Origin of the sequence: Aureimonas sp. ME7, assembly GCF_903970965.1 — a bacterium.
GTDB lineage: Bacteria > Pseudomonadota > Alphaproteobacteria > Rhizobiales > Rhizobiaceae > Aureimonas.
In genome coordinates this window covers 501216-555719 of record NZ_CAJCKW010000002.1, presented here as the reverse complement: position 1 = coordinate 555719, position 54504 = coordinate 501216, and the positions used below count along the sequence as shown (strand labels likewise).

54 protein-coding genes and 2 pseudogenes (2 of these 56 running past the window's edge) are annotated in these 54504 nt (G+C 66.6%); 24 read left to right on the top strand and 32 right to left on the bottom strand.

Going from position 1 to position 54504, the window contains the following annotated elements; all coding sequences use genetic code 11:
- The 4 genes from H7A85_RS06190 to H7A85_RS06175 all read left to right on the top strand — a co-directional run.
- A protein-coding gene (locus H7A85_RS06190) for a LysR family transcriptional regulator (RefSeq protein ID WP_182084999.1) crosses the window boundary here: on the top strand, positions 1-838 show its 3' portion. It extends 89 nt beyond the left edge of the window; the window shows 838 of its 927 coding nt (coding positions 90-927); the start codon falls outside the window, past its left edge; it ends in the stop codon at positions 836-838.
- 43 nt (positions 839-881) lie between these two features.
- On the top strand, positions 882-1391 hold the full coding sequence (locus H7A85_RS06185) for a L,D-transpeptidase (protein ID WP_182084998.1): 510 nt from the start codon (positions 882-884) through the stop codon (positions 1389-1391).
- A 75-nt stretch (positions 1392-1466) separates the two neighbouring features.
- Entirely contained in the window at positions 1467-2132 is a 666-nt protein-coding gene (locus tag H7A85_RS06180) for a DUF1007 family protein (protein WP_182084997.1), read from the top strand.
- The gene (locus H7A85_RS06175; RefSeq protein ID WP_182084996.1) at positions 2120-3199 is read left to right on the top strand and encodes a nickel/cobalt transporter; all 1080 of its coding nucleotides are present in this window, start codon (positions 2120-2122) and stop codon (positions 3197-3199) included. Before H7A85_RS06180 ends, H7A85_RS06175 begins: the two co-directional genes overlap by 13 nt.
- Position 3200: 1 nt before the next feature.
- On the opposite strand, the gene H7A85_RS06170 is transcribed toward H7A85_RS06175, so the two are convergent.
- Entirely contained in the window at positions 3201-3956 is a 756-nt protein-coding gene (locus tag H7A85_RS06170) for a gamma-glutamyl-gamma-aminobutyrate hydrolase family protein (protein WP_182084995.1), read from the bottom strand.
- 265 nt (positions 3957-4221) lie between these two features.
- Here H7A85_RS06170 and H7A85_RS06165 point away from each other — a divergent pair, with 265 nt between their 5' ends.
- From H7A85_RS06165 to H7A85_RS06135, 7 genes and pseudogenes are all read left to right on the top strand, one after another.
- Entirely contained in the window at positions 4222-4932 is a 711-nt protein-coding gene (locus H7A85_RS06165) for a chromosome partitioning protein ParA (RefSeq protein WP_182084994.1), read from the top strand.
- 100 nt (positions 4933-5032) lie between these two features.
- Complete coding sequence (locus H7A85_RS06160; RefSeq protein ID WP_182084993.1) at positions 5033-5572, top strand: RecX family transcriptional regulator; 540 nt, start codon at positions 5033-5035, stop codon at positions 5570-5572.
- Between the two features lie 116 nt (positions 5573-5688).
- Positions 5689-6252: a type 1 glutamine amidotransferase domain-containing protein gene (locus H7A85_RS06155; RefSeq protein WP_182084992.1), complete on the top strand. Its 564-nt coding sequence runs from the start codon at positions 5689-5691 to the stop codon at positions 6250-6252.
- A gap of 146 nt (positions 6253-6398) precedes the next feature.
- A complete protein-coding gene (locus H7A85_RS06150) occupies positions 6399-6644 on the top strand; it encodes an aa3-type cytochrome c oxidase subunit IV (RefSeq protein WP_182084991.1) in 246 nt (81 codons plus the stop codon).
- 92 nt (positions 6645-6736) lie between these two features.
- Positions 6737-7909, top strand: coding sequence for a Re/Si-specific NAD(P)(+) transhydrogenase subunit alpha (locus H7A85_RS06145; protein ID WP_182084990.1), 1173 nt, complete (start codon positions 6737-6739; stop codon positions 7907-7909).
- Positions 7910-8037: 128 nt separating this feature from the next.
- Positions 8038-8319: pseudogene (locus H7A85_RS06140) on the top strand (proton-translocating transhydrogenase family protein); the annotation flags it as partial.
- A gap of 4 nt (positions 8320-8323) precedes the next feature.
- Positions 8324-9724, top strand: a complete 1401-nt coding sequence (locus H7A85_RS06135; RefSeq protein WP_182084988.1) for an NAD(P)(+) transhydrogenase (Re/Si-specific) subunit beta — start codon at positions 8324-8326, stop codon at positions 9722-9724.
- A gap of 41 nt (positions 9725-9765) precedes the next feature.
- Here the strand turns inward: H7A85_RS06135 and H7A85_RS06130 are convergent, their stop codons facing one another.
- Positions 9766-10266, bottom strand: coding sequence for a DUF992 domain-containing protein (locus tag H7A85_RS06130; protein WP_182084987.1), 501 nt, complete (start codon positions 10264-10266; stop codon positions 9766-9768).
- Between the two features lie 112 nt (positions 10267-10378).
- Entirely contained in the window at positions 10379-11200 is an 822-nt protein-coding gene (locus tag H7A85_RS06125) for a tetratricopeptide repeat protein (protein WP_182085098.1), read from the bottom strand.
- 446 nt (positions 11201-11646) lie between these two features.
- On the opposite strand from H7A85_RS06125, the gene H7A85_RS06120 reads away from it, so the two are divergent.
- The 3 genes from H7A85_RS06120 (at position 11647) to H7A85_RS06110 (ending at position 15191) form a co-directional block, all read left to right on the top strand.
- Positions 11647-12555 carry a hypothetical protein gene (locus H7A85_RS06120; RefSeq protein WP_182084986.1) on the top strand — a complete coding sequence of 303 codons (909 nt, stop codon included), beginning with the start codon at positions 11647-11649 and terminating at the stop codon, positions 12553-12555.
- Positions 12556-12866: 311 nt separating this feature from the next.
- On the top strand, positions 12867-13778 hold the full coding sequence (locus H7A85_RS06115; protein ID WP_182084985.1) for a class I fructose-bisphosphate aldolase: 912 nt from the start codon (positions 12867-12869) through the stop codon (positions 13776-13778).
- Positions 13779-14402: 624 nt separating this feature from the next.
- Positions 14403-15191: an outer membrane beta-barrel protein gene (locus H7A85_RS06110; protein WP_182084984.1), complete on the top strand. Its 789-nt coding sequence runs from the start codon at positions 14403-14405 to the stop codon at positions 15189-15191.
- Positions 15192-15365: 174 nt separating this feature from the next.
- Here H7A85_RS06110 and H7A85_RS06105 read toward each other — a convergent pair whose 3' ends face one another.
- Together H7A85_RS06105 and H7A85_RS06100 are read right to left on the bottom strand one after the other, a co-directional pair.
- Positions 15366-16322, bottom strand: a complete 957-nt coding sequence (locus H7A85_RS06105; protein WP_182084983.1) for a carbohydrate kinase — start codon at positions 16320-16322, stop codon at positions 15366-15368.
- Positions 16323-16600: 278 nt separating this feature from the next.
- Complete coding sequence (locus H7A85_RS06100; protein WP_182084982.1) at positions 16601-17335, bottom strand: DUF3750 domain-containing protein; 735 nt, start codon at positions 17333-17335, stop codon at positions 16601-16603.
- 101 nt (positions 17336-17436) lie between these two features.
- On the opposite strand from H7A85_RS06100, the gene H7A85_RS06095 reads away from it, so the two are divergent.
- Complete coding sequence (locus H7A85_RS06095) at positions 17437-18441, top strand: asparaginase (protein ID WP_182084981.1); 1005 nt, start codon at positions 17437-17439, stop codon at positions 18439-18441.
- Positions 18442-18458: 17 nt separating this feature from the next.
- Here the strand turns inward: H7A85_RS06095 and H7A85_RS06090 are convergent, their stop codons facing one another.
- Positions 18459-19517, bottom strand: coding sequence for a magnesium transporter CorA family protein (locus H7A85_RS06090; protein ID WP_182084980.1), 1059 nt, complete (start codon positions 19515-19517; stop codon positions 18459-18461).
- A gap of 162 nt (positions 19518-19679) precedes the next feature.
- Positions 19680-20033, bottom strand: coding sequence for a DUF2267 domain-containing protein (locus H7A85_RS06085; RefSeq protein ID WP_182084979.1), 354 nt, complete (start codon positions 20031-20033; stop codon positions 19680-19682).
- A 177-nt stretch (positions 20034-20210) separates the two neighbouring features.
- Between H7A85_RS06085 and H7A85_RS06080 the strand changes: the two genes are divergently transcribed.
- The 3 genes from H7A85_RS06080 to H7A85_RS06070 all read left to right on the top strand — a co-directional run bounded on the left by H7A85_RS06080 (position 20211) and on the right by H7A85_RS06070 (position 22635).
- Complete coding sequence (locus H7A85_RS06080) at positions 20211-21812, top strand: helicase HerA-like domain-containing protein (RefSeq protein ID WP_182085097.1); 1602 nt, start codon at positions 20211-20213, stop codon at positions 21810-21812.
- 66 nt (positions 21813-21878) lie between these two features.
- Positions 21879-22109, top strand: a complete 231-nt coding sequence (locus H7A85_RS06075; protein ID WP_182084978.1) for a TM2 domain-containing protein — start codon at positions 21879-21881, stop codon at positions 22107-22109.
- A 79-nt stretch (positions 22110-22188) separates the two neighbouring features.
- The gene (locus tag H7A85_RS06070) at positions 22189-22635 is read left to right on the top strand and encodes a DUF983 domain-containing protein (RefSeq protein ID WP_182084977.1); all 447 of its coding nucleotides are present in this window, start codon (positions 22189-22191) and stop codon (positions 22633-22635) included.
- Positions 22636-22775: 140 nt separating this feature from the next.
- Here the strand turns inward: H7A85_RS06070 and H7A85_RS06065 are convergent, their stop codons facing one another.
- The 12 genes from H7A85_RS06065 to H7A85_RS06010 form a co-directional block, all read right to left on the bottom strand.
- The gene (locus H7A85_RS06065; protein ID WP_182084976.1) at positions 22776-22952 is read right to left on the bottom strand and encodes a hypothetical protein; all 177 of its coding nucleotides are present in this window, start codon (positions 22950-22952) and stop codon (positions 22776-22778) included.
- Positions 22953-23072: 120 nt separating this feature from the next.
- On the bottom strand, positions 23073-24023 hold the full coding sequence (locus H7A85_RS06060) for an alpha/beta hydrolase (RefSeq protein ID WP_182084975.1): 951 nt from the start codon (positions 24021-24023) through the stop codon (positions 23073-23075).
- Entirely contained in the window at positions 24020-25171 is a 1152-nt protein-coding gene (locus tag H7A85_RS06055) for a Gfo/Idh/MocA family oxidoreductase (protein WP_182084974.1), read from the bottom strand. Before H7A85_RS06055 ends, H7A85_RS06060 begins: the two co-directional genes overlap by 4 nt.
- Positions 25172-25205: 34 nt before the next feature.
- Positions 25206-26492 (bottom strand): D-tagatose-bisphosphate aldolase, class II, non-catalytic subunit, encoded by a 1287-nt coding sequence (locus H7A85_RS06050; protein WP_182084973.1) that lies wholly within the window; start codon positions 26490-26492, stop codon positions 25206-25208.
- Positions 26489-27439, bottom strand: coding sequence for a sugar kinase (locus tag H7A85_RS06045; protein ID WP_182084972.1), 951 nt, complete (start codon positions 27437-27439; stop codon positions 26489-26491). Before H7A85_RS06045 ends, H7A85_RS06050 begins: the two co-directional genes overlap by 4 nt.
- A gap of 173 nt (positions 27440-27612) precedes the next feature.
- Positions 27613-28419, bottom strand: coding sequence for a DeoR/GlpR family DNA-binding transcription regulator (locus H7A85_RS06040; RefSeq protein ID WP_182084971.1), 807 nt, complete (start codon positions 28417-28419; stop codon positions 27613-27615).
- 56 nt (positions 28420-28475) lie between these two features.
- On the bottom strand, positions 28476-29249 hold the full coding sequence (locus H7A85_RS06035; RefSeq protein ID WP_182084970.1) for an SDR family oxidoreductase: 774 nt from the start codon (positions 29247-29249) through the stop codon (positions 28476-28478).
- A complete protein-coding gene (ugpC, locus tag H7A85_RS06030) occupies positions 29249-30349 on the bottom strand; it encodes a sn-glycerol-3-phosphate ABC transporter ATP-binding protein UgpC (RefSeq protein ID WP_182084969.1) in 1101 nt (366 codons plus the stop codon). The genes H7A85_RS06035 and ugpC overlap by 1 nt, the downstream gene beginning before the upstream one ends.
- A 9-nt stretch (positions 30350-30358) precedes the next feature.
- Positions 30359-31180 (bottom strand): carbohydrate ABC transporter permease, encoded by an 822-nt coding sequence (locus H7A85_RS06025; protein ID WP_182084968.1) that lies wholly within the window; start codon positions 31178-31180, stop codon positions 30359-30361.
- Positions 31181-31182: 2 nt separating this feature from the next.
- The gene (locus H7A85_RS06020) at positions 31183-32073 is read right to left on the bottom strand and encodes a sugar ABC transporter permease (protein ID WP_182084967.1); all 891 of its coding nucleotides are present in this window, start codon (positions 32071-32073) and stop codon (positions 31183-31185) included.
- Positions 32074-32193: 120 nt separating this feature from the next.
- A complete protein-coding gene (locus H7A85_RS06015) occupies positions 32194-33501 on the bottom strand; it encodes a sugar ABC transporter substrate-binding protein (protein WP_182084966.1) in 1308 nt (435 codons plus the stop codon).
- Positions 33502-33570: 69 nt separating this feature from the next.
- Positions 33571-34830 carry an ADP-dependent glucokinase/phosphofructokinase gene (locus H7A85_RS06010; RefSeq protein ID WP_182084965.1) on the bottom strand — a complete coding sequence of 420 codons (1260 nt, stop codon included), beginning with the start codon at positions 34828-34830 and terminating at the stop codon, positions 33571-33573.
- Positions 34831-35145: 315 nt separating this feature from the next.
- On the opposite strand from H7A85_RS06010, the gene H7A85_RS06005 reads away from it, so the two are divergent.
- Positions 35146-36189 (top strand): hypothetical protein, encoded by a 1044-nt coding sequence (locus tag H7A85_RS06005; protein ID WP_182084964.1) that lies wholly within the window; start codon positions 35146-35148, stop codon positions 36187-36189.
- A 21-nt stretch (positions 36190-36210) separates the two neighbouring features.
- Here the strand turns inward: H7A85_RS06005 and H7A85_RS06000 are convergent, their stop codons facing one another.
- Genes H7A85_RS06000 through cyoA form a run of 7 tightly spaced genes read right to left on the bottom strand, consistent with a single transcriptional unit; the run spans position 36211 to position 43198 of the window.
- The gene (locus H7A85_RS06000) at positions 36211-36741 is read right to left on the bottom strand and encodes a response regulator transcription factor (protein WP_182084963.1); all 531 of its coding nucleotides are present in this window, start codon (positions 36739-36741) and stop codon (positions 36211-36213) included.
- Positions 36734-38086, bottom strand: a complete 1353-nt coding sequence (locus H7A85_RS05995) for an ATP-binding protein (RefSeq protein WP_244630977.1) — start codon at positions 38084-38086, stop codon at positions 36734-36736. The genes H7A85_RS06000 and H7A85_RS05995 overlap by 8 nt, the downstream gene beginning before the upstream one ends.
- Positions 38083-38880 (bottom strand): SURF1 family protein, encoded by a 798-nt coding sequence (locus H7A85_RS05990; protein ID WP_182084962.1) that lies wholly within the window; start codon positions 38878-38880, stop codon positions 38083-38085. The genes H7A85_RS05995 and H7A85_RS05990 overlap by 4 nt, the downstream gene beginning before the upstream one ends.
- Positions 38877-39263, bottom strand: coding sequence for a cytochrome o ubiquinol oxidase subunit IV (gene cyoD / locus H7A85_RS05985; RefSeq protein WP_182084961.1), 387 nt, complete (start codon positions 39261-39263; stop codon positions 38877-38879). The genes H7A85_RS05990 and cyoD overlap by 4 nt, the downstream gene beginning before the upstream one ends.
- Positions 39260-39898 carry a cytochrome o ubiquinol oxidase subunit III gene (gene cyoC / locus H7A85_RS05980; protein WP_182084960.1) on the bottom strand — a complete coding sequence of 213 codons (639 nt, stop codon included), beginning with the start codon at positions 39896-39898 and terminating at the stop codon, positions 39260-39262. Before cyoC ends, cyoD begins: the two co-directional genes overlap by 4 nt.
- A gap of 4 nt (positions 39899-39902) precedes the next feature.
- Positions 39903-41906, bottom strand: coding sequence for a cytochrome o ubiquinol oxidase subunit I (cyoB, locus tag H7A85_RS05975; RefSeq protein ID WP_182084959.1), 2004 nt, complete (start codon positions 41904-41906; stop codon positions 39903-39905).
- 59 nt (positions 41907-41965) lie between these two features.
- Positions 41966-43198 (bottom strand): ubiquinol oxidase subunit II, encoded by a 1233-nt coding sequence (gene cyoA, locus H7A85_RS05970; protein WP_182084958.1) that lies wholly within the window; start codon positions 43196-43198, stop codon positions 41966-41968.
- A 176-nt stretch (positions 43199-43374) separates the two neighbouring features.
- Here cyoA and H7A85_RS05965 point away from each other — a divergent pair, with 176 nt between their 5' ends.
- Positions 43375-44706, top strand: a complete 1332-nt coding sequence (locus tag H7A85_RS05965) for an MFS transporter (RefSeq protein WP_182084957.1) — start codon at positions 43375-43377, stop codon at positions 44704-44706.
- A gap of 81 nt (positions 44707-44787) precedes the next feature.
- Here H7A85_RS05965 and H7A85_RS05960 read toward each other — a convergent pair whose 3' ends face one another.
- The 3 genes and pseudogenes from H7A85_RS05960 to H7A85_RS20810 form a co-directional block, all read right to left on the bottom strand.
- Complete coding sequence (locus tag H7A85_RS05960; protein ID WP_182084956.1) at positions 44788-44928, bottom strand: hypothetical protein; 141 nt, start codon at positions 44926-44928, stop codon at positions 44788-44790.
- A gap of 7 nt (positions 44929-44935) precedes the next feature.
- Complete coding sequence (locus H7A85_RS05955) at positions 44936-46084, bottom strand: L-dopachrome tautomerase-related protein (protein WP_182084955.1); 1149 nt, start codon at positions 46082-46084, stop codon at positions 44936-44938.
- 140 nt (positions 46085-46224) lie between these two features.
- Positions 46225-46428, bottom strand: a pseudogene (locus H7A85_RS20810) (DUF2171 domain-containing protein); the annotation flags it as partial.
- A gap of 201 nt (positions 46429-46629) precedes the next feature.
- Here H7A85_RS20810 and H7A85_RS05945 point away from each other — a divergent pair.
- A complete protein-coding gene (locus H7A85_RS05945; protein ID WP_182084953.1) occupies positions 46630-47676 on the top strand; it encodes a DHH family phosphoesterase in 1047 nt (348 codons plus the stop codon).
- A gap of 72 nt (positions 47677-47748) precedes the next feature.
- Positions 47749-48951, top strand: coding sequence for a kynureninase (gene kynU, locus H7A85_RS05940; RefSeq protein WP_182084952.1), 1203 nt, complete (start codon positions 47749-47751; stop codon positions 48949-48951).
- 67 nt (positions 48952-49018) lie between these two features.
- On the opposite strand, the gene H7A85_RS05935 is transcribed toward kynU, so the two are convergent.
- Positions 49019-49744, bottom strand: a complete 726-nt coding sequence (locus H7A85_RS05935; RefSeq protein WP_182085095.1) for a L,D-transpeptidase — start codon at positions 49742-49744, stop codon at positions 49019-49021.
- A 316-nt stretch (positions 49745-50060) separates the two neighbouring features.
- Here H7A85_RS05935 and H7A85_RS05930 point away from each other — a divergent pair, with 316 nt between their 5' ends.
- Positions 50061-50663, top strand: coding sequence for a superoxide dismutase (locus H7A85_RS05930; protein ID WP_182084951.1), 603 nt, complete (start codon positions 50061-50063; stop codon positions 50661-50663).
- A gap of 62 nt (positions 50664-50725) precedes the next feature.
- On the opposite strand, the gene H7A85_RS05925 is transcribed toward H7A85_RS05930, so the two are convergent.
- Together H7A85_RS05925 and msrB are read right to left on the bottom strand one after the other, a co-directional pair.
- The gene (locus H7A85_RS05925) at positions 50726-52843 is read right to left on the bottom strand and encodes a S9 family peptidase (RefSeq protein WP_182084950.1); all 2118 of its coding nucleotides are present in this window, start codon (positions 52841-52843) and stop codon (positions 50726-50728) included.
- 79 nt (positions 52844-52922) lie between these two features.
- Positions 52923-53336, bottom strand: a complete 414-nt coding sequence (msrB, locus tag H7A85_RS05920; RefSeq protein ID WP_182084949.1) for a peptide-methionine (R)-S-oxide reductase MsrB — start codon at positions 53334-53336, stop codon at positions 52923-52925.
- Between the two features lie 196 nt (positions 53337-53532).
- Between msrB and H7A85_RS05915 the strand changes: the two genes are divergently transcribed.
- Positions 53533-54504, top strand: partial view of a putative monovalent cation/H+ antiporter subunit A gene (locus H7A85_RS05915; RefSeq protein ID WP_182084948.1) — the 5' end (the start) only. The gene runs 1401 nt beyond the window's last position; the window shows 972 of its 2373 coding nt (coding positions 1-972); the start codon lies at positions 53533-53535; its stop codon lies beyond the right edge, outside the window.

Here is a 54504-nt window from a genome sequence, read left to right as displayed (position 1 = left end):
GGCTCTGCTTTCCAAATACGTGCGCGAGCTGGAGGACGAGCTCGGCGTTCTCCTCATCAACCGGACGACGCGGCAGGTGGCGCTGACGGCGGCCGGCGAGGTCTACGTGTCGCGTGCTGCCGCGATCCTCGCCGATCTCGAGACCTTGAACGAGGAAGCGCGAGAAGCCACGGGGGAGGCGAAGGGGACGCTGCGCGTGACGGCGGCCCGCACCTTCGGGGACGCGGAGCTCGGGCTCAGTCTCGTGGAGTTTTCCGCCGCCCACCCGGATATCTCGCTCGACATCCATCTCGACGATTCCTTCGCCAATCTTCTGGAGGAGAATTTCGACGTCGCCATCCGCATGACGCGGCTGACGGATTCTGCGATGATCGCGCGGCGCCTCGGCTCGCTCGAATTTGCCATCTGCGCGACGCCGGAGTTTCTGGCGGAAAACGGAACGCCGCAGCATCCGAGCGACATCTCGCGCTTTCGCGCCGTGATCGATTCCAACGCCAAGACGCTCTACAACTGGACCTTCCGCGATCCGGTCTCGGGCGATGCGATCCCCGTCGCCGTCTCGGGGCGCTTTTCGGCCAACTCCCCCTATACCGTCCGTGCGGCGACGCTGGCGGGCCTCGGCATCGCCCTGATCCCCGAATTCGTGGTGCGGCGGGACATCGCGGAAGGACGGCTCGTGACCGTCCTCGACGACTTCGTTCCCAAGGATGCGGGCATCTATGCGGTGTTTCCGCATCGCCGGCACCTTCCGGCCCGGACGCGCGTCTTTGTTGACTTCTTGGCAACCTGGTTCCGCAAGAATAGCACCGGCCGAGAACCGGGCGCCGCCGCTGCCTGAACTCTCTATCTCTCTCGGCCCCGATGCGATGCCGAGGTTTCCCATGCGCCGATTGCCCGCTCTTCTCCTTGCCGCCGTCTTGAGCCTGGGGAGCGGGGGCGCCGCCAGTGCCGCCGTGCAGGCCCGCGAGACGGTGTTCATCGGCGACTACGAGCCGGGCACGATCGTGGTGATGACCGGGGCGCGACAGCTCTTTCTGGTGACCGGCCCCGACTCGGCCCTGCAATACGACATCGCCGTCGGCAAGCCGAGCGAACAGTGGTTCGGCACGAGCTGGGTGTCGAAGAAGCGCCTGAACCCGACCTGGGTGCCGACACCCTCCATGCGCGAGAAGAAGCCGAGCCTGCCCGCCTCGATGGGCCCGGGGCCGAACAATCCGCTCGGCAAGCGCGCCATGAATCTTGGCTGGGGCACCTATCGCATCCACGGGACGAATTCGCCGAACTCGATCGGCTCGGCTGCGTCGGCCGGCTGCTTCCGCATGCGCAACGACGACGTGCAGGATCTCTTCGAGCGCGTGCATGTGGGCGCGCGTGTCGTGGTTCTGCAGTAAGGGCGCGCCTCTTTTCCCCACTTTCGCCTTGGTTTAAGCGTCGTTCCCGGAGCGGGGTGAAACCGGGGACGACACATGCGCCGATCATCGATCCTCGCAGCTTCCGTTTGCGCGCTGTCGGCCGGCGGCGCGTTGCCGGCGAGCGCCCATCCGCACGTCTTCTCCGAGTCGCGGATGGAGATCGTGGGAACCCCGGACGGCATGCTGTCCTCCGTGCGCAACATTTGGCGCTTCGACGAGCTGTTCTCGTCCTCCGTCGTGGTGGACTTCGACAAGAACGGCAACGGAACGCTCGACGACGACGAGATCCACGCCGTGTCCGAGACCGTGCGTCAGTCGATCGCGGAGTGGGAATTCTACACGTTTGTCACTATCGGCGGTAAGGACATCAAGCTGACCCCGCCGGGCGAAATCCGGGGGTTATTCGAAAAGGGGCAGCTGATCCTGTTCTTCGAGATGAAGCCGGCCGAGCCGGTCGACCTCAAGGCGTCCGACGTCACCTTCTCCGTCTACGACGAATCCTATTTCGTTGCCTTCGACTTCGCCGACGAGAATTCCTTCCAGCTTCTCGACATGCCGACGACCTGCAAGAAGACGTTCACCCAGCCCAACCCGGACGAGGATGCGGCCGACTGGATGAACTCCGTTTCCATGCTGAAGCCCGGCCAGTCGATCCCCGAGGACGGGGTGAACTTCTCCCAGCTCCTGGCCACGCGGATCGACGTGCGATGCGCCGGCTGATCGGAATTCTGCCGCTTCTCGTCGGCCTGGCGCTGCTCGGCGGCGCGGCGCATGCACAGTCTTCGCTCGGCATCGGCACCGCCGAGGTCACGGCAGCGCCGAGCGGCCTTTTCGCGGGCTTCTTCGCCTGGGTTCTCGCCGTCCAGCGCACCTTCTTCGTCGATCTGCGCCAGGCGCTCGTCGCGCTTCGCGACGGCGGGGGTGGGTTCGGCTGGCTGCTCGGCCTGTCCTTCGTCTACGGTGTGTTTCATGCGGCGGGGCCCGGCCATGGCAAAGCCGTCCTGTCCTCCTACATGCTGGCGAACGAGGTGGCGCTTCGGCGCGGGGTCGCTCTGTCGTTCGGCGCGGCGCTGGTGCAGGCGCTGTCGGCCTATCTCGTCGTTCTTCTCGGCTGGTTCGTTCTTCGCGGCACGGGGCTTTCGATGACCAACCTTGCCTTCGGCCTCGAACTCGGCTCCTACGCGATGATCGCGGCGCTCGGTCTTTGGCTTCTGATACGCAAGGGCTGGCCACTCCTGCGCCCGGCGATGCGGCGGATCGGGGACCTCTCACCGGCCCGGCAGCGCTCCGGCTCGGCGCTGGCCTTCGCCGGGCGCGGCACCTTCACGAGCGCGCAAGCGACGCGAGGCGCCAGCTCCTTGCGCGCATCGGGCGGTTACGGCGCGGAGATCTGCGACGATCCGACGGGCGATGCCTGCGACTGCGGGCGTCCGCACATGCCGGATGCGGCCTCCCTGGCGGATGGGTCCTTTTCCTGGCGCGCCGGGCTCTCCACAGTTCTGGCGATCGGCCTTCGCCCCTGCTCCGGCGCGATCGTGGTTCTGACCTTCGCCCTGATGAACGGTCTTTATGCGGCCGGGTCGCTGTCGGTGCTCGCCATGGCGCTTGGCACCGCGATCACCGTGTCGGCCATCGCCGCGCTCGCCGTCTCGGGCAAGGGACTGGCGCTTCTCCTCGGACGCTCGGGCGGGCGGGGGCGGAGCGTGCGCACCGTTCTGGAGATCGGCGGGGCGGCGCTGCTCGTTCTCGTCGGGTCGGGTCTGCTGCTGGCGTCCTGGCCGGGCTAGCTCAGCGACCGTCCCGGTAGGCGCGGCACGCGTCCCCGAAGGCGGTGAAGATCGCGCGAGAGGCGGGATCGGTGGCCGCCCAGTATTCCGGATGCCATTGAAGGCCGAGCGTGAAGCCCGGCGCATCGCGCACCGAAACCGCTTCCACGGTTCCATCGGGAGCGCGAGCTTCCACGTCGAGCCCGTCCGCCAGCCGGTCGATCGCCTGCCGGTGCAGCGAGTTCACTTCGATGCTGGAAGCGCCGACGATCTCCGCCAACCGCCCGTCCGGCTCAACCGAGACGGGATGGCGGATCGCGAAGCGGGCGTCCTGCTCGGGATGGGTCGGGGCGCGGTGGTCCATGCGCCCGGCCGTCTCCTGGATCTCGGTCGCCAGCGAACCGCCGAGCGCGACGTTGAGCTCCTGATGCCCGCGGCAGATGGCCAGAAGCGGAACGGCGCGCCGAATGGCCGCGCGGATCATCATGTCGGTCAACCTGTCGCGCGCCGGGTCGAAGGGCTCGTGCGCGGCGGTGGGCTCCACGCCGTACCGATCGGGATGAACGTTGGAGGCCGAGCCTGTGACGAGGACGCCGTCGACGCGGTTAAGGATCGCTTCCAATTCGTCCTCGTCCACCACAGCGGGAACGATGATGGGCACCCCGCCGCCGGCCTCGACGATCGCCCGCAGATAGGTGGAGGGCGCGGCATGCCATTCGTAGTTCTCGAAACGGCGCGTGTCGGCCGGCACCGCGACGATGGTGGGGAGGGAGGGCACGCGGGGGAGATCCTTGTCGACGTGATGGGCTTCGTCTGGATCGCGCGACCGCAAGCTCCGGTCAAGCCGGAAGGCGTTAGCTCCGGCGGACTCGGCCGGGGTTCCCCGGTCATCGATCGAGGACCGACGATCCGGCCGGCGTTTTGGAGGGGGTCGCGAATGAACCGCCTTCGCGCCGGTTCACCCGCAGTCCCGGCGTTTCGTTCACGCATGCCGTATTCGCGCATCCGGTGCGTCCGGTCGCCGATTTCAAAAAGGACATTCCATGACGCCCGTTCTTTCGATCGGCTCGCTGAAGACCTCCGGTTCCTCGACGCTCGCGCTGACGCTGGCGGGTGTCGCCGCCGCCGCCGAGATTCCCGTCGTGCTGGTGGACGCCGCCCGCGACAAGGATCTCGCGGAATGGGCGCAGAAGCCCGGCCGCCCCGCGCATATCCAGGTCGAGGTGGCGGACGACGAGATCGCGCTGGAGCGGATCGTACGCGCCGCGCGCCGCCGGGGCGATCTGGCTCTCATCGACGCCGGCGACAATGCCGAGATGATGCGCGCCGGCGCCCGTCTTTCGGACCGTGCCCTCATTCCCGTCCGCTTTTCGCCGCTGTCGGCCTATGCCGCGCTCGCGACCGACCGCATGCTGGCGGCGGAAGCCGGCAAGGGCCGGCGCGGCCGTGACTGGGCCTTCGTCGCCAGCGCAGTCACCACCATTCCGAGCCGCATCGCTCGCACGATCGAGGGCATGATCGAACAGTCGCCGACGCCGCGCCTGGAGATCGGCCTCGTGCTTAGGGCGGCCTATGAAGCGCCGTTCCTCCACGGCGGAACGCTTTTCACCCTGACCGACGACGGCGCGCCGGGGTTGGAGCGCGCCCGCGCCGAGGCGGTTTCGATCGCCTATGAACTCGGCGTCCTCGGCTATGTCCAGCCGACCGAACATCCCGCTCGCGAGATCGACGAACGCGCGGCCTACGCCGCCTGACCTCGACCGAGACCCTTCCAGCATCGGCCTCGTCGCCTTCCGGCGGCGGGGCCGTTTTCGTTGGATGACGGGCGGGGCGGAAGCGCCTAAGTGAATGGGCATGAGCGACGCCGCAGCCCCCACACCCAAGATCCCTCGGCCCATCTCGCGCGAATGGATGTTTCGGGCGGCCGCTCATTACCTCGAACGCTACGCCTCCACCGAAGCCAACCTGCGCCGCGTCCTGGAGCGCAAGGTTCTGCGCCGCGCCAGGGCTCGGGGCGAGGAGCCGGAGGCGTTCGCCGAAATGATCGGCGAAACGGTCGGGCGTTTCGTGGAGCTCAAGCTTCTGGACGACCGGAGTTTTGCCGAATCCAAGCTCGCCAGCCTTCGTCGGCGCGGCACCTCGCTTCGCCAGAGCGCGGCCAAGCTGGCCGAAAAGGGCGTCGACCGCGAGACCGTGGCCGCCGTGATGGCCGGCGACGAGACCGACGAAGAAGAGGCGGCGCGGCGGCTCGCCAAGCGCAGACGGCTCGGCCCCCACCGTCTGCGCGAGCGCGCCGAGCGCCGGGATCGCGACGTCGCGGCCCTGATGCGCGCCGGTTTTTCCTATGGCCATGCGGCGGCGGCGATCGATCGCGAGATCGAAGAGGGCGAGTGAGGCGGGGGAACCCTCGCGGGAGCCGGTCGTTGGAAACGCGAACACCAACATGGGCGGGCCGACCATCGATCTACGGATCGACGATGCCTCGGCGCCCGCAAGGAAAGGTCACCCCGATGCCCAGCATCCGCGAAGCCAAGATCGCCATTCTCGCCACGGACGGCTTCGAGCAGTCCGAACTCGTGCAGCCGCTGGAAAAGCTACGCGCGGCCGGCGCGACGGTCCATGTCGTGTCCTTGAAGGAAGGTGAGATCAAGGGTTGGGACGAGACCGACTGGGGCGACAGCGTTCCGGTCGACAAGGTGCTGTCGCAGGTGTCGGTCTCGGACTACGACGCGCTCGTCCTGCCGGGCGGCCAGATCAACCCGGACAAGCTGCGTGCGGAAGATGCCGCCGTATCCTTCGTGCGTGACTTCTACAATTCCAAGAAGACGCTGGCCGCGATCTGCCACGCCCCGTGGCTTCTGGTGGAGGCCGGCGTCATCAAGGGTCGCGACGTGACCTCGTACAAGTCCATCAAGACCGATGTCGAGAATGCCGGCGGGCGCTGGCACGACGAGGAGGTGGTGACCGACCAGGCGCTGATCACCTCGCGCAATCCGAACGATCTTCCCGCCTTCATCGCCAAGATCATCGAGGAGGTCGAGGAAGGCCGCCACGAGAAGCGCCAGGCGGCCTGAACGTCGGAAATGACGATGGGAACCGGGCGGGGCGTCTTTCGAGACGCCCCGTTTTCGTGGGGGCAGATGACGGGGCCGATTGTCAGCGCGCATGCGTCGCGTATAACTGCGCCCACATCGAATACGAGTGGAAGGGCAGGAGCGGAATGGCCGAGGATCTGGGTTACGAGTGGAAGGGCACCACGATGGACTACGCCGAGCACGACCGGACCTATATGGGCTTCCTCGCGCTCGTGAAGTACGGCTCCATCGCGATCGTCGCGATCCTTCTGGGCATGCTGGTCGGGCTGATCATCGGCGGCGGCATCATCATGAGCGTGCTCACAGTGATCGTCTTCTTCGTGGCCGCGAGCTTCGTCCTGTCTGACTCGAAAGCTCCCAAGACGCACTGACGCCCTTCGCCGGCTGAACGGCCGGACGGGAGGCGAGGGATCGACCGGGCCGCATGCGTGGCCCGAGTCCGGCTGCTTTGGGAGGAGCATTCATGAAGATCTTCGTTTCGCGCGAGCGCGATGCGGGTGAGTCCCGCGTCGCAGCCTCGCCCGACAGCGTCAAACGGCTGATCGGTCTCGGTGCCGAGGTCGTGGTCGAGCGTGGCGCGGGGGAAGGCTCGCGCCTTCCCGACGCCGCCTTCGAGGCCGCCGGTGCGCGCATCGGCGAGGCTGAGGAGGCTGGAAGCGCCGACCTCGTCCTCAAGGTGCGCCGGCCGGATGCCGGGGAGATCGCCTCCTACCGGCGCGGCGCCGTGATCGTCGGTATCCTCGACCCCTATGGGCACGAGGACGCGGTCGCCGAGATGGCGGAAGCGGGGCTGACGAGCTTTGCCATGGAGCTCATGCCGCGCATCACGCGCGCGCAGGTCATGGACGTCCTGTCCTCGCAAGCAAATCTCGCCGGCTATCAGGCGGTGGTGGATGCCGCCGCCCTCTACGACCGCGCCTTTCCGATGATGATGACCGCCGCCGGAACCGTACCGGCCGCGCGCGTCTTCGTGATGGGGGCGGGCGTTGCCGGCCTTCAGTCGATCGCGACCGCCCGGCGCCTCGGCGCCGTGGTGACGGCGACGGACGTTCGCCCCGCCGCCAAGGAACAAGTCGAATCGCTCGGCGCCAAGTTCGTGGCGGTCGAGGACGACGAGTTCCGCGCCGCCGAAACGGCCGCCGGCTACGCCAAGCCGATGTCGGAGGCCTATCAGGCCCAACAGGCCGAACTGACTGCCAGCCACATCACCAAGCAGGACATCGTCATCACCACGGCGCTGATCCCCGGCCGCCCGGCGCCACGTCTCGTCTCGCGCGCGGTCGTGGAAAGTATGAAGCCCGGCTCGGTGATCGTCGATCTCGCGGTGGAGCGGGGCGGCAATGTCGAGGGCGCCGTGCCCGGCGAGGTGGCCGAAGTCGGCCCGGCCCGCGTCGTCGGCTATCTCAACGTGCCCGGCCGCATCGCGGCCTCCGCCTCGCTTCTCTACGCGCGCAACCTGTCGGCCTTCGTGGAAACCTTGATCGACAAGGAAACCCACGCGCTGCGGATCGACCTTTCGGACGAGCTCCAGGCGGCGACCGCGCTGACGCATGACGGCAACGTGGTGCAGGATCGATTCAGGCGCGAGACGCCCGTCGATACCGGCGTCTCGGCGACGGACCAGGGAGGGGATTGATGAACGAGAACGCTCTTTCCCATACGCGCCAGATGCTGGACAGCGCGAGCCAGTCGATCGGCACGGCGCGCGCGAGCCTCGACGATATCGCCATCCAAGCGGGATCGCAGGTCGCCGCGCACGGCTCCGATCCGTTCGTCTTCCATCTGGCGATCTTCGTTCTGGCGATCTTCGTCGGCTACTACGTCGTCTGGGCGGTGACGCCCGCGCTCCACACGCCGCTGATGGCGGTGACCAACGCCATTTCCTCGGTGATCATCGTCGGCGCGGTGCTGACCGTCGGTCTGTCCGCTTCGGGACTTGCCACCGGTTTCGGGTTCGTCGCGCTGGTCCTGGCGAGCGTCAACATCTTCGGCGGGTTCCTGGTGACCCAGCGCATGCTGGCCATGTACCGGAAGAAGGATCGCTAGGACGATGTCCCAGAATTTCGCATCCTTCCTGTATCTCGTCTCCGGCGTCCTCTTCATCCTGGCCCTGCGCGGCCTGTCGCATCCGACCACCTCGCGCCGGGGCAACGTCTACGGCATGGCCGGCATGGCGCTCGCCGTCCTCACGACGCTGGCGCTGGCGCGGCCCTCGCTCGGCGGCCTGGTGCTGATCGTCTTGGGGCTTGGCCTTGGCGGCGGCATTGGCGCCTATGTCGCGCGGCGGATCGCGATGACCGCGATGCCGCAGCTCGTGGCGGCGTTCCACTCCCTCGTCGGCCTTGCGGCCGTGATGGTGGCGGCCGCCGCGCTCTATGCGCCCGAGGCCATCGGCATCGGCGTGGTCGGCGCGATCCACGCCCAGGCGCTCGTGGAAATGTCGCTTGGCGTCGCGATCGGCGCGATCACCTTCACCGGCTCGGTGATCGCCTACCTGAAGCTCGACGGGCGGATGAGCGGCAAGCCGATCCTCCTGCCGCAGCGCCATCTGATCAACATCGCGCTGGCGGTTCTGCTCGTCGTTCTGGTGTTCGTCTTCGCGACGACGGAAAGCCACGCCCTGTTCTGGTTCGTGGTCCTTGCGGCCCTGATGCTCGGCGTCCTCCTGATCATCCCGATCGGCGGCGCGGACATGCCGGTCGTCGTGTCGATGCTGAATTCCTATTCGGGCTGGGCGGCCGCCGGCATCGGCTTCACCCTGCAGAATCTCGCCCTGATCATCACCGGCGCGCTCGTCGGCTCGTCGGGCGCGATCCTGTCCTACATCATGTGCAAGGGCATGAACCGCTCCTTCGTCTCCGTCATTCTCGGCGGCTTCGGGGCGGATGCCGTGGGGCCGGCGAGCGCCGATGGGGTGGAGCGCACCGTTAAGCAGGGCTCGGCCGACGACGCCGCCTATCTCATGAAGAACGCGGCGCGCGTCATCATCGTGCCGGGCTACGGCATGGCGGTGGCGCAGGCGCAGCATGCCCTGCGCGAGATGGCCGACACGCTGAAGCGAGAGGGGGTGGAGGTGAAGTACGCCATCCATCCGGTGGCGGGCCGCATGCCCGGGCACATGAACGTGCTCCTGGCGGAGGCCAACGTGCCCTACGACGAGGTCTTCGAGCTGGAGGACGTCAACTCCGAGTTCGCCCAGACCGACGTCGCCTTCGTGATCGGGGCCAACGACGTGACCAACCCGGCAGCGCGCGACGATCCGTCCTCGCCGATCTTCGGCATGCCGATCCTCAACGTCGATCAGGCGCAGACCTGCCTCTTCATAAAGCGTTCGCTCGGTTCCGGCTATGCCGGCATCGACAACACGTTGTTCTACAAGGACAACACGATGATGCTGTTTGCCGACGCCAAGAAGATGGTGGAGGACATCGTCAAGGCGCTCGCGCACTGAACGAAGAAGGGGAGCCCTCGGAGGGCTCCCCGACTGCCGACTTACGGCTTGTAGATCATCGCGACGGGTTGCGCCTCATCCAGCGTCAGCCGCGCGACGCCGACCGTGGCGTTGACGCCTTCCTGCACCTGAAGGCTGGTCGGCTGCAGCGTGAAGCCACGGTTCGGCCCGCCGATCAGCGACTTGCCGCCGACCCCGGCCGCAAACGAGACGTCGACGCTGGTGCCGAAGTAACGGCCGGCGAGCGAGACCGGCTCGCCCTCCTGGAAGCTCGCGGCCAGAACCGACCACGTCATCAGCGTGCGACCGGTGATGCCGAGATCGACGCCATAGGTGTCGAGCGTGCCGACATAGGTCTCGGCTGCCCGCGTCCGGCCGAACGGGATGTAGTTGCAAAGCACCGTCTCGCTGGACGAGACGATCTGATTGATCGTGCCTTGGCTCTTGCAGACCAAAGTGCCGACCTTGGCGCCGGCCTCTGCGGTGGCGGGAAGGGCAGTTGCCGCCGCGAGGGCGGCAAGGGCGAGGAGGGGAGTTTTCATGGGTTGGGTTCACTCGACTGGAACGATAAGTTCGCGCCGTTAACCTTTGACCCAAGACTTTGTTTCCACGGCTCCTTCGCCGCCCCTTCACGAAACGTGACGAGGCGAAACCTCAGGCGCCCGCCGCCGAGCCCCGCGTGCGCCCGACGCCGTCCTTGGCCGGCTGGTAGTTCGGGTCGAGCTGCGCGGCATGGGCGAAGGAGCGATAGGCCTTGGCCTTGTCGCCGCGCGCTTCCAGGACGAGGCCCTGCGTCGCCCAGAATTCCGCGCGCTTGCCGTCGAGCTGGATCGCGCGGTTGATGTCGTCCGAGGCGTCCTCGACGTTGTTGAGCGCGAGGTAGGACACGGCGCGGGCCGAATAGGGCTCGGGCGCGTTGGCATCCATCGAGATGGCGGTGGAGAAATCCTCGATTGCCTGCCGATGCTGCTTGTCGAGCTGATAGAGCAGGCCGCGATTGTGATAGGCGCGCGGATCGGTCGTGTTGAGGTCGATCGCCTTCTGGAAGTCGCCGAGCGCCTCGCGGTTGCGGTTGGCGATGCGATAGATGTTGCCGCGCCCGATATAGGCCGAGTCGTAGTTCGAATTGATCCGGATCGCCTGGTTGTAGTCGGCGACGGCCTCGGCGTTCTGGTTGGTCTGACGCAGCACCAGGGCGCGGTTCGCATAGGCCTGGTAGAAGTTCGGATCGAGCTGGATCGCGGTGGTGAAATCCTGGATCGCGCGCTTGTTGTCGCCCGACCGGCCATAGGCGATACCGCGCACGTTGTAGGTTTCCGGGTTGCGCGGATCGGCGTTCACGGCGGCGGTCAGCGAGGAAAGATTCTCGGCCGAACCCTGCGCCTGCTCGAGGCTGATCGACTGCAAGGTCGGGCCGCTTTGGCACCCGGCCAGGGCCACCATCATCAGTACGCCCAGCGAGGACACCGCCGGCATGCGGAACGAGGCGGGCGGGAAAGCGCGAATCAGCGAAGACACTCGGCGAAGGTCCTTCAAATGCAAGGGGATGGGCGTGCCCGACAGGCAGCGAACACAAAGAGGGCGGAACGACGACTTGCGCCAGTCAAACTTGGGTCGGCATCGCGCAAAGCCGAACAGGTGATGCGTTCATACCACGACCCATCGGCGCGGTCGAAGCCCGGCGGTGATCATTCGCGCCGTATGTCGCGGGCCTGCGTGCCCCTGAGCGAGGCGGGAATCTCGCTACGTTGCATGCAAACGTTCGATCTTCCCTCGCTTGGACGCGTTTTGATGGGAAAACCGGGCGCGCCGACTGGAAAAATCCGCGCCGCCGCCAAGTTTTCATGAGGTGGGCTTCACTCGATTTCGAGTGGGCGATGCGGTCGAGGCGCCAGGCCTCGCCAGAGTTGGAGTCAATCGTCATGGTCGATGTCGTCGATCGCAGTGGATACGGATCCTTGCCAGTCCGGCGTATTTCCTGGGGAGCCATCATAGCCGGTACGATCCTGGCGCTCGTCATCCAGATTATGCTGGCGCTTCTGGGCATCGGCATCGGGCTGGCGACGCTGGATCCGGAAACCGCCGACAGTCCCGCCCTTTCCACCTTCACCTCGGCCAGCGGGATCTGGGCGATCCTGACGGTCCTCGTCGCGACCTTCATCGGCGCCTTCGCGGCCGCGCGCTTCGCCGGCGCCCCGGCCAAGCGAGACGCGGCGCTGCACGGCATCACCACCTGGGCGACGGCAACGCTCGTCGCGGTCTATCTCCTGACCAGCGGCGCCTCGGCTCTCGCCACCAGCGCCTTCGGAGCACTGGGCTCCACGGTGACCTCGCTCGGCTCGGCGGTCCAGTCGGTCACGCCGGACTCGCTCGACGCCCTGCCGCCCGGCCTGCAGCAGCAGGCGCGCGATCTTCTGGCGCGGGGCGAGAATCAGGCGCAGCAGGCGGCCGATCAGGCGCAAGGGGCGGCTCAGGACGCCGCCGCCGACGCCCGGCAGGCCGCCGGGACGCAGGACCTCGGCGCCGCGGTCTCTCAGATCGTCCAGGGCCTCGGCCAGGATGCGACCCCGCAGCAGCGCAGTGCGGCCGTGCAGCTGATTTCCTCGCAGGCCGGCATCAGCCAAGCCGAGGCGGAGCAGCGCCTCAACCAGTTCCAGGCGCAGTACGACCAAGCCGTCGACCAGGCGCGTCAGGCTGCCGGCAAGGCCGCCAATGCCGCGTCGGCGACCGCCTTCGGCGCTTTCGTCGGCTTGGCCCTCGGCCTGATCGTCGCGGCGCTCGGCGGCATCGTCGGTCGGCCTGCGCGCACCGTCGGCTACTACCGCGACTGAACGTTCATCGCCGGTCGGTATGGGATCCAGGGGGCTTCGGCCCCCTGTTTTCGTTCACGGCGTCCCCTCCCGCGTAAGACCTGATCGGAGGAAAAGCGTATTAAATCCATTGAAATGATGTTTTCACCATCTCCGGTGGATGTTCCCGAAGCAACATCGAGTTCACACTCAGTCCAGCGCCTTTTAATTCAACCGATTTTATTGGTAGCGCAAGATTTTCTGGTCTTGCCGCTGTGTCGCGGCATCTGCATGAAAGCCTGGAGCGCCCGATCGCTTCGCCGGGCGCCTTCATTCTGGGGCAGGAAACGCCGATGCTGAGAACCGATACCGTACGTAAGATCTTGTCCTGGTACGAGGGCGAGACGCCGGGGCTGAAGTCCAACCTGTCGCGTCTCCTGATGCATGGTCGTTTGGCCGGTACCGGCCGCCTCGTGATCCTTCCGGTGGACCAGGGCTTCGAGCATGGCCCGGCGCGCTCCTTCGCGCCCAACCCGATCGCCTACGACCCACACTACCTCTACCAACTGGCGATCGATTCCGGCGTGTCCGGCTATGCCGCGCCGCTCGGGCTTCTGGAGCAGGGGGCCGATACGTTCGCGGGCGAGGTGCCGCTGATCCTGAAGCTCAACAGCGGCAACTCGCTGGTCAACAAGCAGGACCAGGCGCTGACGGGAACGGTGGAAGATGCGCTGCGGCTCGGCTGCGTGGGTGTCGGCTTCACCATCTATCCCGGCGCGGACGATTCCTACGACATGATGGAAGAGCTGCGCGAGATCACGCTTCAAGCGAAGTCGCGCGGCCTGATGACGGTGGTCTGGTCCTATCCGCGCGGCGGCAAGGTGACGAAGGAAGGCGAAACCGGCCTCGACATCATCGCCTATGCCGCGCACATGGCGGCCCTTCTCGGAGCGACGATCATCAAGGTCAAGCTGCCGACCAGCCATGTCGATTTGAAGGACGCGGTGTCCTCCTACGAGAAGAACAAGATCCTCGGCGAAACCGGAGCGGATCGCGTTCGTCACGTCATGCAGGCCTCGTTCGCCGGCAAGCGGATCGTCGTCTTCTCCGGTGGGGCGGCGAAGAACACCGACGAGCTTCTGGACGAGGTGCGCGCCATTCGCGAAGGCGGGGGCAACGGCTCGATCATCGGCCGCAACTCGTTCCAGCGCTCCAAGGAAGATGCGCTGCGTCTTCTCTCGGACGTGATGGACGTCTACGCCTGAAATCGCGAAGCCCGGGCCGTCCATTAAGGCGGCCCGGCGCCGAAGGGAGGGGACGATGCCAATCCTTCGCGATGGTTGCAAGAGAGCTTTTGGTGACAATGCGTCACGGCTTGTTCGTCGGCCGCGCGCACGGGTCGGACCTTCATCTTAAGTCCTCGGTCACATGTAAGGCGCCGAAGTGCTTGATTTGCGGCATAATTATGCCGCTTTCCGAGTCGGGTTGCCCGTCCGTTCGGAAGGCGGACAACGGACCGTTCAAGCGCCGTTCAAGGGGTCATGACGCGAGAGTCCATCACACCTTTCGCAGTTGCGAAAATCTTGGTGAACAATCCGTTGATTGCCGTCCTAAGATGTTGATTTTTTTATATTAAATGCATGGACCCAAGCGGTATGGTTTAAGCAAGCTTTAAGCTTGGGACCGTATTGAAGACGTCGAACGCCATTCTGCCCTGCGCCAAGCTGTTGCACTCAGGTCACATGGCGGTCGGGATCGCTCCAGGTGCCATTGCCTCGGCAGGGGTGCGGACCCTAAATCGCCTCAAGCCCGAAATAATCGGGTCCAGTCTTTCGGGTCGTCGGATCCGTTGGAAGAAACGTCGCCAAGGCGACAGTGGAGTATCGAATATGAAGCGTTTTGCCCTCCTTCTCGCCTCGACGGCTTTCGTGACCCCGGCTCTCGCGGCCGACGTCGTGTACGAAGAGCCCGCCGCCCCCGTGGTCGCGATCGCTCCGGCCTATAACTGGACCGGCTTCTACGTCGGTGGCCAGGCTGGTGTTGCGTTCAACAACGACGCCGGCGACGTCCGCTACAACCCGAACACCGGCGCCTTCGCCACGACCGCCTTCTCGGGCGGCTCGGGCGACAGCGACGACGCGGCCTTCATCGGCGGCGTGCACGTCGGCTACGACTACCAGATCAACAACTTCCTGGTGGGTGTCGTCGCCGACATCAACTACATCGACGCCTCGTCCAACTCGTCGTTCTCGATCACCTCCGCTCCGGGCGTCGTCGACACGTTCGGCGTGTCCTCGGACATCAACTTCGTCGGCACCGTCCGCGCGAAGGCCGGTATCGTTGCTGACCGCTTCGCCGTCTACGCGACCGGTGGTCTCGCCTATGCCGACACGGACACGAAGTACTTCGCTCCGGGCACGCTGACGGCGACCAACGGCTTCGTGCCGACCGTCAACTCCGACTCGGACGACGTCGGCTACGCCGTCGGCGCTGGCGTCGACTACCTCGTCACGCCGAACCTCTCGCTCGGCCTCGAGTACCTCTACACCGACCTCGGCGAGTCCGACACGACCGTGACCTACACGAACGGCACGCTGTCGCAGAACTTCACCGCGACGTCGAACGACGACCTGGACTTCCACACCGTGTGGGCCAAGGCTTCGTTCCGCTTCAACTAAGAAGTGGACTGGCGGGAGACCTTCGGGTCTTCTCGTCGGAACGAACGAAACCCGTCGATCCGAAAGGGTCGGCGGGTTTTTTGCGTTCGAGAACTGTGGTGTGAACCGTGCTGCGGAGCGGGAGCTGGGTCCGGATCCCCTAGCGACATCGCCGCCAGGGGACCCCCGATGATCTCAGACGAGCGGCGGCAGGCCGAGATCCACGCGGCGGGGCAGGTCGGCGCCGCGCCGCGAGCAGGTCAGGGCGGCCGCCCGCACCGCGAAGGTCAGAAACTCGGAAAGCTCCGCTTCCGAAAGCGATGCGACCCCTTCGGGCGACAGGCAGCCGGCTTCGAAGAGACGCGCCAGCATCGTCGCCTGGAACGTATCGCCCGCACCCACCGTGTCGGCGACGGTCACCGACAGGCCGGGCACGCGCACTTCGGTGCCGCCCCGCGTCATCGCCACCGCGCCCTTTTCACCGAGCGTCACCACCGTCAGCGCAGCGCCCGCCTCGATCCAGCCGGACAGGACGGCCTCGATGGAGCGCCCGGGATGGACCTGTTCGAGATCCTCCTCGCTTGCCTTCACCATGGAAGCGAAGGGAACGGTGGCCCCGATGCGGGAGCGCCAGATGTCGAGATCGGGAATCACCGAGGCCCGGATGTTGGGATCGTAGGAGATGAAGCGCCGCCCATGCTCCTGCGCCACCAGACGGGCGAGCGCGCCGGCCGTCGGCTCGGCCACCGTGGAGTAGGACCCGGCAAGATGGATCGCCGCTAGATCGTCGGGGAAGGCGGCAGGAATCTCGCCGGGTTCGATGGAACGGTCGGCCGTGCCTTCGATGTAGAAGTCGTATCGCGGCGTGCCGCCCGCACCCAGCGAGACCATCGCCAGTGTCGTGTTGCGATCCGTGTCGATCACGAAGCGCCGGTCGATCGTCTCGCGGTCCATGAAGGCGCGGATGCGCTGCCCGAACAGGTCGCTGGAAACCTTGGAGAAGAAGGCCGAGCGATGGCCGAGACGGGCAAGGCCCAGCGCCACGTTGAGCGCCGATCCGCCGATCCGGCCGTTCAGCGCGATATGGGAGATGTCGGCGGCCTCGCTGTCGGCGAAGAGGTCGAACAGGGCGTCGCCGCAACTCAGGAACATCGTCAATCCTCCAAAGGGCCCGCGCGGCCCGACTGGGAATCGGCTAGCAAAAAACGGCGGGGCTGGGAACAAGAGCGTCCGATGGCGCATCGAGGCACCGGGGCGAAGGTGGCTTCCGATCCCAATCCCCGGAGCGTGGTGAGCGGCGAGAGGCGGGCATCCGGCTGTGAACCAGGTGGCCTCTTGAAGCTTTCAACTCACCATCTCGGTTGCTGACCCAGATCGGTCAGGCCGATGCGACCAAGCGTTCGGCATAAAGCCCGCGCGCCGTCTCATGCTCAGCCGACGATCGAAAAGCTGCCGAAGCCCGGAACCTTGAGAAGGCCGCGAAACGGATCGACGCCTGCCACGAGACCGAGGATCTGAACCTCGAGCCCGCTCGTAGCCCCGACTGCGACGCCCGCATAGCCGAAGAGCGAGGCGCGGAATTCACCGTCGAAGCTGAGGAGCTTGCCGTCGACCGGAAAGTCTCGTCCTACAGCGGCCGGCGGCAGCACGGCGCCGAGCGAGGGCACGTTGCGCAGGACATGCGCGACGAAGCTGTTGGAGTTCGGACCGGGGAAGATGCGGTATCCCCCGCGCGCCGCGAACGGATAGTCGTCGATGGCGGCGCGGATCTGCGGGATCGCCGTCTCAGCCGCGCGGCCCTGCAACTCGGCGACGATGCGCGGCGTGTTGGAGTACCAGCGTCCGTCGGCGGCATAGCCATTGCGCCGGATGGGCGAACCCCAGCCGACCTTGTCGAAGCGCTCGTAGGTTCGCGCGCCGGCCGGCTTCAGGACGACCCAGGAATGCTCCGACAGCGCCCCCTTCAACCCGCCGGTCCGGGCGGCGAGGATGTAGACGGCGGCTTCCTGCGAAGCGGTCGGAGCCGGCAGGACGGCCGCCGAACTCCAGTCCGCCTCGCGCCAGGACGACGGGTGTTCCCCGAGCTTCCACAGGAGAAGGGAAAGGCCGGCGGGCAGGAGATAGACGACGATCAGGACGAGAAGGAGAATTCGCAACACACGCATCGGCAACTTGATAGGGCGGGAGGTGGTGTCGCATGGTAGGCCCATTCCGACCCATGCCGGCCGGTTTCCCCCAACCTTCCGAGAAGGCCAAGCGAGCCGACATGTCCCAGGATATCGTGATCGAAGTGACGCGCGGCAATGCCGTCGAAAGCCGGCATCGCGCATCGCTGGCCGTTTGCGACCCGCAAGGCCGCGTGGTGTTCGGGGCCGGCGATCTGGAACGGCCGGTGTTTCCCCGGTCGGCCATCAAGGTCTTCCAGGCCCTGCCGCTGATCGAAACCGGCGCGGCCGACGCATGGGGTTTCGATGCGGCCGACCTTGCGCTCTCTTGCGCCTCGCATTCGGGGGAGGAGGGGCATGTGGCGCGCGCCGGCAGGCTTCTCGCACGCGCGGGGCTCGGCGAGCCCGACCTCGAATGCGGCTGCCACTGGCCGTTCGACCCCGCCGTGGCGCGCGATCTGGCGCGCCGCGGGATCGAACCGACGCAGCTTCACAATAACTGCTCGGGCAAGCATGCGGGCTTTCTGTGCACGGCGGTCCATCTCGGCGAGGAAACGCGGGGCTACGTCGGTGCGGAGCATCCGGTGCAACGCCGGGTGAGTGCCGCGATCTCGGACCTGACGGGCGCTCGGGCGGGCGAGGGCGCGCCTGAGGGTATCGATGGGTGTTCGATCCCGACCTATGCCGCGCCGCTGCCGGGCTTTGCGACCGGCTTCGCCCGTCTTGCATCCGGCCTCGGCGTTTCGGCCGAGCGGGGGCGCGCCGGTCGCCGGCTGATCGATGCCTGCATGGCGGAGCCTTGGGCGATGGCGGGAACGGGGCGCGCATGTGTGCGCCTGATGGAGGCGGCTCCCGGCCGCGTCTTCGCCAAGACGGGCGCCGAAGGCGTCTTTTGCGGAGCGGTGCCCGAACTCGGTCTCGGCTTCGCCCTGAAGGCGGAGGATGGCGCGACCCGCGCTTCGGAGGCACTGGTGGCCGCCACGCTCTCGCGGATCTTTCGTGCGAGCGACGGCGCGCTTGCCGAGCGCTTCGATGCCCTGTCGCGCACCATCCTTCGCAACTGGGAGGGGACGCCGGTCGGCGAGATCCGCGTTGCTGAGCTCTGACTTCAACCGCGCGCGCGTCAGAGCCACTTCTTGTATCGGAAGAACATCAGCGGGAAGACGGCGGTCAGCACCATCAGGACGATCGCCAGCGGATAGCCGAAGGTCCAGTTCAGCTCCGGCATGTGCGCGAAGTTCATGCCGTAGATCGAGGCGACGAGGGTCGGCGGCATGAAGCCGACGGCGGCCACCGAGAAGATCTTGATGATGGCGTTCTGCTCGATCGAGATCATGCCGACCGTCGTGTCGAGCAGGAAGGTCGTCTTGTTCGACAGGAAGGACACGAAGTCGTTGAGCGAGGACACGTCCCGCGCCATCGCCTTGACGCGGGCCTTCAATTCCTTTTGCGGCTTGCGCCGGTCCAACACGAACTGGAGGAAGGGCAGGAGCCGATCGAGGGTCGCCAGGCTTTCGCGCGTTCGCGACGACATGTCTCCGGCCGCGCCCAGGCGCTGCAGCAGTTCCTTGAAGTCCGCCGTTGCGGTGGGCGTCTTGGTGTGGGACGAGCGGAAGATATCGGCCCCGATCCGGTCGAGATCGGAGGCGATCGATTCCAGAAGGTCGGCGACGCGATCCACCACGGTTTCCAGAAGGCCGATGGCGATGGAATCGGCCGTAGGCCCGCGCGAGCGCGACGGTTTCGGGGGCGCGGGCGGCGGGCCGTAGACGTTGAGCGCCGCCAGTGCCGGCGCCGAGGCGCCGTCGCTGCCGTCCCGGCAGAGCTTGGTGGCGAAGATCTGGAACGAGCGTGGATTGGTGTAGCGCAGCGTCACCAGGCGCTGGCCGACGAGGATGAACGTCACGGGGCCGAAGTCCGGTCGCCCCTCGTCGAGACCGTAGACGAGGGATGCGGTCATGAAGTCGCCGCCGTCCTCGGAGTAGAGGCGGCTGGACACCTCGATCTCGCGCATTTCCTCGCGCGTCGGCACCTCGATGCCGCACAGGCGCTCGATCGCCTGTTCCTCGTCGCGGGTGGGATTTCGAAGATCGATCCACACGGCTTCGGGGGGAATGTCGTCGGCGCCGAGCGTGGAATGGCGGCGAACCTGCGAACCAAAGACCGTATAGGCGTCGATCATGGGCCATCGTCCTCGTGACGGAGGAAGTGGCGGCCGGCGATTCCGTATCGTGCCGGGTCCGGCGGCCGCGCTTCGCGAGGAGCCAAAGCCTGTGCCGGGCGCAAAGGCAAGCCTCCGGCCGGAGAAAATCCGGTCCGAGGCCCCGGGCGCCCGGCCGCCCGGTCAGACGAAGGGTGCGAGGGCAGGCACCGATGAGATCGCGCGGTTCACCGTGTCTTCGCCCGACGTCGATTTGGAATAGGCGACGAGCTCTTCGGCGACCTGGCGGATCTGCCCCATATCGAGCCCGAGGCCCATGAGCTTGGCACCGAGCGCCATGATGCCCCCGCCCGAAAAGTCGGCGTCGCCCGCCGTGCCGAGCGCCTCGTCGGCTTCCGGCGTTTCGGAAATCATCTGCCCGACGGCCGGATCCGCGCTTTCGGCCTGCATATAGGCCAGGATGTAGCCCACCGAGAGCTTGGCCGTATCGGGCTCGATTTCGGCCGACGCGGCGATCCGGTTCCAGAGTTCGTTCATGATCGTGGAGGGTCCGTAGGGTTCGATGGCGCGGGAAGCGCCTGGAAGGAACGCGAGGATGACAAGACTTGCCCCCGCGCGCAATCGGCCGTCTCCGTCGTTTTGCATGGCACGGCGACCGTCCCGTTGCCGGTTCGACGCCCTATGTCTTGGCTGATCGAACGGGAAGGCGACACCATGCTGGAAGACGGACGCATTTTCCTTGGCGGCATCGGCGCGGGCGGCGGCGAGGGAGGGGAGTATCTCGACCTCGCCTTCGCCAACCGGCACGGGCTGGTGACCGGCGCGACGGGCACGGGCAAGACGGTGACGCTGCAGGTCCTGGCGGAAGGCTTCTCGGACGCCGGTGTGCCGGTGTTCTGCGCCGACATCAAGGGCGATCTGTCCGGGCTGGCGGAGCGCGGCGAGCCGGGGGAAGCGTTCAAGGCGCGAGCGGCCACGATCGGGCTCGAGCCCTACTACAACGACCGATATCCCGCGATCTTCTGGGACCTGTTCGGGCGCAAGGGGCATCCGGTCCGCACCACCGTCTCGGAAATGGGCCCGCTCCTCCTGTCGCGCCTGATGGACCTGAGCGACGCGCAGGAGGGCGTTCTCAACATCGCCTTCCGCATCGCCGACGAGGACGGGCTGCTTCTTCTCGACCTGAAGGACCTTCAGGCCATGCTCGCCCATATCCTCGATCGGGCGGACGAGATCTCGCGCCTCTACGGCAATGTCGGCAAGGCGAGCGTCGGGGCGATCCAGCGCCAGCTCCTGGTTCTCGAGGCGCAGGGCGGCGGGCTGTTCTTCGGCGAGCCGGCGCTGGAGCTTTCCGACATCATGCGCTGCGACCGCGACGGGCGCGGGGTCGTCGGCGTGCTGGCGGCGGACGAGTTGATGCGCAGCCCGCGCCTCTACGCGACCTTTCTCCTGTGGCTCCTGTCGGAGCTGTTCGAGGAGCTCCCGGAGGTCGGCGATCTCGAGAAGCCCAAGCTGGTGTTCGTCTTCGACGAGGCGCATCTCCTTTTCGACGACGCGCCGAAGGCGCTGGTCGACCGTGTGGAGCAGGTGGTGCGCCTGATCCGCTCCAAGGGGGTGGGCGTCTTCTTCGTGACGCAGAACCCGCTCGATTTGCCCGAGAAGGTGCTGGCGCAGCTCGGCAACCGCATCCAGCATGCGCTTCGCGCCTACAGCCCGCGCGAGCAGAAGGCTGTCCGCACCGCCGCCGAGACGTTCCGCCCCAATCCGGCGTTCGATTCGGCGATCGCGATCACCGAACTCGGCGTCGGCGAGGCGCTGGTGTCGGTGCTGGGCAAGGGCGGCGTCCCGACGATGGTCCAGCGGACCCTGATCCGGCCGCCCGCCGGGCGTGTCGGTCCGATCAGCGATGCCGAGCGCGCCGAGATCATGCGCGCAAGCCCCGTCGCCGGGCGCTACGACCATTCGGTGGACCGGGAATCGGCCTATGAGCGCCTGGTCGGTCGGGCGCAGGCGCCCGCCGCCCGCGCCGAGGCGCGAGATGCCGATCGCGACGTCGGGTTCCGGCGCGCGGAGGCCGCCGCCCGGCGCTCGGCTGAGCCGCGCGGGCCCTGGGGCGAGCCGGCGGACAAAAGGCCGGCGGAGCGCGACGAGGCGCCGACGCGCCAGCCCGAGCCGAGGCGCGCGCCCGCGCGGTCCGGCTACCAGCGCCAGACGATCGCCGAGACCGTGATGAAGCAGGTCGGCCGCACGGTGGCTTCCACCGTCACCGGCGCGATCGTGCGCGGCATCCTCGGCTCGTTGAAGCGCGGCCGATAGGTCGTCTCGAAATCGGCCTCCCGCGTTCCCACCTGTCCTGCGACGACGAACGGAGACATCGCGATCATGAAGTCCGGCCCCGCCGCCTTTCTTCTCTGGCTTTGCGGCCTTATCGGCATCTGCGGCCTGCACCGCTTCTATCTCGGCCGGCCCTGGACGGGGCTTTTGTGGCTCCTCACGGTCGGCGTGTTCGGGATCGGGCAGATCATCGACCTGTTTCTCCTCCCGTCCATGATCTGGCAGGACCATCTGGAGCGCCGGCTCGACCGGATGGAAGCGTCCACCGCACTGCGGTGAGAACCGGCCGGGGGTGGCGAGCGCGGCTTTCCGGCTGTATGCCCGATCTGACCCACCATCCCCACCATTCGAGGCCGTCATGAGCACACAACCGAGCGCACCCCGGCTGGAGCCGTGGAAGGTCGGCCTCAGGGGGCGCTGCCCCCGCTGCGGCGAGGGACGACTGTTCGACGGCTTCCTGAAGCTCGCGCCCGGCTGCGAGCGCTGCGGCCTCGATTATTCCTTCGCCGATCCCGCCGACGGACCGGCCTTCTTCGTCGTCTGCTTCGGCTGCATTCCGGCGGTGCTTTTCGCGGTGTGGCTTGAGGTGGCCTACGAGCCGTCCTTCTGGGTCCACGTCTTCGTGTCCCTACCGTTCCTGCTTCTCACCTGCATCCTGCCGCTTCGCCCGTTAAAGGGCTGGCTCGTTGCCAGCCAGTATTATCACAAGGCGGAGGAAGGAAAGCTCGTGCGCGCGGAGGCACCAGCACGGTCGGCGGAGCCGCAGGCTCCGAACACCCCGAATGGGGAAGATAAGGTGGAATAGGTACGGCTGAATTTCCCCGGAAGCCTGTCATCGAATCGTCAAGGCACGGGGCTAAAAGCCACTTCGAAACCACCCGCAGGAGGGCGGCGTTCGGCGTCCCATCCGCCTCGCGCCGCGCCTAGCGACGGGCTTGTCGGACGTCAGTGCAGTTGGGACGGTTTCAGGCCGATGATGTCCAGCGCCACCGAGCAGGCCTCCAGGAAGGCCGCTCGGTCAAGATCGGGATGATGCTCGAAGAAGCGCCGCGCGATGGCGTTGCCGTCGTCTTCCTCCTCGACGAGGCGAAGCACTGTGATGATGGGATCGACCTCTTCCATCGGAACGCCGCTTGTCATTGCACCCCCGCACCGGCGAAATACGGAAGGCATCCCGTTTCGGAAAGGGCTTTGCGGCAATACGCGCCCACCATCCACGAAATTTAGCTGACCAAGGACCCTTCAAGCGCCAGTGGGGGGCTCGAACGAGCGCCACGCCTCGACCGCCGCGCGAACCGTATCGCGCGCCGCGCCGATATGCCGGCCGGCCGATACGAACCCGTGGATCTGGCCGGGATGGCGCTGGAGCACGAGCGGCACGCCGTCGGCCCGCAGCCTTTCGGCATAGGCCTCGCCTTCGTCGTGGAGGATGTCGTATCCCGCGAGCGCGACGAAGGCGGGCGGCGCGTCGGCGAGCGTCTCCACTCTCAGGGGCGAAACGCGCCAGTCCCGCGCCTCGGCCTCGCTTTCGATGTAGTGGTCGCGGAACCAGCGCATGGTGCGGCGGGTAAGGCCGTACCCTTCCGCGTAGCGCCGGTAGCTGTCGGTATCCTGCACCGCGTCCGTGTTCGGGTAGATCAGGAGTTGGGCGGCGACCTGGGGCAGGGACCGATCACGCGCCATCAGGGCGATCACGGCGGCGAGGTTTCCCCCCGCGCTGTCTCCCGCGACCGCGATGCGCGCGGGATCGATGCCGAGCCGGTCGGACTGCTCGTGGAGGAAGCGAAGGGCGGCGGCCCCATCCTCGATCGCGGCGGGAAACGGGTGCTCGGGCGCCAGCCGGTAGTCCGGGCAGGCGACGACGCATCCGCCGAGATTGGCGAACCAGCGACAGATGTCGTCGTGCGACTCGAGATCGCCAATGACCCAACCGCCGCCGTGGAGATAGAGAACCGCCGGGGCGCCCGTTTCCGGTGCGCCGAGCCCGCGATGGATGCGGATGGGAATGGGGGGCCCAAGCCCGGGGACCGTCTCTTCCACGCTGCGTGCGACCGCCTCCCGCTCGCCCTGAAGCTGCGGGTAGGACAGGCGGTAGGCCGCGCGGGCCTCATCCGGCGTACCGTCCTCGAAGGGCGGGGCGCCCGATCGCTTACCCAGACGCAGAACCTCCGCCGCTTCGGGGTCGAGGCTCATGCGGCGGCCCGCGGTTGGCTCAGGAGCGAAGCCGCTTCCTCGTCGCCGAGCGCTGCCGGCCGTTCGGCCGTACCCTCCAAGGCTACAGGCTCTCCCGTTTCGCCCGAGCGAAGGATCGCTTCCATGATCTCCAGGACATGAAGCGCGAGATGGCCGGACGCACGTGCCGGGCGCCCCGTTTCGATCGAGCGGACGAGATCGGCGACGCCGAGCATCCGGTAGTTCGCAAGGCGCGGTGCGTCGAAGGGCCAGTTGAGGGCACCGAAGTCGGAGCCTTCCGTATCGAAATCCGCCCATTCCGCGCCCCGGTCCGACAGCGAGACTGTCCCACCGAACGTGTCGGGATCGGGCAGGCGGAGCGAGCCGCTCGTTCCGTGAAGCTCGATCGGATGATTGGAATGACGAAACACGTCCCACGACGCGCCGAAGGTCACGATCGCGCCGCTGGAGAACTGAAGAAGGGACAGCAGCGTCGTCGGAGTGCCGACCGGAAAGGTGGTATCCTGGAACGGCCCTTCGGCGGTGATCCGCCGCTCGGCCTCGCCCGTGGCGGCGAGCGCCGTGACGCGCGAAACGGGGCCGAGAAGGTTGACCAGCACCGTCAGGTAGTAGGGGCCCATGTCCAGCACCGGACCGCCGCCGGGCTGGTAGTAGAACTGCGGGTTGGGGTGCCAATGCTCCATGCCGCGCCCCATCATGAAGGCGGTGCCGGCTACGGGCTTGCCGATCGCGCCGCCATCCACGAGCGCGCGTGCCCGGCGCCCGGCGGCGCCGAGGAACGTGTCGGGCGCCGAGCCGAGCTTCAACCCACGCCGCTCCGCCTCCGCCACCAGCGCCCGGCCCTCTGCCACCGTGACGCCAAGCGGCTTTTCCGTGAAGACGTGCTTGCCCGCCGAGAGCGCCGACATGGTCACGTCGTGATGGGCGGCAGGAATGGTGAGGTTGAGCACGAGACCGATCTCGGGCGAGGCGAGGAGTTCGTCGACGCTGGAGGCTCGGATGCCGTATTCCGCCGCGCGCCGCTCGGCCATTTCGGGCGCCCGATCGGCGCAGGCGCGCAGTTCGACGCCTGGAAACAGGGCGGCGTTGCGCATGTAGGTCATGGCGATGTTGCCGCAGCCGATGACGCCGATCCCAATGCGGTTCATGCTCGATCGCCTTTCTGCCCTGCGATGAAGTTCGTCACGGCCGTGTCGCCGCGTCGTAGATGTCGAGAACCGCCGTCACGCTTGCCAGGAGAAGCTCGCGCGCCGTCGGCTCCAGCGCGCCGGAGGCGACCGCCGCATGAAGCTTGCCAAGGTGCTGGCCGACGAGTGGAACGGGGATCGGCCGGTCGCCGAGGCGACGCATCAACCGCTCCACCGCCTCCTGGGCTTGGCCGTCGGGCCAGTAGTAGCGAATGCGGTCGCTATAGGAAAAATGGCGCTGGATATGCTGCTCTTCGGCCGAACCGTGGCAGTAGTTCCGCCAGTTGCCCGGCTCCTCCTGCATCAGCGCCTCCATCGCATCGGGCAGCGAAGGCTCGGATGGCGCGGGGTGGAGGATGTCGGCGATGGCGGACAGGCCGTAGAGCGCTTCGCGCAGCGCGAACGTCGCCCAAGGCCCGACCTTCAGGATGGCAAAGCCGTCGCCGACGAGGGAGCGCAAGGCGGAGCCGGGCTGATAGTCGGTGGAATGGGCTTCGAACACCCAGCGCGGCTGATCTCGCAGGAACTGCGTCAGACCTTCCGCCTTCGACGGCTGGTAGACGACGATGTCGGAATGGCCGAACTCGACGCCGGGCTGCACCACCACCGCGATGGCGCGCGAGAAGGCCTCCTCCAAGCCCAGAGCCCGAAACGCCATCTCGTGCACTTCGATCGTGCGGCGGACGGCGGCGGGGTCGGTGATCTCCAGGTGATCCAGCGCGTGCGTCGCGCCGCCGGGCACCGGAACTTCGGTTCCGATCACATAGACCGGCGGCACCAGTCCGCCGCTTCGTACGGCCGCCTCGGCGCGGGCCGCCAGCTGCGCCGCGCGCTCGGCGACGATCTCGTCCGCGAGCGCCGGGAGCTCGCCGGCGCATCCCATGGAAGCGTCGAGATGGAGCTTGGCGAACCCGGCGGCGGCATAGGCTTCGATCATCGCCTCCGCCTTTGCCATGGCCTGTGCCGCAGACAGATGCTTCCACGGGTTGGGGCCGAGATGATCGCCGCCGAGGATCAGCCGCTCCGGTGGGAAGCCGACCGTGGCGGCGATCCGCTCGATGAAGCGGCGGAAGTCGGCCGGTGTCATGCCGGTATAGCCGCCGTCCTGGTTGACCTGATTGCAGGTCGCCTCGATCAGGACGTCGCGCCCGGTCTTGAGACCATGGCGCAGGGTGGCTTCGATCACCAGCGGATGGGCCGAGCAGATCGAGGCGATGCCGGCATGTTCGCCGGCGGCATGACGCGCGGGAAGGGCGCGGAGACGGTCGGCCGCCGTGCTCATGCCGCATCGACCTCGTTCTGGCTGGCGAGGAAGGCGTCGATCTCGGCGCGGAAGGCGGTGCCTTCCATCGGTCCCTTCTTGGCTACCGCCAGCGCGCCGCAGGCATTGGCGAGGCGCAGGGCATCCGCAGGCGCTTCGCCGCGCAGCCAGGCGCACACGAAACCCGCCCCGAAACAGTCTCCCGCGCCCGTCGGGTCGACCTCCTCCGCCCGGAATGCGGGAAGGGCGGTTCGCCCGGCCCGGTCGTAGTGGACGGCGCCCTCGCTTCCCTTCTTGAGGACCACGACGGAGCATCCGCCCGCCAGGATTTCGGCGACGGCGTCCTCCTCCACCTGCGAGCGCGTAAACAGGAACAGCTCGGCGCCGCTCGGCAGGAACACGTCGCATCGCGCCGCCATCCAATGAAGCGCTTCGCGCATGCCGTCCGCCAGAAGCTCGGGCCGAACGTTGGGATCGAAGGACAGGGTGCCGCCGCGTGCCTTGATCCGCTCGACGGCCGTCTTCGTGACCTCGATCGCACCCGCCGAGAACAGGGACGAGCCCATGACGTGGACATGGTCCGCGCGCTCGATCAGCGCCTCGCCCGCGCCATCGAGTGCCATGAGACCGCAGGCGCTGTGGGCGATGTTGTAGACGAAGTTGCGGCTGCCGTCGGCGTTGTAGCGCACGAAGGCGCTTCCCGTGGCCGCGCCCTCGTGGACCGCGATCGCGGACGTATCGACGCCGCTGGCGCGCAGGCGTTCGATGTTGATCGTGCCGAAGTCGTCCGCGCCGACGCTGGAGATCATGCCGCAGGGCTGGCCGAGGCGGCCGACCTGATCGATGAAGATCGCCGGCGCGCCGGAGGGGAAGGGGCCGATCAGCGGGCCCGGCTCCAGAAAGGTCTGTCCGACCCGCGTCGCCATGATCTCGACGACGATCTCGCCGGCCGTCACCACAGTCTTCATCGTTTTCCCTCCGCAGGGCCATACCGCGCCCGCTCCCCCGGTCGCGCCGCACGGCCATTCCCGATCGATGGTCAGGACACGTCCGATGAATGCAAATTCACCGGACGTGTCCTGCCTCCTAGTTCGTCGCATTGCCCGAACGCGAACGCCGGCTCGGCTTTCGCTGGAAATGCTTAGTTCGGCAGCGACACCACGGTCAGTTCGGTGCCGTTGGCGCGGATCCCCGCGCCGATGTCGGGGTCGATCCCCTCGTCGGTGATGAGTTCGCCGATCTGCCCGAGCTGCGCGAAGGTGCAGAAGGCGGGCGCCTGGAACTTGGTGGAATCCACCACGAGCACCGTGCGCCGAGCCGAGGCGATCATGGCGCGCTTGATGGAGGCGACTTCCATCGACGCGTCGGTCAGAAGCGCACCCGTCACAGCGTAGGCGCCGGTGAAGCAGATATCGGCGTGGATCGTCTCGAAGAAGGGCTCGCCCGGTTTCCCGAGCAGGATGTCGGAGCCGGGGCGCAGGGTCCCGCCGGTCACGATGACCCGCCATTCCGGCACGCTCGAGCCGATGCGTGCGATCTCGATATTGTTGGTGACGACTGTGAGCGGAATGCGCCGTGCCGCCGTCGCATGGACCACCTCGATCACGGTGGAGCTGGAATCGAAGATGACGCTTTCGCCGCCGTTCAGCCGCTTCGTGGCTTCCAGCCCGATCGCCACCTTCTGGCGATGCTGATAGTGCGCATTGAGCGCGGGTTCGCGCTCGAACGTGGCGCGCAGCGGCGGGATCAGGAGCGCTCCGCCATGGGTGCGCTCGAGATAGCCCCCTTCGGTCAGCTGCTCCAGATCGCGGCGGATGGTGGACTGCGAGCCGCCGATCGAATCCGTCAGCTCGCCGATCGAGGCCGTCCCGTTGACCTTAAGATAGTCGAGAATCATCGCCCGCCGTTTGGCGGGGATGATTTCGACGCGTTTGGTCGGAGCGTCCATGGCGGGTCCTGACGACACTCGTTTGGGATGGCCAGAGTGGGGCACGTTCACGGCCGTTACCAGATGGTATAGCCGCAATCCACCGTCACGATCGAGCCGGTCATCGCGCTGGCGGCGTCCGTGCTGAGGAAGAGGATCGCGGAAGCGATCTCATCGGCCCGCGCCGGCCGCTTCATCGGCGTGAACTCCATCCAGGTCGGCATCAGCGTGTCGTCGGTGAAGCCGCCGCGCGACATGACCGTGTCGACATAGGTCGGGGCCACCGCGTTGACGCGCACGCCCCGCTCGGCCCACTCGCCGGCGAGCGAGCGGGTCATGTGGTGAACGCCGGCCTTGGCGGCGTTGTAGTGGACCTGCCGCTGCGGCTTGTTGGAGATGAGGCCCGACATGGAGCCGACGGTGACGATGGAGCCGTGCCCGCGCTCCAGCATGGCGCGGCCGAACTCGCGGCAGGACCAGTAGCAGCCGTTCAGATCGACATCGACGACCTTGTGCCAGATTTCGTCCGACATGGATTCGCCCGGCGTGTCGGGCCAGGCAATGCCGGCATTGGCGATCAGGATATCGATTCCACCATGCCGGTCGTTGGCCTCCGCCGCCGCCCGCGCGACCGCCTTGGAGTCGGTGACGTCGAGCGCCACGACGTCGACCTGCCATCCCTTTTCGGCCAGTTCCGCGCGGCCGGCGTCCAGAACGGCCGGGTCCCGGTCCGAGATCACCACCTGGGCGCCGTGCTCCAGAAGCGCTTCGGCTGTGCAAAGACCGATGCCGCGCCCGCCGCCGGTGATGAAGGCCGTGCGTCCCGAAAGGTCGGATTTTTCTTTGTACATCAGTGCATGCCTTGGCTGAGAAGGGTGGCGGAGGGAGCGGAGCTGCGGACGGCTCGCCCGTCGGCCCCGAAGAGGTGGATGCGGGCGGGGTCGGCGCGCAGACGCACCGCGTCGCCGATCGCGGCGGGGGCCTGTTCCGCCGTCTTGACCGTGACGAGATGGCCATCGCCGATGTCGATATGCGTGAGCGTTTCACCACCCAGATGCTCCACCACGGTGACGCGGCCACTCAAGGGGCCGTCCGGCACGACGAGAAGCGCTTCCGGCCGCACGCCGAGCGTCACGGTTTCGCCCTCGGTGATGTCCGGCCTGATGCCGAGCGGAATGGCGGCGCCGTTTTCCAGGAGGACGGCCGAGCTGGTCAGGCGCCCGGCCAGGAGGTTCATCTTCGGGGCGCCGATGAAGCCGGCGACGAAGGTCGTGGCGGGCGACGAGTAGATCTCCATCGGCGCGCCGACCTGCTCGATCCGTCCGCCGTTCACCACGACGATCCGGTCCGCCAGCGTCATCGCCTCCACTTGATCGTGGGTGACGTAGACCATCGTGGCGTCGAGCTCGCGGTGCAGGCGTGCAAGCTCGATGCGCATCTGCATGCGCAACGCCGCGTCGAGATTGGACAAGGGCTCGTCGAACAGGAACACCTTGGGGCTGCGCACGATCGCGCGCCCAATCGCCACGCGCTGTCGCTGGCCGCCCGAAAGCTGGCCGGGGCGGCGGTCGAGATAGGGCTCGAGCTGGAGGATGCGGGCGGCATCGCGCACCTTGGCCGCGCGCTCGGCCTTGCCGACGCCGGCCATGCGCAGGGCGAACCCCATGTTGTCGGCGACCGACATATGCGGGTACAGCGCATAGGATTGGAACACCATGGCGAGCCCGCGCTCGTCCGGCTCCACCTCGTTGACCCGCCGCCCGTCGATCGACAGCTCGCCGGCGGTGATCGTCTCCAGCCCCGCGATCATGCGCAGCATCGTGGTCTTGCCGCAGCCGGACGGCCCGACGAGGACGACGAACTCGCGATCCCGGATCTCGAGATCGACGCCCTTCACGACCTCCAGCGCGCCATAGCTCTTACGAATGTCCCTCAAGGTGACGGTTGCCATATGCGATTCCTACTTGACGGCGCCGAAGGTCAGGCCGCGCACCAGCTGGCGCTGGGTCAGCCAGCCGAACACGAGAATGGGCCCGATGGCGAGCAGCGAGGCCGCCGAAAGCTTCGACCAGAACAGCCCTTGCGGACTGGAGAAGGACGCGATGAAGGCCGTCAGCGGCGTGGCCTGGGACACGGTGAGATTGATGCTCCAGAACGCCTCGTTCCAGGCGAGAATGATCGACAGAAGGGCGGTGGAGGCGATGCCGGGCGCGGTCAGCGGCAGAAGCAGGAAGAGGAACTGCCGGACCGGGCGCGCCCCGTCGAGCCGGGCGGCTTCCAGAATTTCTCGCGGCACCTCGCGGAAGAAGGTGAACAGCATCCAGACGATGATCGGAAGGTTCGCCAGCATATAGAGAAGGATCAGTCCGATCCGGCTGTCGAGAAGGCCCGCGGCCTTGAACATCAGATAGATCGGCACGAGGACGCCGACGGCCGGCATCATCTTGGTCGACAGCATCCACACCAGAAGATCCTTGGCGCGCTTGCCGGGATAGAAGGCCAGCGCATAGGCGGCGGGAAGGCCGACGATGATCCCGAGGAGGGTAGAGCCGAGCGAGATCACCACGCTGTTCATGAAGAAGTGCGGATAGTTCGCCCGGTCCAGAACCTGCTGGAAGGAGCGCAACGTCGGTTCGAAGAAGAGGAGCGGGGGCGTTGCGATCGCCTGCGGCTCGGTCTTGAAGGCGGCGAGCGCCATCCAGAAGATCGGGAAGAACATCAGGAGCGCCAGCCCCCAGCCGATGACGCCCGCCAGGACGCGTTGGCCCATGCGCTTTTCCATGGCTAGCGATCCAGATTGTGCGAGATCGTGCGCACGAGAAAGAAGGCGACGATGTTGGCAAGGATGATGGCCAGAACCCCACCGGCCGACGCGCCGCCGACGTCGTAGTCGAGAAGCGCCGTCTTGTAGATCAGAAAGGGCAGCGTGGTGGAAGCGTTGCCCGGACCCCCGGCCGTCGTCACCAGGATCTCGGCGAAGACCGACAGGAGGAAGATCGTCTCGATCATCACCACGATGGTGATGGAGCGGGCGAGATGGGGCAGGGTGATGAAGGCGAAGAGTTTGAGCCCGCGCGCCCCGTCCATGCGCGCCGCTTCCATCTGCTCGCGGTCGAGCGACTGAAGCGAGGTGAGGAGGATCAGCGTCGCGAAGGGGATCCACTGCCAGGCGACGATGATGCCGACCGAGGTCAGCGGCACTTGAGCGAACCAGTCGACGACGGGCAGTCCGAGCGAACGGGAGATGTAGGCGAAGAGCCCGTTCACGGGATGCATCAGAAGGTTCTTCCAGACCAGCGCGCTGACCGTCGGCATGACGAAGAAGGGCGCGATGCACAGGAGGCGCGCGACGCCCTGGCCCGGGAAGCCCTGATCGAGCGCGACGGCACAGGCAAGCCCCCCGATCACCGAGGCGAGGAGCACGCCGCCGACGAGCAGGACCGTGTTGAGAAGAGCGTTGGCGAGGTTCGGGTCGGAAAGGAGGAACGCATAGTTGCCCCAGCCGACGAACCCTCCGACCGAGGAATCCAGGAGGTTGTAGCGCTGGACCGAGAACCACAGGGTCAGCGCCAGGGGAACGATCATCCACAGGAGCAGGAGGCCGACGCTGGGCGCCAGAAGCGGGCGCGTGGCGACCCTGGGGCCGATCCCTTCCGAGTTGGTAGCGAGCGCCATCAGCGATTCCCGAACGCAAGACCCAAGTTGAACAAGGCGATGGGCGGAAGCGTCGCGACCGAGCCGCGACGTCGCTTCCTCGATTGTCGGCCGGCGCCTTGGGGGCGCCGGCCGGCGAATTCACTTCTTCGGATAGCCGGCCTGCGCCATGGCGCGCGTCGTCAGGTCCTGGGCGGCCTTCAAGGCGTCGTCCACCGACTTCTGCCCCGCGACGACGGCACCGAACTCCTGCCCGACCGAGGTTCCGATCGACTGGAACTCGGGGATGCCGACGAAGCCGATGCCGCGATAGGGCACGGGCTCCTGCGTCGGGCCGTTCACGTCGGCCGACTGGATCGTTTCCAGCGTCAGCTTGGCGAAAGGGGCGGCCTCGATGTACTCGGGGTTGTCGTAGGTCGACTTGCGGGTGCCCGGGGGCACGGTCGCCCAGCCCGTGTCCTTGGCCACGAGATCGATATAGGCCTTGGACGTCGCCCAGTAGATGAACTTGTTGGCGGCATCCGGCGACTTGGAAGAGACCGGCACCGCCAGCGACCAGGCCCAAAGGTAGTGGCTGCCCTTGTCGAACTTGCCGTAGGGCGGATAGGCGTAGCCGACCTTGTCGATCACCGTGCTCTGGTCGGGATCGGCCAGGAACCCGGCGGACACGGTGGCGTCCACCCAGATCCCGCACTTGCCGCTGGCGAAGAGCGCGAGGTTTTCGTTGTAGCCGTTGGACGAGGCGCCCGGCGGGCCGTAGTTCTTGATGAGATCGGTATAGGTGGTCAGCGCCTCGTGCCATTGCGGGCTGTCGAGCTGGGCTTTCCAGTCCATGTCGAACCAGCGCGCGCCGAAGCTGTTGGCCGCCGGCGTGATCTGGCCGATGTTCTCGCCCCAGCCCGGCTTGCCGCGAAGGCACACGCCATAGATGCCATTGGACGGGTCGTGCAGTTTGGCGCCGACCTCGCCGATATCCTTCCATGTCGGGTGCTCGGGCATGGTGACGCCCGCCTTGTCAGTCAGATCCTTGCGATAGAAGGTCATCTGGCTTTCGGCGTAGAAGGGCAGGGCGTAGAGCTTGCCGTCGAACGACAGGCCGTCGCGCACCGACTGGAACACATCGTCGAGGTCGTAGTCCGCCGGCACGTTGTCGAAGGCTTTCAGCCAGCCGCGCTCGCCCCACATCGGCGCTTCGAACATGCCGATGGTCATGACGTCGTACTGGCCGCCATTGGTCGATATGTCGGTGGTGAGGCGCTGGCGAAGCGTGTTCTCCTCCAGAACCACCCAGTTCAGCTTGATGTCGGGATTCTCGTTCTCGAACTCGGTGGACAGCCGCTGCATCACCACCATGTCGTTGTTGTTGACGGTGGCGATGGTCAGCGTCGTCTGCGCGAGCGCGGGCATCGATACGGCGGCGAGCAGACTCGCCAGCAGGATTCTCGTCATTCCCGTTCCTCCCTTGAGCCCGGTCTTGGGCGATGTCTGCAGCGCGGGCTTGGGTGCCCGCGTTCTTCTTCATGCGCGGGCGCGTCGTTCCTCCCGAGACGACATCCGCTCCGCCGAGCCCAAAACCAGAAGGCAGCCGGCGGTGAACGTATCGCCGAGCCCGAGCGTCGTGGTGGGCGAGGCGAGATAGGGGCTGGGAACGGCGATCGTCGCCCAGCCGTCCGTTTCGCGAACCCCATCGAACGGCAACGGATGGAAGCTCGCTCCGTCGGGCACGGAGCGCGGGGCGGCGGGGCGCCCTGCCTGCGAGCGGGCACTGGCGAGAAGGCAGCCGGCGATCAACGCTTCGCGCTCGCTCGCCGGGTCGTCCAGCGTCACCGCGAGCGCCCAATGGTCGGCGTGCACGCAGACCCGTCGAAGGTCCAGCCGACGCGCCAGATCGCGCATGGCTTCCGGCAGGTCGCCATCGCTGATGCCGGACGCCAGATCGCGCATCTCCGAATGGCTCATGCCGAGCGAGGTCACAGCGCCCCGCGCCGCTTCCAGCACCTTGTCGCGCGCAGCCGCGCCGTCATAGGTGCTCATCTCGAGGTGCACGGTCCGCAGGCCGGCGCTTCGCCATTGCCGGGTCAACCCGAACACCCGGTTCGTTTCATCAGCCAGATCGGCGGGCGGCACGCAGTTGAAGCCAGCCACGAGCCCGGCCCCGGCACTGGTCGCCAGATGAGGGGTGAGGCTATCGAAGGCGGCGTCGTGTTCGAGGCCCGGGTCCCCGAAGCGCACGATAATGCGAGAGGAGCGCTGGGGAACGACGTCCGCGACGCGAACCCCGGCGGTGTATTCGAAGATGTAGATATCGGGCCGGCGCTCGCCGCGCGGCTGCACCGAGCGGGCACGAACCGTGCGCTCGCCGTCCGACAGGAGAAGGTTCGGCGGCAGTTGCGCCAGCATGTGGCGGCTGCGGTCGGCCAGATTGACGAGCGCGGGCGCGCCCAGCGTCGTCAGCACCCATCCCGCCTGCGGTCCGACACCGCCCAGCGCGTAGGCGGCCGGGACATGTTCGGCAAGCCATGCCGGCCCACCGGCCCATTCCACCCGCACCTCGCCGCCGACACCTCGCGCGACGCGATCCTTGAGCATGGCGGCGAAGGACACCGCCTCGGCGGTCTCGGCCGACCAGAGCGCTGCCGCGCGCCCAAGCTCGATCTTGGCATCCACGCAGGCGCTCATGCCGCAAAGCGTCAGCGGCGCCGTTTCGGCAAGCGACGGCAGCCGGGTGGCCAGCGCGGCATAGGCGTCATGCCAGTTCGCAATGGTATCGATCATCATCCCAGCGCCAACCGAATTTCCAATCTCGGTCACATTCGGGTTTCTGATTGATATTAGTCAATCAAGAAACGTCATTGTCCCGCAGCATTGTCGTGCTGCGGATGCTCAGTCGTGGCGAGGAAACCTCGTAGATGCGGGATTTGAGAGCTGCGTTCGCATGGGGTTCAACTACGCCGTCCATCAGACTTAAACGGGACTCATTGAAATTTTTCGATTTCCAATGGAATAATTTGGGAGTACGACTCTCGCCGGCCTTGCTTCGACGGTTGCCTCCGGCGCGTCCGCACGGCTCTCGAAGTCAGGGAGGAACGAACCGTGCTACGCTTGGACCAGAAGCTTCAGAAGATCCGCGACGGGCGCTACGCGCCGGGCGACTTCATCATCGCCGACGCGAAGGACAGCGACATGGGCTCGGGGGTCACGGGCACCGGGTTCCTGCGCAACGCGGACGGAACGCAGGGGCGGCGCCGCACGCGCCAGGAGTTTCTCCAAGCCATCGAGGAGATCGTCCGTCAGGATGTCGTCGACATCATGCTCGTCTCGGTCTCGAACCTCGACGAACTCCATGCCCGCGGGGCCTTCGATGGCAGCGCGGTCAAGCCGGCCATCCGAGCCAACGAAACCACCGACTGCTGGGGCGGGGTGCGCCATGAAACCTACGTGTGCCGACCCTCCCACCCGTTCCGCACGGCGCACCTGCCGCAGGTGCGCTACGGATCGGAGGTGCCGCAGCCCGGCGCGCCGGTGAAGGGCACCGATCTCGGCCTTTATTCGGTGACGTTCAACAACGATTTCGACGCCGACATCCGTTCGCTGGAAGCCTTCGCCGATTTCCGCCGCGATGCCGCCGCCAACGAGTTCAAGTATTTCTACGAGGTGTTCAATCCGAACGTCCCGCTGGATCTCGATCGCGATGCGCTCGGCGAATACATGAACGACTGCATTCTGCGCTCGCTCGCCGGTGTTTCGAAGGCCAACCGACCGGAGTTCCTGAAGATCGTCTACAACGGTCCGAAGGCGCTGGAGGAACTGGCCTCGTTCGATTCGACGCTGGTGGTCGGCGTTCTCGGCGGGGGCGCCGGCACCGCGCGCGACACGTTCGAACTGGTGGCGCAGGCCGAGAAGTACGGCGCGCGCGTCGCTCTGTTCGGTCGCAAGATCAATCTCGCGGAATCGCCGCTCGCCATGATCGCCACCATGCGCCATGTCGCCGACGGCGCGCTCGCGCCCGAGGAGGCGGTGCGCGCCTATCACGGCGAGCTTCAGAAGGCCGGGCTGGTGCCTGCGCGTTCGCTGGAAGACGACCGCACCATCACCGAGGCCAACCTGAAGCCGGCATCCTCGCTGCGCGCCGCCTGATCGGCATAGGGAGCGCCCCGTTCATTTGACGGGGCGCTTCTCGAGCTTGCGGGCCAGCGTCCGGCGGTGCATGCCGAGACGCCGCGCGGCTTCCGAAATGTTGAAGTCGGTTTCCACGAGCACCTCGTGGATGCGTTCCCATTCCAGGGTCTTGATCGATGTCGGACGGCCCGTCAAAGGGACGCTCGTGTCGCCCGAGCTTCGGCCGAACGCGTTCTCGATGTCGTCCGTGTTGGCGGGCTTGGCGAGATAGTGGCAGGCTCCGAGCTTGATCGCCTCGACGGCCGTGGCGATGCTGGCAAAGCCCGTCAGGACCACGATCAGCGTGTCCGGGTCGTGCTCGTGCAGCATCTCGACGCAAACGAGACCCGACGCGCCGGCGAGCTTCAGGTCCACCACCGCAAAGCCCGGCGTCCGCTCGTCGAGCAGCGCGCGCAGGGCCTCGGCGTCGGGCGCCACCACCACCTCGTATTCGCGCCGCTCGAAGGAGCGCTTCAACGTCTTGGCGAAGGCTTCGTCGTCGTCGACGACCACCAGCAGGCGCTCACTCATCGTCTCGTCCTTCCGCGATCAAAAGCGCGTCCACCGGCAGGATCAGATCGACGGCGGCGCCGCCATCCGGTCGGTTGACCGCGCGCACGTTGCCGCCGAGCTTGCGCACGACGTTGAAGACGAGGAACAGGCCGAGCCCGCCGCCGCGCTTGCCCTTGGTGGACTGGTAGGGCTTGCCGAGGGCGGAAAGGATCGTCTCGTCGAAACCGGGCCCTTGGTCCTCCACGCGCAGTTGCAGGAGGTCGCCGTCGCGTTCGGCCGTGAAGCGGATCCAGCCGGGCGACACGTCGTAGGCGTTGTCGAGGACGTTGAAGACGACCTGCCGCAGGGTGGATTCGGAGACGATCTCCAGGTCCTGGTCGAACCGGTTGTCGTAGAGGAGGCGCGCGTTCGGGCGCGTGGCGCCCCAGTCCGCCGCGAGCCCGTCGAGGAAGGCGTGCATGGTGGTCACCCCCGCTTCCAGCCCGCGCGCTTCGCCCGCGGAGGCCAGGATGCCGGTGACGATCGACTTGCAGCGCTTCACCTCGGCCTGCATGGCCTCGATCTCGTCCACCAGCTCGGGGTCCTTCGTCAGGGCCGGCATGCGGCGCCAGTCGCCGAGGATGATCGAGAGGGTGGACAGCGGCGTGCCGAGTTCGTGCGCCGCGCCGGATGCCAGAAGACCCATGCGCACGATGTGGTCCTCTTCCGCCGCATGCTGGCGGAGATCGGCGAGGCGCGCGTCGCGCTCGCGGATATTGCGGCTGATGCGTTTCACGAAGACGACGAGAAGCGCCGCGTTCAACGCGAAGCACATCAGCATGCCGAGGATATGGAGGCTGAGGAAGCCGAGCCCTTCCGCCACGATCAGGTCGAGCGGACGATAGAAGACGGTGAGACCGGCAAAGCAGAGGATGGTCAGGACGACGAGAGCGATCGACGACCAGGACTTCAGGAGAATGGCGCCGAGCGTCACCTGAAGAAGGTAGAGGAAGGTGAAGGGGTTCGCCGCGCCGCCGCTGAGATAGAGCTGGGCGGTCAGGCCGGCGACATCGATCAGGAGAGCCGCGAAGAGCTCGAGATTGGACACGCGGAAGCGGAAACGGAGCCGCACGAGACTGGCAAGGTTCAGAAGCACCAGCGCCGCGATGATGCCGAGCATCGGCAGGGTGGGAAGCTCGACGCCCAGAAGCCAGGACACGACGGCGATGCTGACCACCTGTCCGAGCGCCGCGATCCAGCGCAGCTGGATCAGGAGGAACAGGTTCTTGCGCTCGGCCGGATCTTCGAGGGATGCGCCGCCGAGAACGCGGTCGCGCATGCGCCGTAGCCTCGTGTGCGGCGACCGTGCGGCGTCCGCCGTCATGGGTGGATCTCCGCGCCGGCGATCCGCCGCCGCCTCCCGTTGCGCGCGATCCAGATGGCGGCGCCCGCCAGCATCGCGGCGAGGGTGAACCATGTGAGGGCGTAGACGAGATGATGGTTGCGGAAGGCGATCACCGTCAGTCCGCCGATCGGATATCCGCCGGGATTGGCGGTCGCGTCGGCATCCACGAAGAAGGGCGCCACCGCTCCGAGGTTCTTCGACTGCGCGATGGCCGCCACGTCGCGCGAGAACCAGCGGTCGGCGGCGGGGTCGTTGTGGCGCAGGAAGCCGCCGCCCGGCTCGGGGAGGCGCACGAGCCCGATGACCGTCGCGGGCGAGGCGACCTGTCCCGCCTGCCGCGTATCGGGCGAGCGGCGCTCGTTCGGCACGAAACCGCGATTGACGAGATAGGTCGCGCCGTTGCGCTCCACGAGCGGGGTCAGGACCCAGAAGCCGGGGCCGAGTTCCGTGACCGCCTGAACCAGCGTTTCCCGGTCGTGCCGGAAGGTGCCTTCCAGGCGAAGCCGACGATACTCGGCGTCGGCGCCCATGAAGCTCGTCCAGTCGGCGGGCGGGGGAGGGGGAACCGGATCGGCATGAACCCGCGCGTCCACGCGCGCGATGAGGTCGAGCTTCCAGAACAGGCGCTGGACCTGCCAGGTTCCGAGTGCGACGAGCACGGCGAGGACGAGGAGGCCCGCCGCGCCGAGAAGGCCGAGCGCGAGGCGGCTGCGCGGGCGCTGCGCGCCCGAGCCAAGCTCTGTTTCCGGCGCCGGACGCCGGAGATCGCTCACGGCATCTGGCTCATGTCGTGCTGCATGGCCGGCATCATGTTGACGTTGAGATGGTACATGACCCAGAGCGAGCCGGCGATCGTGATGACGACGATGACGATCGTGAAGATCATCGCCAGCATGTTCCAGCCGCCCTCCGACTTGGTGTTCATGTGGAGGAAGTAGACCATGTGGACGACGATCTGCACGACGGCGAGCCCCATGATGACGAGGCCCGCAAGGCGCGTGTTGTCGAACACGTCTCCCATCACCAGCCAGAACGGGATGGCCGTGAGGACGACGGCGAGGACGAAGCCGGTGACGTAGCCCTTCAGCGAGCCGTGGCCGGCCTCGTGGTGGTCGTGCAGAACCTCGACCTGCGCACCGTGATGTTTCTCGCTCATGGCAGCACACCCATCAGGTAGACGAAGGAGAAGACGCCGATCCAGACGACGTCCAGGAAGTGCCAGAACATGGACAGGCACATGAGGCGACGCTTGTTTTCCGGGATCAGGCCGTGGGTGACGACCTGCACCATCAGGACGACGAGCCACAGGGCGCCGAAGGCGACATGGAGCGCATGCGTGCCGACCAGCGCGAAGAAGGACGACAGGAACGCCGAGCGCTGGGGGCCCGCGCCGATCTCGATGAGGTGGTGGAACTCGTAGGCCGTGGCGCCGAGAAAGCCGAGACCGAGAACGCCGGTGACCGCCAGCCAGAGGAGGGTCGTGCCCTTCTGGTTCTTCTCCATCGTCAGCATGGCCATGCCGTAGGTGATGGAGGATACGAGCAGAAGCGCCGTGGAGACTGCCACGAGCTCCAACTCGAACAGGTCGGCGCCCGAGGGGCCGGCGGCATACGACCGGCCGTAGACTCCGTAGCAGGCGAAGAGGACCGCGAAGATGAGGCAATCGCTCATCAGGTAGATCCAGAAGCCGAGGAGCGTTCCGCCCTCGGCGTGGCCGTCCTCTTCGGCGACGTAGAACTTCAGTTCCTCCTCGGGCTTCCCCGAGGCGCTTAATGCGTGTGCGTTCGCCATCCGATCAGACCTTGGCCGCCAGGAGCTGCGAGCGCTCCTCTTCCGTACGCGTCACCTCGTCGGCCGAGATGTAGAAGTCGCGCTTGTAGTTGAAGGTATGGGCGATCGAGTAGACGACGATCGCGGCGAAGGAGAGGGCCGCTAGCCACCAGATGTACCACACGAGGGCGAAGCCGCAGGCCACCGAGAGCGCCGACAGGATCACGCCCGCCCCGGTGTTCTTGGGCATGTGGATCGGGCGGAAGCCGGTGAGCGGGCGGACATAACCGCGCTTCTTCATGTCCCACCAGGCGTCGCCGTCGTGGATCATGGGCGTGAAGGCGAAATTGTAGGCCGGCGGCGGCGAGGAGGTCGCCCATTCCAGCGTACGCCCGCCCCAGGGGTCGCCCGTCACGTCGCGCAGCTCCTCGCGGTCGCGGAAGCTCACATAGAGTTGGATCAGGAACGAGGCGATGCCGAGTGCGACGAGGAAGGCGCCGAAGGCCGCGATCACGAACCAGATCTGGAGCGAGGGGTCCTCGAAGTGATTGACGCGGCGTGTCACGCCCATGAGCCCGAGCACGTAGAGCGGGGCGAAGGCAAACCAGAAGCCCGTCAGCCAGAACCAGAAGGAGAGCTTACCCCAGAACTCGTTGAGCTTGAAGCCGAAGGCCTTCGGGAACCAGTAGTTCACCCCGGCGAACAGGCCGAACAGGACGCCGCCGATGATGACGTTGTGGAAGTGGGCGACGAGGAACAGCGAATTGTGCAGGACGAAGTCGGCCGGCGGCACGGCCAGAAGCACGCCCGTCATGCCCCCGATCACGAAGGTGACCATGAAGCCGAGCGTCCACAGCATCGGCAGTTCGAAGCGGATCTTGCCCCGGAACATCGTGAACAGCCAGTTGAAGATCTTGGCGCCCGTCGGGATCGAGATGATCATCGTCGTGATGCCGAAGAACGAGTTCACGCTGGCGCCCGAGCCCATCGTGAAGAAGTGGTGCAGCCACACGAGGTAGGACAGGATGGTGATGACGACGGTCGCATAGACCATCGAGGCGTAGCCGAAGAGGCGCTTGGACGAGTAGGTCGACACCACTTCGGAGAAGATGCCGAAGGCCGGCAGGATCAGGATGTAGACCTCCGGGTGGCCCCAGATCCAGATGAGGTTGACGTACATCATCGGATTGCCGCCGAGGTCGTTCGAGAAGAAGTTCGTCCCGACGTAGCGATCCATGGAAAGAAGGGCCATCACCGCCGTCAGAACGGGAAAGGCGGCGACGATCAGCACGTTGGTGCAGAGCGAGGTCCAGGTGAAGACCGGCATCTTCATCATGGTCATACCCGGCGCGCGCATCTTGACGATCGTCACGACGAGGTTGATGCCCGACAGGAGCGTGCCGACGCCTGCGATCTGCAGCGCCCAGATGTAGTAGTCGACACCGACGCCGGGGCTGTAGGCCGGCCCCGAGAGCGGGGGCATGGCCAGCCAGCCGGTGCGCGCGAACTCGCCGACGAAGAGCGAGAACATCACCATGATGGCGCCGCCCGCCGTCATCCAGAACGAAAAGTTGTTGAGGAACGGAAAGGCGACGTCGCGCGTGCCGATCTGCAGCGGCACCACGTAGTTCATGAAGCCGGTGACGAAGGGCATCGCCACGAAGAAGATCATGATCACGCCGTGGGCGGTGAAGATCTGGTCGTAGTGGTGCGGGGGCAGGTAGCCCTCGTTGGCGCCGAAGGCCATGGCCTGCTGGGCGCGCATGAGGAGCGCGTCGGAGAAGCCGCGCAGCAGCATCACGATCGCCAGGATGATGTACATGATGCCGATCTTCTTGTGATCGACGGTGGTGAACCATTCGGTCCAGAGATAGCCCCAGAGCCGGTAGTAGGTGAGCGCTCCCAGAAGCGCGGCGCCGCCGATGGCGACCACCGCGAAGGTCACGAGCAGGATCGGGTCGTGATAGGGAATGGCTTCGAGCGTCAGGCGCCCGAAGATCAACTGCTGAAGATCCATATTGGCAAACATCGGTCGGACCTATCGGTTCGCGTCGGGGCCGGTCGAGGGGGAAGGCCTCGGCCGCTCGCTCACTGGTTCTGGTTCAGCTGGCTGGGAGCGGGCGCATCCGCGCCGCCGCTCGGGGCCATCTGATGGTGTTCGTGCCCACCGCTGGAGCTGGGCGCGGAGGGCTGGGTCGCCGGGCCGGTCTCGTCGGACTGCATGCCTTCCGGCTGGTCGGGCGAGCGCGGCGTGCGGCCCGACGCCGGGAACGTCGCGCCCGGTGCTTCCTCGCCCTCCACCTTGGCGCCGGCATAGCCCGAAGGGCCGTGACCCGCGCCGTCATGATGGCGGTTGCCGTCGTAGACGAGACGATCGCGGTTGGCCGCGCTGTCGTGTCCGCCGCCGCCCTGCATGTCGATATGCATCATCTCGTCCATGCACATGCGGCCCGGCTCGACGCACATGTTCAGGATGGAATGGAAGAGGTCGTCGTCCACCGAGGCGTAATAATGGATCGGCTCGGCTTCGCTCGGCTTTTCCACTTCCATATAGCGCGTGCGGTCGAGCGGCTGCCCTTCGGCCTTCACCTTGGCGACCCACGCGTCGAATTCGGCCGCTTCGAGACCATGGAACTTGAAGTGCATGTTGGAAAAGCCGGGGCCGGAATAGTTGGCCGACAGGCCGTCATAAATGCCCGGCTTGTTGATCACGGCATGAAGCTTCGTTTCCATGCCGGGCATCGTGTAGATCATGCCGGCGAGCGCGGGCACGTAGAACGTGTTCATGATCGCGCTGGAGGTCAGCTTGAAGTTGATCGGCCGATCCACGGGCGCCGCGAGCTCATTCACGGTCGCGATGCCGAGTTCGGGGTAGATGAACATCCACTTCCAGTCGAGCGCCACGACCTCCACCGTGATCGGCGGCGTCTCGGCGGTGACGGGGCGCGCAGCGTCGATGCGCTCCAGCGGCCGGTAGGGATCGAGAAGGTGGGTCGAGATCCAGGTGACGGCGCCCAGCGCGATGATGATCATCAGCGGTGCGGTCCAGATCAAGACTTCGAGCTGCGTCGAATGGTGCCAGTCCCCGTCGTACCTGGCGTCCGGATTGCTCGCGCGGTAGCGCCAGGCGAACCAGAGCGTCGCCACGATCACCGGAACGATGATCAGCAGCATCAGCCCGGTCGAGATCAGGATGAGGTTCGCCTGCTGCGAGGCAATGAAGCCGGAAGGGTTCATCACCACGAGGTTGCAGCCGCTCAGGGCGACGAGCGCGAAGAGCAACCCGAGGATGCGTACGGATCTGTTGAGCAAAACGACCATCTCAGTCCCGAAATCTTGGCTTGCGGTGTATGTTTTGCAGCGCGGCATGAGGATTGGACGTTTTGTCCACCCGTCGTCGTTTGACGAATATACGGCGAGCGACCTATTCGACATCGGTGCCAGCGCCATCTTTCTCAAGAGAGCGCTGTGCGACCGGATTCATCAGGAGCTGCGGCATGTCGACGCCGAACCAGTCAGTGGCATCGTCCACGGAAATGGAGCGCGACGCCCGTCTCGTTTCGACGGACGGGCATGTCTCGCCGGGCGAACTCGCGATCGGCGTCATCATCGGGCGCGCGTCCGAGGCGTTCGACTTCTTCGTCTACGGCATCGCCTCCGTGATCGTCTTTCCCGCGCTGATCTTCCCCTTCGCCGACCGGCTGACGGGCACGCTCTACGCCTTCGCCGTGTTCGGTCTCGCCTTCGTGGCACGCCCGCTCGGCTCGATGTTCTTCACCCGCATCGACCGCCGCCACGGGCGCGGCGTCAAGCTGACGATCGCGCTCTTCATGCTGGGCGGCTCCACCGCCGCGATTGCCTTTATTCCGGGATACGAGACGATCGGCACATGGGCGGTGGCCGCGCTCATCGTGTTCCGCCTCGGCCAGGGCTTCGCGCTCGGCGGCGCGTGGGATGGCCTCGCCTCGCTGCTCGCGCTGAACGCGCCCGAGAAGCACCGTGCGTGGTACGCGATGATGCCGCAGCTCGGGCATCCCATCGGCTTCATCATCGCCAGCGCGCTCTTCGCCTTCTTCTATCTCAACCTGTCGACGGAGGATTTCCTCGGCTGGGGCTGGCGCTATCCGTTCTTCGTGGCCTTCACGATCAACGTCGTGAACCTCTTCGCCCGGCTGCGCCTCATCGCCACGGAAGAATATGCCGGCCTCTACGAGAGCCGCGACCTGACGCCGATCAGCGTGCGCGAACTCCTGAACACGAGCGGCCCGGCGGTTCTCGTCGGCGCCTTCGTGCCGCTGGCGAGCTTCGCCCTGTTCCACCTCGTGACGATCTTCCCGATTTCCTACATCGACCTCTTCTCCGACCGCTCGCCCGGCGAATTCCTGCTGACGCAGCTGGTCGGCGCGCTGATCTGCTTGGTGTGTATCATCCTGTCGGGCGTCATCGCCGATCGGACGGGGCGCCGCACTTACTTGGGCGCCTGCGCCATCGCGATCGGCGTCTTCAGCGTGGCGACGCCCTTTCTTCTGGGCGGCGGCGACACCGGGCAAACGACGTTCATCATGATCGGCTTCGCGCTGCTCGGGCTGGCGCACGGCCAGTCGGCGGGCGCCGTGGCGTCGAACTTCGAAGGCCGCGACCGCTACACGGGCTCCGCCTTCACGTCGGACCTCGCGTGGCTGATCGGCGCGGGCTTCGCGCCGCTCGTCGCGCTCGGCGCCTCCAGCCGTTTCGGGCTGGCAGCGGTCGGTATCTACCTGATGTCGGGCGCCGTTTGCACGCTCGTCGCCTTGCGCGTGAACCGGCAGCGCCGGCTGCGGGCCGTCTGACCGGCGCCGGCTACCGCGTCCAAAGGGCGAAGACGAGGCCGCCGATCAGGAGATAGGCGGCGAGGAAGCCCATCAGCTTCGTCATCCCGTGCCTTCGCTGCCGCCGAAGAGGACGCGCCAGATCTTTAGGAGCAGGCCGAGATCGTCGGGCAGACTGTCCATGTCTCGTATCCCGATCGGAATGAGGAAAAGGGGCGCCGAGCGATCGGTGCCCCTTTTCATATCGGATTCAGGGACGCGCTTCGGCGTCCGTCGGGAACACGACGCGCCAAAGCTGGGTCGGCAGGCTGGCCGGGGCGTCCGGCTTGAAGAACGCCGAATCCTGGATGCGCGAGGTCGTCACGTAGATCGACCCGTCCGGGCCTTCCGACAGCGTGTCCGGCCAACGCAGCTGCGCGTCCTTCACGAGGACCTCGGGCTTGCCCTCGGCGCCGGCCGAAAGGTCGCGAACTTTCAGCGAATCGTCCTCGGGCGAAGTGATGTACATCCGGCCGCTGTCACGGCCGATCCAGAGTCCGTCCGCCACGCCGTTCTCGCCGAAGGTCTCGACCTTTCCGGCCACATCCTTGCCCGCGAGCCCGTCGCCCGTCAGGGCGTCGGTGGCGATGCGGTAGAGCGTCCGGCCTTTGATCGCCTGCCAGTAGAGGTAGCCGTCCGCCGACAGGGCAATGCCGTCGGCCGAGAACTCGACGCCGCGCCCGTCCGGGCGACGCAGGTCCTTTCCGTCCGCCTTTACCACGAGGCCCTTTTCGACCTGCGTCGAGGGATGGCCGTCGAGAACGCGCCGGGCCTGTTTGCTTTCCAGATCCACCACGATCAGCGCGCCCTTCGCGCCCGAATCCGTGATGAAGGCATGACGGCCGTCGGCGGAAAACCGGACGTCGTTGAGGTAGGAGCCCTGAGGCGCGACCGTTTCGTCGAAGGCGATCGTCTTCGACGGTTTGTTGGTTTCGAGGTCGATCGCCACGAGCTTGGCGCCGCCGGGAACCAGAAGGCTCTGCGCGGGTGCTGCCGCGTCCAGCACCCAGAGATGACCACGCCCGTCGGCGACAACGCTCTGAACGCAGACGAAATGATCGCCGGGCGAAAGCTCGTCCTTCCTCGCGTTGCGCCACGCGTTCCATTCGTCGTTGGGGTAGGGGACGAGCGCCCCGTCTTTCCACTCGCCGACGGAGATCGGCGAATCTTCCGTCCAGCGCGGGAAGTTCACGAAGATGCGCCCATCCTCCGAAACGCTGACGCCGGTGACCTGATGGGGGAAGTCGGCGACCTTCTGGACGCCGGCGCCCTCCGTCGCTTGCGCGAAAGCGATAGCCGGTGCGGCTGCCAGCCCGATCCCGATGAGGAGGGCAGCGGTGGAATGCTTGAGATGGTTCATCGGACTCAGGTCTCCGAGAGGGGGAAGGGCGTGGCGGCGGGTCATGGGCCGGCCGTGGGCGAGCCCGCGCCCGCGCCGTGCTCCTCGTCGTCGGCAGGCGCGGCGCCGACACTCTCGACGCCCCATTCGTCCTGGGCCTGGCTGGTGGTGCGATTGAGAACCACGGCCTCGGCTTCGACGCGGTCCACGCTGTCGAGATGGATGAAACGATGTTCCCCGTCGGCGGCGACATCGGTGCGCGTCAGCTTGATGCGCTCGCCGTCGAGATGGTCCACCGTGCCGACATGGCCGCCGTCGGACCCCTTCACTTCCATATGCTCGCGTATCGCGTTTCGATCGGCCATCGGGGGCTCCTGTCCTGTCGCTTCGCTCGCTTTCGACCGAAGCCTTGTGGGCCGGAATGGGGCGTATGCGGCTTGGGTTCCGGCGCTCGTCGGGGGACTGGTTGGCTGGGACGCGATCGAAGCGTCCGCCGGTCGCAGCGGGGAGCGAATGGAGCGTGGAGACGTTGGCTCGGGAGTGCCATCCAACGCGAGTCCCCATCCATGTCGGTTTTCAAGTTCGATCCGCCGGAAGCGTTCGCCAAGGCCGTGCGAGACTTCGGTCCGGACCCACTCATCGTGTGCCACAACGACGCGGACGGTCTGTCGGCCGGCGTGATCCTGCGCAAGGCGCTCGAACGGGCGGGGATCGGCAGCGAGCTTCGCATCGTGGGCAAGGGCGAGAACGCCTACTCGGCTGAGTTTCGGCAGGAACTCGGCGGGCGCGCGATGGGTGGGCTGATCATCACCGATCTCGGCGTCGCCGCCACGCTGCCGCGCGACGACGTGCCGACGGTCCTGATCGACCATCATGTCCCGAGCGGCGTGCCGAAGGGCGCCGTCGTCATCAGCGGCGTGGCGGACGATCCGATCCCGACCTCCAGCCTCCTCGCCTATCGCTGCGCCCAGATGCTCGGCGAGGCGGACGACCTTCTATGGCTTGCAGCGATCGGCATCATCGGCGACATGGCCGAGGACTATGGTTTTGCGGAGATGGCGGACGCGCGCTCGCGCTACGGCATCACGGCGCTGCGCAAGGCTGCCTCGCTGGTGAACGCCCCGCGCCGCACGGCGAGCGGAGACGCCTCGGCCGCGTTCGCGCTTCTGGAAAAGGCCGACGGTCCGAAGGCGGTTCTGTCCGGCGACCATCCCGAGACGCAGAGGCTCCTACAGGCCAAGGTCGAAGTCCGCGAAGCCCTGGACGAGGCGCGCAAGATCGCCCCCAAGGTGAACGGCGAGGTCGGGATCGTCCGCTTCGATTCCCCCTGCCAGATCCATCCGCTCGTCGCGCAAGCATGGCGCGGCCGTTTGAAGGACCGGATCGTGATCGCCGCCAATACCGGCTACCGCGAAGGCTGGGTGCATTTTGCCGCGCGCACCGCCACCGATCGCGACATCCTGGCGTTCCTGGCGGAAGCGCGCCCGAGCGGCGCCACCGAGCAATACGGCAACGGCCACCGTGCCGCCTCGGGCGGGGCGCTGCGCAATGCCGACTGGAACGAGTTCGCGCAGCGCATCGGCTTCGGACCGGAGATGTTCGTCGAGGTGTGAGCGCCCGGTCTCCCTTGCGAGGATCAGCGGTTCCCGCCAAGAAGCTCGCGACCCCTTCGAGGAAGCCAGCCCATGTCGACAAACGACCCCTTCGAGATTACGCGCCAGCGCTTCGACCTGCCGCCGGATGTGATCTATCTCGACGGCAACTCGCTCGGCGCCCTGCCGAAGGGGGTCGCCGAGCGCGTGGGGCAAGCGATCACGCGCGAATGGGGGGCTGAGCTGATCGGCGCCTGGAACACGTCGGGCTGGGTCGATATGCCCCGCCGGGTCGGCGATCGCGTCGGGCGGCTGATCGGCGCGCCTGCCGGCACGGTCGTCATGGGCGACACCTTGTCGATCAAGGTCTATCAGGCGCTCGCTTCCGCGCTGGAGCTGCGCCCCGACCGCCGCGTCGTCCTGTCGGACAGCGGAAACTTTCCGACCGATCTCTACATGGCGCAGGGGCTGATCGCCTCGCTGGATCGCGGCCACGAACTGCGTGTTCTGGAGCCCGAAGCGGTGGAGGCGGCGATCGACGAGAGCGTCGCCGTCCTGATGCTGACGGAGGTGGACTACCGGACCGGGCGCCTCCACGACATGAAGCGGCTGACCGAAAAGGCGCACGCCGCCGGCGCCCTGGTGATCTGGGATCTCGCCCATTCGGCGGGCGCCATTCCCGTCGACGTGTCGGGGGCGGAAGCCGACTTCGCGGTGGGTTGCTCCTATAAGTATCTGAACGGGGGACCGGGCGCGCCGGCCTTCATCTATGTGGCGCCCCATCTTGGCGAAACGGTCCGCCCGGCGTTGTCCGGCTGGTTCGGCCACGACGCGCCCTTCGCCTTCGAGCCGACTTATCGTCCGGCCGATGGCGCGGAGCGCATGCGTGTCGGCACCCCGCCGGTCCTGGCGCTGGCCGCGCTTGATGCCGCGCTCGATGCTTGGGAGGGCGTCGACATGGCGGCGCTGCGCCGCCGGTCGATGGAACTTGGGGAGCTGTTCATCGCTCGGGTGGAAGCGGGCTGCCCCGAACTGGAACTGGCTTCCCCGCGCGATCCAGCACGGCGCGGCTCGCAGGTCTCGTTCCGCTTCGCGGACGGCTACGCGGTGATGCAGGCGCTGATCGCCGAAAAGGTCATCGGTGATTTCCGCGCGCCCGACATCATGCGCTTCGGCTTCACCCCGCTTTACCTCAGCGAAGGCGGTGTGGAGCGTGGCGCGGCGATCCTCGTGGACGTGATGCGCTCGCGCCGCTGGGACCAGCCGCGGTTCCGGCAGCGCAGCCGGGTCACCTGACCCCAAACGAAACGGCCGGCCATTCCCGTGGGGGAAGGCCGGCCGTAGATCATCACGCGATGATCGGTCAGACGGTCGCGCCGCCTTCCTGGTTGACGATGACGTTCGCCCCGGAGTCGGCACGGTCGTAGAGGTCGATGATGTCGTGGTTCATGAACCGCACGCAGCCCGACGATACCGCCTTGCCGATCGTCCACCATTCCGGCGTGCCGTGGAGGCGGTAGAGGGTGTCCTTGCCGTCCTTGAACAGGTAGAGCGCACGCGCGCCGAGCGGGTTCTTCAGGCCCGGCTCCATGCCGTTGCGATACACTTCCAGCTCCGGCTGGCGAGCGATCATCTCAGAGGGCGGGGTCCAGCGCGGCCATTGACGCTTGAACTGGACGCGGGCCCGGCCTTCCCAGGCGAAGCCGTCACGCCCGATGCCGACGCCATAGCGGATCGCCGTGCCGCCCGGCTGGATCAGGTAGGCGTAGCGCGTCGGCGTGTCGATGATGATCGTGCCCGGCGCTTCGGGGCCGGCATAGCTGACCTCGCGGCGCAGGTAGCGCGGGTCGACACGCTTGAGGTCGATGCCCGGAATGTTGAAGCCGTTGTCGGAGATCGGGCCGTAGGCCGTCACGTATTCCGGGCTGATGCCGTTCGGGCCGGTGCCGCCGTTGAACGGCGTCAGGTTGGCCATGCGGGCGCGCCCGTCGGTGGTGCAGCCCGAAAGGGCGAGGGCCGCAGCGCCGATACCAAGGCCCTGCAGCACGAAGCGCCGGGACACGGCGCGCGAGTCGGAATTGTGAGACATCATCCAGCCATACACGGGCGACGCACGCGCCTCCTTATGCCGGAGGTTTTCGTCGCGCGCCGCGAACAGAATTCCGTTCAAACGGGTTGGCCCGATATTCGTTCCCAACCCTTAAGAACACCTGATCATCCTCCGGACCTGCTCGCTGCCACGGACTGCAGAAGGGCTATGGCGGAACGGTTTTCTCCGTCCCCGCCGCTTTTCGAGACGGCGCGCGGCTGACAAAAGCGCGCACAGGCTCTAGCTACGGTCCCGGTTCCAGCGCCCGCCGACGCGCCGATTCGCCGCCGGACGGGCTCCTCGAAAGGAGACGACCATGGCCTTTACCCTGCCTGAGCTTCCCTACGCCTACGACGCGCTCGGCCCCTACATGTCGAAGGAAACGCTGGAGTTCCATCACGACAAGCACCATCAGGCCTATGTCGACCAGGGCAACAAGCTGGCGGCCGATGCGGGCCTTGCCGACGCCTCGGTGGAAGAGGTGGTGAAGCAGTCGTTCGGCAAGAATCAGCCGCTCTTCAACAACGCGGCGCAGCACTACAACCACATCCACTTCTGGAAGTGGCTGGCCCCAAACGGCGGCGGCAAGAGCCTGCCGGGCAAGCTGCAGACGGCGTTCGATTCCGATCTCGGCGGCTACGACAAGTTCCGCAACGACTTCATCGAAGCCGGCAAGGGCCAGTTCGGCTCGGGTTGGGCCTGGGTGTCGGTCAAGAACGGCAAGCTCGAGATCTCGAAGACGCCGAACGGCGAGAACCCGCTGGTTCACGGCGCGACACCGATCCTCGGCGTCGATGTGTGGGAGCATTCCTACTACATCGACTACCGCAACGCGCGCCCGAAGTACCTTGAGGCTTTCGTCGACAACCTGATCAACTGGGACTACGTCCTGGAGCGCTACGAGGCCGCCGGCGCCTAATACCCAGCGTCCCTAGCGATAATCGAGGGCCCCGTCGCCACCAGGCGACGGGGCCTTTTTCGTCAGGCGGCCTTCTGGAGCTCGGCCTGTCCCATCAGCTTCAGCGCAAAGGCGTAGATCATCGCCACCTCGTCCAGCTTGGCGAAGCGGCCGGAGGCGCCGCCGTGGCCGGCGCCCATGTTGGTCTGGAGCACGACGGGGTTGCCGTCGGTCTTGAGCGCGCGAAGGCGCGCCACCCATTTCGCCGGCTCCCAATAGGTCACGCGCGGGTCCGTCAGGCCCGCCAGCGCCAGGATAGGCGGGTAGCCTTGAGCCTTCACGTTGTCGTAGGGACTGTAGGCCGCGATGTTGGCATAGTCGGCCTGGGAGGTGATCGGATTGCCCCATTCCGGCCATTCGGGCGGGGTGAGCGGCAGCGTGTCGTCCAGCATCGTGTTGAGGACGTCGACGAAGGGCACCACCGCGACGATGCCGCCGAACTTCTCGGGCGCCATGTTGGCGACCGCGCCCATCAGCATGCCGCCCGCCGAGCCGCCGTTGGCCACGATCCGATCGTAGGCGGTGAAGCGCTCGGCCACGAGATGGTCGGCCGCCGCGATGAAGTCGGTGAACGTGTTGGTCTTGTGCTCGCGTCGGCCCGCCTCGTACCAGCGGAACCCCTTGTCCTTGCCGCCTCGGATATGGGCGATCGCCCAAACGAAGCCGCGATCCACCAGCGAAAGCGCGTTGGTGCTGAAAGAGGCAGGGATGGTCATGCCATAGGAGCCGTAGCCGTAGAGAAGGCAGGGCGCGGTTCCGTCGAGCGGCGTGTCCTTGCGGTAGACCAGCGACACGGGCACGGTTTCGCCGTCCGGCGCGGGCGCCATGATCCGCCTCGTGACGTAGTTCGACGCGTCGTGCCCGGATGGCACCTCCTGCGTCTTCAGGAGGCGGCGCTCGCGCGTTTCGACGTCGTAGTCGAACGTCTGGTTCGGCGTCGTCATCGACGAGTAGGAGAAGCGGATCGTATCGGTGTCGAACTCGTAGGTGCCGCCCAGACCCAGCGAATAGGCCTCCTCGTCGAAGGCCACGACATGCTCGGCGCCGTCGGCGAGACGCTTGACCACGATGCGCGGCAACCCGTCCCGGCGCTCCAGCCAGATCAGGTGCCGTTTCAGGACGAGGTGGCTGAGGATCAGGCGCCCGTCCTCGTGCGGCACGAGATCGCGCCAGTTCTCCTTGCCCGGCAGTTCGGCCGGGGCGGTGACGATCTTGTAGTCCCGCGCGCCGTCCGCGTTGGTCATGATGTAGAGGATGCCGTCGCCCTCGTCGACGTCGTACTCGACGCCGGTCTGGCGTCGCGCCACGAGGCGGGGTTCGGCGGCGGGGTTCGCTGCGGGGATCAGCCAGGCTTCCGACGTCTCGTGGTCGTGGATGTCGATCACGATGAACTGGCCCGACTGCGTTTCGCCGACGCCCATGAAGAAGCCCTTGTCGGTTTCCTCGTAAACCAGCGTGTCGTCGGCGGCATCCGCCCCAAGAGCGTGGTAGAGGACCCGGCTCGGCCGGTGGTTGGCGTCGAGCCCCGTGTAGAAGAAGCCGTGCGAGCGCGAATCCCAAGCGACGCCGCCGCTCGTGTCCTCGATGCGCTCCGCCGTGTCCTGTCCGGTCTCCAGATCGCGCAGAGACACGGCGTAGAATTCCGAGCCCTTGTCGTCGCGCGACCAGGCGAGCCAGCGATGGTCGGGCGAGTGCTCGACGCCGCCGAGCGCGAAGTAGTCGCTTGCGCCCGCTTCCCGCTCGGCATCAAGGATCACCGTTTCCTCGTCGCCCTCGCGCGGCCGACGGACGAAGCATGGATACTCGGCGCCGTGGCGGTACGACACGCCGTAGGCATACGGCCCGTCCGGGGCGGGGACGGAGGAATCGTCCTCCTTGATGCGCCCGCGCATTTCGGCGACAAGCGCTGCCTTCAGCCCGTCGAGATCGCCCAGAACCGCCTTGCAGTAGACGTTCTCCGCATCGAGATGAGCTCGGATGACCGGGTCGAGAAGGCTGGTGTCCTTGAACATCTCCTGCCAGTTCGGCGCGCGAAGCCAGGCGAACTCGTCGGTGCGGGTGATCCCGTGCCGTTCGTCCGAAACGGCGCGCTGCTGGACGGATGGCGGGGCGGGCAGGTCGGGACGGAAAGCGGCAGGCATCGAAGGTCCGATCGTCTGAAGGGCAGGTCGCAGGCGGCAGGAGGCCGGGCGCCGGAGCGCCCGCCGGTTCGCTCTAGCGTCAGTCGCGCTCGAAATTCAACGCGTAGCCGTTCATGCAGTAGCGCAGGCCCGTCGGCCGGGGCCCGTCGTCGAACACGTGGCCGAGATGCGCGTCGCAGTCGGCGCAGCGCACCTCCGTGCGCACCATCATGTGCGAGCGGTCGGTGTGCTCGCTGACCGCCTCAGTGTCGATCGGGGAATGGAAGCTCGGCCAGCCGGTGCCCGAATCGAACTTGGTCTCGGAGCGGAACAGCGGCCGCTCGCAGCAGACGCAGGAATAAAGACCCTCCGCCTTCTGGTCCCAGTTCGGTCCGGTGAAGGGGCGCTCGGTGCCATGTCCCCGCGCCACCTGATACTGCTGGGGCGTCAGGATCGCCTGCCACTCGGCATCGCTCTTGATGACCTTGCGATGGTCGGAATTTTGTTCGCTCATCACGTCCTCGTCAGTTGAGCTTTCGGGTGGCCGTTACCTAGGAAGACAGGCGCACTCTCACAAGCGCGGCAGCACCCGACGTGGGGCGCAAACTGGCCTTTCGCAGGGCTTTTTGCCTTGATTTCCAGGCCTTGCGCCATACGATTCCGGGTACAGCCGCACACGACGACGTTCGAGACGAGGAAAACGGGACGGAATGAACAACCTCTCCGACGGATTGCTCTTTCTGGTCCTCGCACTTCCCTTCATCGGTGCCGCCTTCGCCCCTCCCGCCATCATCTTCCTGAACCGCTTCGGCTCGGTGCTGCTCGCCCTGTTTCCGCTCTCTGCGCTCGCCATCCTGTTCCAGCAGAGCGGAGAGGTTCAGTCCCGCGTGCCGATCCTGTTCGGCTTCGACTGGGTGCCAGCCTTCGACGTGCGCTTCGCCTTCCGGCTGGACGGCCTGTCCTTCGGCTTCGCCTTCCTGATCCTCTTCATCGGCGCCCTCGTGGTCCTGTATTCCGGCGGCTACATGCCGCGCGGCTCCAAGCGCGGACGCTTCAACGCCTATATCCTTCTCTTCATGGGCTCGATGCTCGGCCTCGTGATGGCCGACGATCTCATCACGCTCTTCATCTTCTGGGAGCTGACCTCCATCACCTCGTTCCTGCTCATCGGCTTCGACCACGAGCGGGAAGCGGCGCGGCGCGGCGCGGTCCAGGCGCTGGTGGTCACCGGCGGCGGCGGTCTGGCGCTTCTGGCAGGCCTCCTACTCATCCGCGAGGGAACGGGCTTCAACTCGTTGACGCTGCTCCTCGATTCTCCCGATGCTCTGCGAAACAGCGCCGTCTGCGCACCCGCCCTCGTTCTTCTCCTGATCGGCGCTTTCACCAAGTCGGCCCAGATGCCGTTCCACGTCTGGCTGCCCAACGCGATGGAGGCGCCGACGCCGGTCTCCGCCTATCTCCACTCCGCCACGATGGTGAAGGCCGGCATCTACCTACTCATGCGCATGTTCCCGCTGGTCGGCAACACGCCGGTCTGGGAGGTCGTCCTGCCGATCTTCGGCGGGGTGACGCTGGTGGTGGGCGCGATCCTCGCCATGCGCCAGAGCGACATCAAACTGATGCTCGCCTACACGACCGTGGCCTCGCTCGGGCTCCTGGTCATGCTGCTCGGCATCGGCACC

What these genes read in the sequence shown, in the direction of transcription:
- H7A85_RS06110 (WP_182084984.1), top strand. Translation starts at nt 14,403, where the DNA reads ATGAAGCGTTTTGCCCTCCTTCTCGCCTCGACGGCTTTCGTGACCCCG.
- H7A85_RS06060 (WP_182084975.1), bottom strand. Translation starts at nt 24,023, where the DNA reads ATGAGCCTCGACCCCGAAGCGGCGGAGGTTCTGCGTCTGGGTAAGCGA.
- H7A85_RS06020 (WP_182084967.1), bottom strand. Translation starts at nt 32,073, where the DNA reads ATGGCGCTCGCTACCAACTCGGAAGGGATCGGCCCCAGGGTCGCCACG.
- H7A85_RS05935 (WP_182085095.1), bottom strand. Translation starts at nt 49,744, where the DNA reads ATGTCTCACAATTCCGACTCGCGCGCCGTGTCCCGGCGCTTCGTGCTG.
- H7A85_RS06145 (WP_182084990.1), top strand. Translation starts at nt 6,737, where the DNA reads ATGAAGATCTTCGTTTCGCGCGAGCGCGATGCGGGTGAGTCCCGCGTC.
- cyoD (WP_182084961.1), bottom strand. Translation starts at nt 39,263, where the DNA reads ATGAGCGAGAAACATCACGGTGCGCAGGTCGAGGTTCTGCACGACCAC.
- H7A85_RS06065 (WP_182084976.1), bottom strand. Translation starts at nt 22,952, where the DNA reads ATGGAAGAGGTCGATCCCATCATCACAGTGCTTCGCCTCGTCGAGGAG.
- H7A85_RS05965 (WP_182084957.1), top strand. Translation starts at nt 43,375, where the DNA reads ATGTCGACGCCGAACCAGTCAGTGGCATCGTCCACGGAAATGGAGCGC.
- kynU (WP_182084952.1), top strand. Translation starts at nt 47,749, where the DNA reads ATGTCGACAAACGACCCCTTCGAGATTACGCGCCAGCGCTTCGACCTG.
- H7A85_RS06080 (WP_182085097.1), top strand. Translation starts at nt 20,211, where the DNA reads ATGCTGGAAGACGGACGCATTTTCCTTGGCGGCATCGGCGCGGGCGGC.
- ugpC (WP_182084969.1), bottom strand. Translation starts at nt 30,349, where the DNA reads ATGGCAACCGTCACCTTGAGGGACATTCGTAAGAGCTATGGCGCGCTG.
- H7A85_RS06090 (WP_182084980.1), bottom strand. Translation starts at nt 19,517, where the DNA reads ATGATCGACGCCTATACGGTCTTTGGTTCGCAGGTTCGCCGCCATTCC.
- H7A85_RS06025 (WP_182084968.1), bottom strand. Translation starts at nt 31,180, where the DNA reads ATGGAAAAGCGCATGGGCCAACGCGTCCTGGCGGGCGTCATCGGCTGG.
- H7A85_RS06015 (WP_182084966.1), bottom strand. Translation starts at nt 33,501, where the DNA reads ATGACGAGAATCCTGCTGGCGAGTCTGCTCGCCGCCGTATCGATGCCC.
- cyoC (WP_182084960.1), bottom strand. Translation starts at nt 39,898, where the DNA reads ATGGCGAACGCACACGCATTAAGCGCCTCGGGGAAGCCCGAGGAGGAA.
- H7A85_RS05960 (WP_182084956.1), bottom strand. Translation starts at nt 44,928, where the DNA reads ATGAAAAGGGGCACCGATCGCTCGGCGCCCCTTTTCCTCATTCCGATC.
- H7A85_RS05955 (WP_182084955.1), bottom strand. Translation starts at nt 46,084, where the DNA reads ATGAACCATCTCAAGCATTCCACCGCTGCCCTCCTCATCGGGATCGGG.
- H7A85_RS06010 (WP_182084965.1), bottom strand. Translation starts at nt 34,830, where the DNA reads ATGATGATCGATACCATTGCGAACTGGCATGACGCCTATGCCGCGCTG.
- H7A85_RS06180 (WP_182084997.1), top strand. Translation starts at nt 1,467, where the DNA reads ATGCGCCGATCATCGATCCTCGCAGCTTCCGTTTGCGCGCTGTCGGCC.
- H7A85_RS06155 (WP_182084992.1), top strand. Translation starts at nt 5,689, where the DNA reads ATGCCCAGCATCCGCGAAGCCAAGATCGCCATTCTCGCCACGGACGGC.
- H7A85_RS06050 (WP_182084973.1), bottom strand. Translation starts at nt 26,492, where the DNA reads ATGAGCACGGCGGCCGACCGTCTCCGCGCCCTTCCCGCGCGTCATGCC.
- H7A85_RS06075 (WP_182084978.1), top strand. Translation starts at nt 21,879, where the DNA reads ATGAAGTCCGGCCCCGCCGCCTTTCTTCTCTGGCTTTGCGGCCTTATC.
- H7A85_RS05945 (WP_182084953.1), top strand. Translation starts at nt 46,630, where the DNA reads ATGTCGGTTTTCAAGTTCGATCCGCCGGAAGCGTTCGCCAAGGCCGTG.
- H7A85_RS06130 (WP_182084987.1), bottom strand. Translation starts at nt 10,266, where the DNA reads ATGAAAACTCCCCTCCTCGCCCTTGCCGCCCTCGCGGCGGCAACTGCC.
- H7A85_RS06185 (WP_182084998.1), top strand. Translation starts at nt 882, where the DNA reads ATGCGCCGATTGCCCGCTCTTCTCCTTGCCGCCGTCTTGAGCCTGGGG.
- H7A85_RS06115 (WP_182084985.1), top strand. Translation starts at nt 12,867, where the DNA reads ATGCTGAGAACCGATACCGTACGTAAGATCTTGTCCTGGTACGAGGGC.
- H7A85_RS06045 (WP_182084972.1), bottom strand. Translation starts at nt 27,439, where the DNA reads ATGAAGACTGTGGTGACGGCCGGCGAGATCGTCGTCGAGATCATGGCG.
- H7A85_RS06125 (WP_182085098.1), bottom strand. Translation starts at nt 11,200, where the DNA reads ATGCCGGCGGTGTCCTCGCTGGGCGTACTGATGATGGTGGCCCTGGCC.
- H7A85_RS05925 (WP_182084950.1), bottom strand. Translation starts at nt 52,843, where the DNA reads ATGCCTGCCGCTTTCCGTCCCGACCTGCCCGCCCCGCCATCCGTCCAG.
- H7A85_RS06175 (WP_182084996.1), top strand. Translation starts at nt 2,120, where the DNA reads ATGCGCCGGCTGATCGGAATTCTGCCGCTTCTCGTCGGCCTGGCGCTG.
- H7A85_RS06040 (WP_182084971.1), bottom strand. Translation starts at nt 28,419, where the DNA reads ATGGACGCTCCGACCAAACGCGTCGAAATCATCCCCGCCAAACGGCGG.
- H7A85_RS06055 (WP_182084974.1), bottom strand. Translation starts at nt 25,171, where the DNA reads ATGAACCGCATTGGGATCGGCGTCATCGGCTGCGGCAACATCGCCATG.
- H7A85_RS06160 (WP_182084993.1), top strand. Translation starts at nt 5,033, where the DNA reads ATGAGCGACGCCGCAGCCCCCACACCCAAGATCCCTCGGCCCATCTCG.
- H7A85_RS06035 (WP_182084970.1), bottom strand. Translation starts at nt 29,249, where the DNA reads ATGTACAAAGAAAAATCCGACCTTTCGGGACGCACGGCCTTCATCACC.
- H7A85_RS05995 (WP_244630977.1), bottom strand. Translation starts at nt 38,086, where the DNA reads ATGACGGCGGACGCCGCACGGTCGCCGCACACGAGGCTACGGCGCATG.
- H7A85_RS06135 (WP_182084988.1), top strand. Translation starts at nt 8,324, where the DNA reads ATGTCCCAGAATTTCGCATCCTTCCTGTATCTCGTCTCCGGCGTCCTC.
- cyoA (WP_182084958.1), bottom strand. Translation starts at nt 43,198, where the DNA reads ATGGTCGTTTTGCTCAACAGATCCGTACGCATCCTCGGGTTGCTCTTC.
- cyoB (WP_182084959.1), bottom strand. Translation starts at nt 41,906, where the DNA reads ATGTTTGCCAATATGGATCTTCAGCAGTTGATCTTCGGGCGCCTGACG.
- H7A85_RS06150 (WP_182084991.1), top strand. Translation starts at nt 6,399, where the DNA reads ATGGCCGAGGATCTGGGTTACGAGTGGAAGGGCACCACGATGGACTAC.
- H7A85_RS06105 (WP_182084983.1), bottom strand. Translation starts at nt 16,322, where the DNA reads ATGTTCCTGAGTTGCGGCGACGCCCTGTTCGACCTCTTCGCCGACAGC.
- H7A85_RS06070 (WP_182084977.1), top strand. Translation starts at nt 22,189, where the DNA reads ATGAGCACACAACCGAGCGCACCCCGGCTGGAGCCGTGGAAGGTCGGC.
- H7A85_RS05930 (WP_182084951.1), top strand. Translation starts at nt 50,061, where the DNA reads ATGGCCTTTACCCTGCCTGAGCTTCCCTACGCCTACGACGCGCTCGGC.
- H7A85_RS06085 (WP_182084979.1), bottom strand. Translation starts at nt 20,033, where the DNA reads ATGAACGAACTCTGGAACCGGATCGCCGCGTCGGCCGAAATCGAGCCC.
- H7A85_RS06120 (WP_182084986.1), top strand. Translation starts at nt 11,647, where the DNA reads ATGGTCGATGTCGTCGATCGCAGTGGATACGGATCCTTGCCAGTCCGG.
- H7A85_RS06000 (WP_182084963.1), bottom strand. Translation starts at nt 36,741, where the DNA reads ATGAGTGAGCGCCTGCTGGTGGTCGTCGACGACGACGAAGCCTTCGCC.
- msrB (WP_182084949.1), bottom strand. Translation starts at nt 53,336, where the DNA reads ATGAGCGAACAAAATTCCGACCATCGCAAGGTCATCAAGAGCGATGCC.
- H7A85_RS06100 (WP_182084982.1), bottom strand. Translation starts at nt 17,335, where the DNA reads ATGCGTGTGTTGCGAATTCTCCTTCTCGTCCTGATCGTCGTCTATCTC.
- H7A85_RS06095 (WP_182084981.1), top strand. Translation starts at nt 17,437, where the DNA reads ATGTCCCAGGATATCGTGATCGAAGTGACGCGCGGCAATGCCGTCGAA.
- H7A85_RS06165 (WP_182084994.1), top strand. Translation starts at nt 4,222, where the DNA reads ATGACGCCCGTTCTTTCGATCGGCTCGCTGAAGACCTCCGGTTCCTCG.